The sequence below is a fragment of the Enterobacter cloacae complex sp. I2 genome, assembly GCF_014896205.1.
Taxonomy (GTDB): domain Bacteria; phylum Pseudomonadota; class Gammaproteobacteria; order Enterobacterales; family Enterobacteriaceae; genus Enterobacter; species Enterobacter quasihormaechei.
Window position 1 is genome coordinate 56,561 of the sequence record NZ_JADBRA010000006.1, and the last position, 56,685, is coordinate 113,245.

Here is a 56,685-nt window from a genome sequence, read left to right on the forward strand (position 1 = left end):
GAATGACCAGCAGTGATGAAATTCGGCAGGTGAACGGCTTTTTATCGCTGTACATGATTATTTTATTACCGGGGAAGTATTAATGAACGGATTTCGAGAACGTATGGCTGATGCTGCCGTAATCAGTAATAATGGAATACGTCACGTTCGCGCCCCCGACATTACCCGGTAAGGCAAAATGCGTTTCCGTTTTCGGAACGGCCCAGGTCGCTTTCGTGACTTTCTGACCATTCAGCGTGACGGTCTGGAAATTCATATAGAAGGGCGTAGGGTTATTCACCACCAGGTCGTTGCCTTCGCGATGCCATTCAAGTTTATCCGCCACATCTTCCGGTCGGCCTTTTACCGCAGACGGGCGATACAGCAGTTTAATGCGGGTGTTGATTGCAATTTGCAGCGTATTCACGCCCTCAACGTGCTTTGAAGAAGGGATCGCTTTAATGTTCAACCAGTACAGGGATTCCCTGTCTTCCGGTAAATTTCCGCCCGTACGCACCACGCGCAGAACGTTATCTTCCTGCGCATCCAGACGGAAAAGCGGCGGGGTGATCAGGAACGGGGCTTTGGCCTGGTTTTTACCGCCGGAATCGACCCAGGACTGCACCAGATAATCCGTCGCATCTGGATTTGAAAGACCAAGAGAAGATTCCTTCTTATCTCCCTGATAGACCAGCCGGGTGCCATTAATAATGACGCCTGCATGTGAAGTGGCGGCTACCAGTAAAAGCGTGCTCAGTAAATAACCGTGGCGCATAAAGATTTCTCAATTAATAGAGGAGAGAGTAATGCTCGCAAAAGCATTACTCTCTCCGGATTGATAAGATCAGTTATAAATAACGGTGAAGGTCGATACAGAGTTAGCGGGGCCTGCGGTAATTGCCGCGCCGGTTTGAATATAACGCGCGCCGAACTCCAGATCGTTAACCGCCGTACCGGAGGTTAATTGATACTGCTGCGACGGCGTATACAGGCTGACCGGCTGCTCTGACGCATCCACCAGCTGAATCGCCACGCCCGTCGCCGCATCGGTATCTGGCGTTAAGGCAAGCGTTGAATTGTTATTCGCATCCGGCTTACCGCCGAAATTAATCGCAGCGGAGGTGACCGTGTCAGGGCAATTCGTTAACTTAATATCAAACCGCGTTAAGGTGCTGGTAGAGCCTGCACCGGTAAATACCGTTTTAGACACTTTACCCAACTGCACATTTAATGGATTACTTAATCCATTCACGACCTGACAAGCAGAATCGATAATTTCCCCGGTGAAGTTTATTTGTCCTTCACCGTTTGTTGCCGCAAACGTGGACGCAGAACATCCCACCGCTGCGGCGATGATTAAACCTAAAGCAACCTTGTTCATAGCAAATCCTGATATGTTTCTGGCGAGAACGTTGCCTGGACGTTTCACCGTTGACCCTTAATGACTTTCCGTGGGTTATTTAATCAAAAAATGTATGGTTATGAATTAGCCATAGAAATCACAAATAATTGAAAAAAAGGTTGTGTTTATTTTTTATCATCAAAACAGAAGGTTGCCTTGCCTGATAAAAAACTAACGGCCAGCCAGTCATCAGGGCTATATTGTTAACAAGATGATGCAGTCAGGAGAAATGTCGTGGATTACCGCAAAATTATCAAAGAGGTAGGGCGTGGAAAAAACCACGCTCGCGATCTGGACCAGGAAACAGCCCGTGCGTTGTACACGCACATGCTGAATGGCGACGTGCCGGAACTGGAAATGGGCGGCATACTGATTGCGCTGCGTATTAAAGGGGAAGGTGAGGCGGAGATGCGCGGCTTTTATGAGGCCATGCAGTCGCAGACAATGCGCTTAACCCCGCCCGTCACGAAGCCGATGCCGATTGTGATCCCGACCTATAACGGCGCGCGTAAACAGGCAAACCTCACGCCGCTGCTGGCTATTCTGTTGCAGAAGCTCGGTTTCCCGGTGGTGGTCCATGGCGTGAGCGAAGATCCGACGCGCGTGCTGACAGAAACCATTCTTGAGCTGTTAGGCATCGAACCGACCCTCCATGCCGGCCAGGCGCAGGCAAAGCTTGAAGGGAACCAGCCGGTTTATATCCCCGTGAGTGCGCTCTGCCCGCCGCTGGAAAAGCAACTGGACATGCGCTGGCGCATGGGCGTACGTAACAGCGCTCACACGCTGGCAAAGCTGGTGACGCCGTTTGCCGAAGACGCCGCGCTGCGTCTTTCCAGCGTCTCCCATCCGGAGTACGTGACGCGCGTCGGGCAATTTTTTGCCGAAATCGGTGGGCGGGCGCTGCTGATGCATGGAACCGAAGGGGAGGTTTACGCCAATCCCCAGCGTTGTCCGCAGATGATGCTCATTGAGCCTGCCGGGACCCGCGTTGTGCTTGAACGTGGAGAAGAAAGCAGCGATGTCATTCTGCCTGAATCGAAAGATCCGCAGGTTACCGCGCACTGGATCGTGCAGTGTCTGGCCGGAAAGGTGCCGGTTCCGCAGTCGATCCGGCTGCAAATGGCCTGCTGCCTGCTGGCTACGGGAGAAGTGGAGACGGTGGAAGCCGGAATGCAGCGCGTGGCGCAGTCCTTTTAAATAAAAAAAAGCCCGTCCAGTGGCGGACGGGCAAACAAAGGGTAACAACAACAGGGTCAATGAGGGTTGGAGCATCTCACCAGAGGGAGGGTGAGGGTGGAGCAAAATTCGTTCGATTATTTGTAGATAACCGCAGTACCGCTCAGTTTGTTATTACCGTTAGCGGAGGTAATGGTGTATCCACTTGCGCCGGCAGCCGCTGCTTTCTCAGCCAGTTTTGCTTCCAGACCGTCCAGCGTGGTTGCGCCTTCTGCACTCACCACACCGATTTTATTCAGATTCTGTGCCTGAGTAGAAGAAACAGGCTCTACAGCGAAAGCGCCGAAAGAGAGGGCGGACAGGGCAACAGCAGCAACAGCATATTTGATCGTTTTCATGGCTAAGTTCTCGCAGGTTATTCTGTTAAGGGGACGATGTTCCGTCGATGTGATAAGTATCACGCTTTTTTGCGAGAGATAAAATCGAAGAGAATTGACGTGGTTACTCAAAAAATTTGAATGACAAATAACTTATTGATTATTAATAAATTCAGACGCACGATTTACACTTCTTGCTGAAGCGCTTTACAGAACGGATGACAAGGGCACGTTTTGCTACGCGCTTCGCTAAAAGTCGTGAGCGTAAAGGAAGCGGCAAGTGGGGTTAGCTTCGGTAAAGGAAAGTCAACGTAACTGGCTGTCTTTCGATCCTCTGCGATTATATCCTGAATGTGAAGCGTTTTTTGAATCTTTCTCCTGCTGGCAGGCGATGCAAAGCCGTACACCCGGAATGGCTTTACGCCGTGCCTCGGGAATGGGTTCCCCGCACTCTTCGCATTCCGTCAAACTTTCGCCGCGCGGAATTTCGCCGCGAGCACGCGCGACCGCATCTTCAATGGTACTGTTGATCTGTTCGTTAACGGCGTCGTCATTCGTCCAACCGGAAGCCATACTGTTCCCCTGAGTGGTTAAAGCCATATTATCAATATGGGGTTAAAAAACGCACAGTCAAGGCGCAGAGAAAGAGAACTGCATCCGCAGGACGGATGCAGTCCGGAAGGAGGTGGGTTATTTATAGATAGTCGCGGTGCCGTACATATGGTTATCGCCACCGGCGGCATTTACCACGAAGCCTTTAGCCCCTTCCTGACGGGCTTTTTCGGCCAGCTTGTCCTGAAGGTCATCAAGGTTGCTTGCCCGGCTGACGGAGACAGTCCCGGCAGCGCGTAGCTGGCCGGTGTCGGTGCTGTCGGTCAGAGGCTGAACGGACCAGGCAGAGAACGATGCGCCTGCCAGCGCACCCGCAATAATAAAGGTCAAATACGTTTTCATCTTCACATCCTCAGGGAAACAACAGGTGATTCCTTTTTAGTTTAGAAGCCTGACGAGTGTGATTTAACGCAAAAATTTGATGATGATCTGCGTGTTTTTTGAACGATAAATACTGACAATTTGCTGACAGATCATAGACATACAGGTGGCTGATTTTTGTCGTTTTTTTGTGCGGCTCAGAGAGATATTTACCCCCGCGCCGTCACAGGGTATCTTACGCGGCTGTTTAAAGGAGAATGCCATGACTTCCCAAAAGCCGGGATTGCACCCGCGTAACCGCCACCGTAGCCGCTACGACATGAAAGCCCTGTGCCAGAGCTGCCCTGAGTTGCAGGATTTTATCGTTCAGACCCCAGCCGGTGAGCCGTCGGTCAACTTCGCCGATCCGCTGGCGGTTAAAACGCTGAACAAAGCGCTGCTGGCCCATTTTTATGGCGTTACGCACTGGGACATCCCTGAAGGCTTTCTCTGCCCGCCGGTACCGGGGCGTGCGGATTACGTCCACCACCTTGCCGATCTGCTGGCGGAAGACCACGATGGCGTAGTGCCGAAACAGGCTACCGTTCTTGATATCGGTACCGGCGCGAACCTGATCTATCCCCTGATAGGCGCGCATGAGTACCAGTGGCGATTTACCGGCAGCGAGACCGGTAACGAAGCGTTCGCCAGCGCGCAGGCCATTATTAACGCTAACCCGGGGTTAAGCCGAGCCGTACGCCTGCGTCGTCAGAAGGATGCGGCTGCTATTTTCAACGGCATTATTCACAAGAACGAAAATTATGATGCCACCCTGTGCAACCCGCCGTTCCACGACTCCGCCGCCTCTGCACGTGCGGGAAGCGAACGCAAGCGGCGTAACCTGGGTCAGGCTGAAGATGGCGCGCTAAACTTTGGCGGCCAGCAGCAGGAGCTGTGGTGCGAGGGCGGGGAAGTGGCCTTTATTCTGCGCATGATTGCCGAGAGTAAAGGCTTCGGTCGCCAGGTGAAATGGTTTACCACGCTGGTCTCCCGTGGCGATAACCTGCCGCCGCTGTACCGTGCGCTCACCGACGTCGGTGCGGTGAAGGTCGTCAAAAAAGAGATGGCGCAGGGCCAGAAGCAGAGCCGCTTTATCGCCTGGACCTTTATGGACGATAACAAACGCCGCAAATAGCACCCCATCGTAGGCCGGGTAAGGCGAAGCCGCCACCCGGCTCGGTTACAGCGTCGGCTCCTGCGGAGGGAGCGGCGAAGCGGGCGGCGGCAATACCTGATACGTCTGCACCGGCGCTCTCACGTTCGCCAGATCGAAGTGTTTTTTCACCATGCTGTCGAGGGCAAAGCGCACCGTCCACTGTTTTAGCGGCTGGGTGGTAAACGACACGCGCAGGGTAAAGGCGGTGTTCGTCAGCCCGACGATGCCCGCGAACGACGGCTCGCCAATCACCAGCCCGCGAATATCTTCCATCTCCATCAGCTCGCTCACCGCATCGCGTAGCGCCTGCTTCGCCTTATCGGCATCCTCGTGACGATCGACGTCATAATTCGCCACCACCGAACCAATGCCGCGCACAAAGTTGGCAAAGGTGGTGATCGATGACCACGGAATAATGTGGTACGCCCCGGTATCCTGACGCACGCCTACCGAACGAATGGACATCCGCTCCACCGTGCCGGTGAGCGCTCCGATGGTCACCAGATCACCGGTGTTCATCCCGTTCTCAAACTGGATGAAAACGCCGGTGATAATATCTTTAACCAGCGTCTGTGAGCCGAAGGAGATCGCCAGCCCCAGCGCACCGGCACCTGCCAGCAGCGGGGCGATATTGACCCCGATTTCCGACAGCACAATCATGATGGTGATGGTACTGATGATCACCGCCAGCGCGTTGCGGCACAGGGTCAGCAGCGTGCGGGCGCGGGCGCTCGGCAGCGGCCTGCCGTGAACATCCGACACCAGCCGGTTCTCAATAAGGCTTGCCAGCAGCGTCCAGCCGACGGCGGAGAAGAACAGGATCAGCGCGATACGAATAAGAATATCGACGGTTTTTTCCCCCGCGCCGTTATGCAGCCAGTTCCAGAAGTCAAACAGGCCCCATGCGTTCAGCAGCAGCATGATGGCCACGCAGACGGTCAGAATGCGCGCCACCTTCAGCGACACCGACGTCCAGCCATTTACCCGTTTTTGCAGCTCCGGGTAATTCCGCTGAACCTGCGGCGACAGGGTGATGGTTTTCGACAGCCAGCGGGAAAGCAGGCCAGAAACAAACGCCGCTATGCCGATAATCGCCAGGCTTTTGAACGTCGCCCCCATCATAAATTTCAGGCTGTTGCCCGGATCGAACAGGGAGAAGAAGCACAGCACGATAAAATAGGCGCTGGCCAGCCAGTGCCACACCAGCGCAAAGGCCCGAATAAACAGGCTGAAAAAGGAGAGGGAGCGATCGGCCAGGTTCAGCAGGCTGTCGGTGATGGCCTTTTTATTGTGGAAGATGAGGTACAGCGCCCAGACGGTAATGCAGAGCATGATCAGCACGTTCGCCAGCGCGCCGAACTGCACGTTCACCTGGTTGGAGATAATCGGCACGGCGACCAGCAGGCCGTAGCCAATCAATCCGCTCAGCACGCTCAGCCGCACCGCCCAGTATTTGGCGCTCCGATCCTGAATGGCGAAGGGGCGAAGATCCGGCACGTTCGGGCAGAATATTAGCCGCAGCAGCGCCTTAAAGAACTCGATCAGGGCAAAGGCGTTCAGGAACAGCCCCTGCTGGAAGGCGATGGTTTTATTCCCGGTATTAAGACGGTCGGCCAGCAGCTGACCGACAAACAGCGTCAGCGCCAGCAGCAGCAAATCGATGATAAAGGCCCCGGTAATCATGGCCGGGAGGTGCAGCCAGCTGCTTTTATGCTGATTCTTTTTACGCCCCCACTGGCCCATCTTCCGGTAGAGCGGCCAGACGCACAGGCGCAGCAGCCAGTAGAAGATGAATACCGCACCCGCCAGAATAGAAAACTGCGTGGCGGCTGCGGAGAAGGTGTGGGGGTTAAAAGGCTTATGCGAGGTGCCAATCAGGTTGCGATAGAGCTGGGCAAAACGCGACGACAGGGCTTCCCCGTAGCGGCGGCTGATGTCGGTGACGTTTTCCAGCACCGTCTTTTCTTCTTCGACTTCCGGCGGCGCAATGGTCGGAACCGGATCCTGAGGCGGCGTGGCGGCCACTTTCCTCAGCTGATCGATCAGCTCCTGCCGGGACGTGTCGTTCTCAAGCACGTCGGCAAGTGCGCTGTAGGCGGCTTTTTTCTTTTCAGCGTCCGGTTCTGGGGCCGCATTTTGCTGGGTGGCGGTGGCTCCGGTGGTGACGCCGGGAATGGTTACAGCGAGCGATGGCGCGCTAAACAGGCTAAACAGGAGTAACAGGATCCACGGCACGGCGTCCTCCGACAAAAATATCGTGCAAAATGATAAGTATAGAGGGCGAGACGCGGAGGGGAGTTTTTGGGAACAATCCGGCGTAAAAAAGCCGGGCATGCCCGGCTCAGTGTGTGGCTATCAGGAGACGTGTTGCAGGAATTCCTGGAGACGCTGGCTCGGTGGGTTCGCAATCAGCGCCTGCGGATTGCCGTCTTCCGCGATACGGCCCTTATCAATGAAGATCAGACGAGACGCCACTTTTTCGGCAAAGCCGATTTCGTGGGTCACGATCACCATCGTCATGCCTTCTTCCGCCAGATCCTGCATCACTTTCAGCACCTCGTGACGCAGCTCCGGGTCGAGCGCGGACGTGGGCTCATCAAACAGCATCATCTTTGGCTTCACCGCCAGCGCACGGGCAATGGCCACGCGCTGCTGCTGGCCGCCGGACAGCTCTGACGGGTAGTGGTGGGCACGCTCTGCCAGACCCACTTTCGCCAGCAGATCTTTGGCCAGCGTTTCCGCCGCCGCTTTGCTGGCCCCGCGCACGCGCAGGGGGCCAAACATGACGTTTTCCAGCGCCGTCAGGTGCGGGAACAGGTAAAACTGCTGGAACACCATGCCCGCTTCCTGGCGGATCAGGCGCTCGTCCACTTTCGGATCGTTAACCTTCAGGCCATCGACGATCAGATCGCCGCTGGTGATCTCCTCGAGCTTGTTAATGCAGCGCAGCAGGGTGGATTTACCGGAACCGGACGGCCCGATGATCACCACCACTTCGCCCTGCCTGATGTTCAAATCGATATTGTGCAGCACCTGGGTTGGGCCGAAGTGCTTGGAAACGTTTTTAAATTCAATCACAGGATTTTCATCCTTCTTTCAAGACGACGCAGAACAAAGCTCAGAACAAGCGTGATAATCAGGTAGACAACGGCGACCGCACTCCAGATTTCCAGGGCGCGGAAGTTACCCGCGATGATCTCCTGGCCCTGACGGGTCAGCTCGGCCACGCCGATAACAATAAACAGCGAGGTGTCTTTAATGCTGATGATCCACTGGTTACCCAGCGGCGGCAGCATGCGGCGCAGCGCCAGCGGCAGTATCACGTGACGGATGGTTTCGCGACGGGAAAGGCCTAACGCCAGACCGGCTTCGCTGAAGCCTTTGTGAATCGACAGCACCGCGCCGCGGGTGATTTCCGCAATGTAGGCGCCGGAGTTGATCATGATGGTGACAACGGCTGCGCTGAACGGGTCAATGCGCAGGTCGGTGAAGGCCATCGGCAGGGCGAAGTAGATAAACATGACCTGCACCACAATGGGGGTGCCGCGGATCACTTCGATGAAAACCAGTGCGATGTGGTTTGCAATCCAGCCGCCGTAGGTACGAGCGAAACCGGCCACCAGACCGATAATCAACCCGCCAACCAGACCGAGGACCGAAATCCACAGGGTCATTTTAGCGCCTTCAAGCAAGAGAGGAATGGCAGGCCAGATGGCGCTCCAGTCAAACTGCATGATGTATTCCTGTATACCGTGGTGAAAAACGAAAAACGTAGGCCCGGCGCGCGTGAGCGCCACCGGGCGTTACAAACCTGAGTTCAGGTGAAGTTATTTAGGCTCGGTACCGAACCATTTTTTGTAGATTTCGTTATAGGTGCCGTTCTCTTTCAGGGTTTTCAGCGCGCCGTTCACTTTATTACGCAGGTCGTCGCTGCCTTTCGGGAACGCAATACCGTACTGCTGTGCTTCCAGAGAATCGCCTACCGCTTTGAACTTGCCGTTCCCTGCGGTTTTGATGAAGTACAGGATGTTAGGCGTGTCGTGCAGCACCGCGTCAGCGCGGTTGGTGCCCAGTTCCATATACGCGTTGTCGATGTTCGGGAACTGACGCAGGTCTTTGGTTTTGATGTTGGCTTTCGCGTAATCCACGGAACCGGTGCCGCTCTTCACGGCGACCACTTTACCGTCGAGATCTTTCACGCTTTTGACGTCGTTGTTATCCGCTTTTACCATCACCAGCAGGCCGCTTTTGTAGTAGCCGTCAGAGAAGTCGATCGCTTTTTTACGTTCTTCGGTGATGGTGATGCCCGCCAGCGCCAGGTCAACGTTTTTGGTTTGCAGCGCCGGGATGATGCCGCTGAAGTCCATTGGCTTCAGGGTGTAATCCAGCTTGAGTTCTTTTGCGACAGCGGCCCACAGATCGACGTCAAAACCCACGTATTTGTCACCCTGTTTGAATTCAAACGGTACGAACGCCGTGTCAGTCGCCACAACAAGTTTGTCGGCGGCCTGCGAGGACACCGCAAACGCCAGGGTAAGTGCAGCCAGTGAAACTTTTAATACAGACTTCATAGCATTTCCTTTTATATCCACGGGGCGATCCCCTGCGAGAACCTCTGGCACAATGAAAAAATCATGCCAGTTTTACAAGCTGTTGTTTTGCAAAGGGGATGATGTCACGCATTGCACAAAAAGCGTGGCAATCCTGTCATGTTGCACCAGAATGGAGCACCGTTTTGGTGCGCTTCGTTAAGGTCTTCTGACAGGGGGATATTTAGCGCAGAATCTGACGAAAAAACAATCTTCCGTTAACGGTTGTGTGAGGTGATTATTACATTTTATTCACTTTTGCGGCCATTGCGGACAAAAGTGCGCACCATAAATGTGCAAAACCCCCGCCGGGGGCGAGGGTTATTCAGATAATCCGCAGGGATTATTCGATGTTGGACTCGATAAACCACAGGAACTGATCCAGGTCGCGGGAGGCAGCGGTAAAGATATCCGCAGTGTCTTCGTCTTTCGCTTCGCCAATCGCTTTACGCACGTCGTTCGCGACGATCGCGTAACGGTCCGCCAGCTCTTTCAGGTGATCCTGAACGGTATGGATATCCAGCGGATAGCTTTTCAGTGGCGTTTTGCTGTTGATCACCTGCGTGGTACCCAGTGCCACACCGCCCAGCTGTACGGCGCGTTCGGCCATGGTATCCAGGTGAGTCACCAGTGCTGTGCGGAAGCCATCCAGCATTTCATGAACGGCAATAAAGTTTGCACCGCGCATATTCCAGTGGGCCTGCTTGGTGATCAGCGAAAGATCGATGAACTGGACCACCTGGCGATTCAGCAACTCAATGGTCGCTTTTTTATCGCTATCCGATACATCGTTACGGGTATAAAGCAGATTAGACGCTTTCGTTTTCACCAGTTTAGCGGTACTCATAATCTCATATCCTCTTGATGTTTGTGTCCCAGGTAATTACGGGATTAAGTATAGCACCGGATTTTTTCCCTGCGGTTTGGCTCTGCCTATTGGTTTAATAGCGAAAGGTGGGTTGAAGTTTTAACTTATTGAGTTTTATATATTTTATATAAATTGATGCAGATCAATCTTAATTCCTTCCCAGACAAGGCGGGCAGCTGAAATATTTTGGCAATATAGAAGAGTTTGTAAGAAATTATTTGAAGCGTCGACGAGACCTCTATTCTGCATGGCCGGTAAGCCATGCAGAATTTAAGGGCTAGTTGAGGTCAATTTTTTCAACTTTTGGTTCCGGACGCATGGTCAGGGTGGAGCCCATTGACGCCGCGATAATGGAACAGAGCGCCAGCGTCTGCACCAGCGTCAGGGTTTCGCCGAGGAAAATCATGCCGGAGATTGCGGCCAGCGCGGGCTCCATGCTCATGAGCGTGCCAAAAATACGCGTAGGCAGCCGCGTCAGGGCGATCATCTCCAGAGAGTAGGGAAGCGCCGTGGAGAGAATAGCGACCGCCAGCCCGACCGGCAGAATGGACCATTGCCAGATCGAATCCGTGGCCTGCGCCATGCCGATCGGGACAAAGATGATGGCGGCAATCAGCGAGCCCAGGGCGACCGTCGCAGGGCCGTGCTCTTCCCCCGCACGCTGGCCAGTGAGAATATACACCGCCCAGCAAGCCCCCGCGCCCAGCGCCAGAGCAGCCCCCGTCAGATCGATCTGTGAAACGCTTTGACCGAGCGGCAGCAGGAACCAGAGCCCCAGCACGGCCAGTATGACCCAGATAAAGTCCACCGGACGACGAGAAGAGAAGAGGGCAACCGCCAGCGGGCCTGTAAATTCAAGCGCAACCGCGATCCCCAGCGGGATAGTCTGAATAGAGAGGTAGAACATGTAGTTCATCCCTCCCAGCGCCAGCCCATAGAAGAGCAGGGGAAGGCGCTGCTCCTTTTTAAAACGTAGCCGCCAGGGCTTAAAGATAACCACGAGGATCAGGGTGCCTAACGCGATACGCAGCGCCGTAACGCCCGGCGCACCAACCAGCGGAAAGAGCGATTTTGCCAGCGACGCGCCGCTTTGAATGGACATCATCGCGATAAGTATGACGACCACCGGCATCCAGACCGACGATTTACGGGGTAAACCAGGCATCCTTTCTCCTGTCAATTTTTGTCAAAAGAGGTAAAAGTCGCAGTGTAATGGAAATAAGCTGCGACGGTTGAGCTACTGTTGAAAAAAATCCAGGGAAAATCCGTAAAATGAGGAAAGGTTGATGCTTTTATCGCCTGAAAGATTAGGAATAATCTGGATGAACTTTCTGGCGATGACGCGCACTATTAGCGTTTGAAGGTGAAAATCTGGAGTTATTTGAACAAGATAGCTGGTGCTGGAAATGTTCTGTTACAGGAAAGGTCGCATTAGACATCGTGAATGACAAAGAGTTTCACAGATTTTTTTGATATATTTAAAACTTACGGACTTACTTGAAGCACATTTGAGGTGGTTATGAAAAAAATTGCATGTCTTTCAGCACTGGCAGCTGTTCTGGCTGTTTCCGCAGGTACCGCTGTAGCGGCAACTTCTACTGTAACTGGTGGTTACGCTCAGAGCGATATGCAGGGCGTGATGAACAAAACCAACGGTTTCAACCTGAAGTACCGTTACGAGCAAGACAACAACCCGCTGGGTGTGATCGGTTCTTTCACTTACACCGAGAAAGATCGTACTGAAAATGGCTCTTACAATAAAGGTCAGTACTACGGCATCACCGCGGGTCCTGCTTACCGCCTGAATGACTGGGCAAGCATCTACGGTGTTGTAGGTGTTGGCTACGGTAAATTCCAGCAGACCGAAAACCAGGGTCTGAACCGTACTGCTAGCAACAGCGACTACGGTTTCTCCTATGGCGCAGGTATGCAGTTCAACCCAATCGAAAACGTTGCTCTGGACTTCTCCTATGAGCAGAGCCGTATCCGCAACGTTGACGTTGGCACCTGGATTGCGGGCGTAGGTTACCGCTTCTAATCACTTCGGTGAGCCAGTAAAAAATCCGCCCTTTGAGGCGGATTTTTTTTGGTAAGGAAAAAGCAAAACGGCAACCAGAGGTTGCCGTTTTTAGTGTTTGTGCCTCTTCCGGTAGGAGAGGCCAGTGTGAAGACATCAGTCCGCACGAGAGGCAGAGATCACTTACTCTTAATATCGAAAATATCCGTTCCCAGATGGTTATAGTCGACTTTCTGTAACTTAAAGTTGGTAATGTACACTGGCGGGCCCTTCTTGCCGGAGATAAACGGGTAATCATTTTTTATCTCTTTCGCCTTAATCCCCGTCCACTGGGAGAAGAATTTCAGGAAATCGTTCGCGGAACGACGCGCTTTAATGATGCGATGCGTTTTGTCATCACTCGACAGCACCATAAACGGTACCTGGAAGTTCTGCTGGAATTTGTCATCGTGGGCCAGATACTGCACCTCTTTTCCGCGCTCCTTAAACGCCAGACCGTGGTCAGAGAAATAGACCATTGAGAAGCTGTCGCCGCTGTTGCGCAGCTGTGCGTACAGCTTGCTGAGCAGATCGTCGGTTTGCGTCATGGTGTAGAGGTAGCAGGAGGTCTCTTTCGACTGCACGAAATCTGCGTATTTTCCCTTCGTGCGGTCGCAGGCTTGCGGATGGGAACCCATCAGATGCAGAACAATCAGCTGCGGCTGGGTGCGCTGGGTGGCAAAAACCTGCGCGGTCATTTTCAACAGCGCTTCATCTTGCGTATTTTTGTCCGCTTCAAAGTCACCGCTTTTCAGGAACTGTACCTCGTCGGCACGCTTCGCGATGCTGGCAATGGCGGTATCATATTCGCCAATCTGCCCCTGGTTGGAGAACCACCACGTCTGAAAACCGGCCCGGTTGGCCAGGGTGACAAAATTATCCTGAAACTGCGGCTTACCATCCACGACGCGGTTGAGTGTCAGACCGAGAGATTTTTGCGTTGAGCCGCTGGCCGCCACGTAGTCGGTAAACAGCGTACCGTTGACGGCGCTCGCAAACGGCGTGTTATCCCAGTGACCGCCAAACGCGCCGAGCGCATCGCGACGCGCGCTTTCACCGATCACCACCACGTAGGTGTGATACTTCGGTTTTACCGCCAGCACGTTCCAGGTATCTTTCATTGTGGAAAGCTCGGCCATACGCGCCTGCTCGTCGAGCACTTCCTCGTTATTCACCACCACGTCTTTAACGAAGCGAAACACCGGATAACCGGTATCTTTCAGCTTAAACACGCCGCCCCAGGCCAGGTTTTGTACCGGCGCGACAAAAAACGTCACCACGCTAAAGGCCAGGCACAGGCTTTCAATTTTACCCCACCGCTTTTTCTCGACGGGCTTACGACGAACCGCCATCACGCCCAGGGCAAAAATGAAAAGGCCAACCACGTAGTTGTACCACGGGAAGATCGTCAGGATCTCCGTGGACTCTTCCATATTGGTGGAGTGTAGCGCCAGCAGGGTATTAAAGTTCGGCGCGCCATAGGCCTGGCCAAACGGGAAATAGGCGGCAGCAACCAGAGAACAGATCCCGATAAGCACTTTTTGCACGCGCGGTGCGCTTTGCCACAGCAGGTGAAGGATGCAGGTGAATCCGACGGCATAAAGCAGGCTGAAGGGGTAGCCAAGGGCAAAGTTAATCAGCAGCGATTGCAAAAAATAGAATCCCGTCCACGGGCTTAAGGCCCGGCTGCGGGTAACAAGTGTATCAATCAGGGTTACGTTCATAGATCGCTATCACGAAAACGCCATGTGCTCACCCTGGCGCCAAGGGTCAAAGCCTGCCTGACTGTGCGTGAAAAGGGAATGAGGGGTCCGCTTCAGCGAGCCGCAAAGGATGCAGGGCTGCAAGAAGATAGTGCGAGCGTGAAGTAAGGTCAACAGTTGCTAAACAGATGTTTTGCGAAGGGGGCTACAAATCCGCAAAAATAATCGGGAAAAGGACATTGTGCCGGAGAAAAATGACGGGAAAATGAAGCGGCGTACCGCGACGCCGCTTAGTGGGAAGATTTGTCGTCCTGCTGCGGTTTGGTGGTAAACATATCGCACAGCATGTTCACCAGCATCAGGCGCACTTTAAAAGGAGAGTGGGTAAACACGTTCATACACCTCTTGAATTCATTCATAAGACCTCCTGATTCATGATCCCTTCGATCCGTGAAGGGTGACTGCATTACATACAGATATAGCACAGGCTATATTGTATAGCTATGGCTAATTCGTTAATTTTTTGTGCTTGTAGAGCTATGGTTTACAATGTGCGCTCCGTTACAGGGCGCTGGAAGCGTCAACCCCATTGAGGAAGCACAATGAACCGTCGCGCAGGTAAGCCAACAACAAAAAAAACGACGCAACTGGTGAACGTTGAAGAGCATGTGGAAGGCTTCCGTCAGGTGCGTGAGGCGCACCGCCGGGAACTGATTGATGATTATGTAGAGCTGATCTCCGACCTGATCCGTGAGGTGGGCGAAGCGCGCCAGGTCGATATGGCCGCACGGCTGGGGGTGTCTCAGCCAACGGTGGCCAAAATGTTAAAACGTCTGGCGTCGGTAGGGCTGATCGAAATGATCCCCTGGCGCGGGGTGTTTCTTACCGCTGAAGGCGAAAAGCTGGCGCAGGAGAGCCGCGAGCGCCATCAGATCGTCGAGAACTTTTTACTGGTGCTGGGCGTCAGCCCGGACATTGCCCGTCGGGACGCCGAAGGGATGGAACACCACGTCAGCGAAGAGACGCTGGTGAAGTTCCGCGAATTTACGCTCAAATACGGTCCCTCCGCTGAATGAACATTCCCGGTTTGCAGGCCCTGAAACGCGATCGCTTTTTCCATCTTTTACTCATCATTGGCGTTGGGCTCAGCGTCTTTGTGCCTTTCAGGCCGCAGGCCTGGCCCGCGGCAATAGACTGGCGCACCATTATTACCCTGAGCGGTTTGATGATGCTCACCAAAGGCGTTGAGCTGAGCGGCTATTTTGACGTGCTGGGGCGCAAAATGGTGCGCCGCTTTGCCACCGAGCGCAAGCTGGCCCTGTTCATGGTCTTTTCGGCGGCGCTGCTGTCGACGTTTCTCACTAACGACGTGGCGCTGTTCATTGTGGTGCCGCTGACGCTCACGCTGCGTAAGCTGTGCGAAATACCGGTTACCCGCCTGATTATTTTTGAAGCGCTGGCCGTCAATGCGGGCTCGCTGCTTACGCCGATCGGTAACCCGCAGAACATTCTGCTGTGGGGACGCTCGGGCCTGTCGTTTACCGCGTTTACCGGGCAGATGGCGCCGCTGGCGCTGGCGATCGTGGCGACGCTGCTGGTGGTCTGCTGGTTTGCCTTCCCGAATAAAACGTTGCAGTACCACAGCGGTACAGCCGGCCCCCAGTGGCAGCCGCGTCTCGTCTGGAGCTGCCTGGGGCTGTATATCGTTTTCCTCACCGCGCTGGAGCTAAACCAGGCGCTGGCGGGCGCGCTGCTGGTAGCGTGCGGTTTCCTGTTCCTCGCCCGGCGGGTGCTGGTGAGCGTCGACTGGACGCTGCTGCTGGTGTTTATGGCGATGTTTATTGACGTGCACCTGCTGATCCAGCTCCCGGCATTGCAGAACGTTCTCCAGAGCGTCAGCGGTTTGTCGCAGCCGGGATTATGGCTGACGGCGATTGGTCTTTCGCAGGTAATCAGTAACGTGCCGTCCACCATTTTACTGCTTAACTATGTCCCCCCTACGGTGCTGCTGGCGTGGGCGGTCAACGTCGGTGGCTTTGGGCTGCTGCCCGGCTCGCTGGCAAACCTTATCGCCCTGCGCATGGCCAACGATCGCCGCATCTGGTGGCGCTTCCATCTATGGTCAATCCCGATGCTGCTCTGGTCAGCGGCGATCGGTTTCGGACTATTCCTTCTCATATAGTGCGCAATTTGTCAGTTTTTCCTGGCAAATGTATAGCAACGTCCTAGCTTTAGTGAACGGCATAGTGTGATGCCGCTCACTGACAGGACCGTTGCTGAACTATGGCAGAAGAACAAAATCCACCTGCTGACGAGCAGGATAAAAACAATAACGAGCGCAAGCGTCCGGGCAAAAAACCGTTAATTATCCTCGGCATTGTGGTCATCGTGATGGTGATTGTGGCGCTGGTCTGGTGGTTTTTAACCCGCAACGAAGAGACCACCGACGACGCCTTTACCGACGGCGACGTGGTGACCATTGCCCCTAAAACGGCGGGCTACGTAACTGAACTTCGCGTGCGGGATAACCAGCGCGTGAAAAAAGGGGACGTGCTGGTGGTGATCGATCCTCGCGATACCACCGCCCAGCGCGATCAGGCTCAGGCCCAGCTTGGGCTGGCGCTGGCACAGCTGCATCAGGCCCAGGCGCAGCTGGCGCTCTCAAAAGTGCAATACCCCGCCCAGCGCGATGAGGCCAAAGCGCAGGTGTTGAAAGCGCAGGCGGATATGGCCAACGCGCAGGCGGAGTACCGCCGTCAGCGCGGCGTTGACCCGCGCGCGACCACGCAACAAAGTATCGATTCCGCCAACGCTCAGCTGCGCAGCGCACAGGCGGGTCTGGCCAGCGCGCAGGCGCAGCTGGAAGTGGCGGAGCAGGTTCAGCTGCAAATCCGCCAGCAGGAAACGAATGTTGAAGCCCGCGAACGGCAGGTCGATCAGGCCAGGGCGCAGCTGGAAACCGCCAACCTGAATCTCTCCTATACCGAAGTCCGCGCCCCGTTCGACGGTTTTGTCACTAAGCGCAACGTCCAGCCCGGTACGCTGGTGCAGGCGGGCACGGCGCTGTTCTCGCTGGTCTCCCCGAACGTGTGGGTGGTGGCGAACTTCAAGGAGTCGCAGCTTGAGCGCATGAAGCCGGGCGATAAAGTGACGGTATCCGTCGATGCCTGGCCGGATATGGCGCTGGAAGGCCATATTGACAGCATCCAGCAGGGCAGCGGCTCGCGCTTCTCCGCCTTCCCGTCGGAAAACGCCACCGGTAACTTTGTGAAGATCGTGCAGCGCGTGCCGGTGAAAATCGTCATTGATAAAGGGCTGGATCCGAACAAGCCGTTGCCGCTTGGGCTGTCGGTTGAACCGAAGGTCACCGTGGAATGACGGACAGCAGCCACGAAAACTGGAAGCCCGCCAGTAACCCGTGGGCGGTGGCGATTGTGGTCACCCTGGCGGTGTTTATGGAGATTCTGGACACCACCATCGTCAACGTGGCGCTGCCGCACGTGGCAGGGTCGCTCTCGGCAAGCTACGACGAATCTACCTGGGTGCTGACCAGCTACCTGGTGGCGAACGGCATCGTGCTGCCGATCTCGGCCTTCCTGAGCCGGCTGTTTGGCCGCAAGCAGTTCTTCCTGATCTGCATTGTGATGTTCACCATCTGCTCGTTCCTGTGCGGCATCGCCACCGAGCTTTGGCAAATCATCCTCTTCCGCGTGATGCAGGGCTTCTTTGGCGGCGGGTTGCAGCCCACGCAGCAGTCGGTGCTGCTCGACTACTTCAAGCCGGAGGACAGGGGCAAAGCCTTTGGCCTCTCCTCCATTGCGATTATCGTCGCGCCGGTGCTCGGCCCGACGCTGGGGGGCTGGATCACCGATAACTACTCCTGGCGCTGGGTGTTCTTCATCAATATTCCGGTGGGGATCGTGACGGTGCTGGCCATCTACCAGCTGCTGGAAGATCCGCCGTGGGAGAAAAAGTCGGAAGAGAAGCTCACCGTCGACTGGACGGGGATCGGCCTGATCGCCCTCGGCCTTGGCTGTTTGCAGGTGATGCTCGACCGGGGCGAAGATGATGACTGGTTCTATTCGAACTTTATCCGCACCTTCGCGGTACTGACGCTGATTGGCATTATTGGCGCGATCTACTGGCTGATGTATGCCAAAAAGCCGGTGGTGGATCTGCACTGCATGAAGGATCGCAACTTTGCGATCTCCAGCCTGCTGATGGCGGGGATGGCGATGATCCTGTACGGTAGCTCGGTGGTGATCCCGCAGCTGGCACAGCAGGATTTGGGCTATACCGCCACCTGGTCCGGTCTGGTGCTGTCGCCCGGGGCGGTGCTGATTGTGCTGACTATTCCGCTGGTGCTGAAGCTGATGCCGGTGGTGCAGACGCGCTGGATCATCGCCTTTGGCTTTACCTGCCTGGCGGTGTCGTTCTTCTGGTCCCGCACTCTGACCCCGGACATCGATTTCGAAACGCTGGTTCTGTTCCGCAGCGCCCAGTCGATTGGGCTGGGGTTCCTGTTTGTGCCGCTCACCACCATCGCCTTTATTTCGATCCCAAGGCGGCTCAACGCCGACGCGGCGGCGCTGTTTACCATGTTCCGCAACGTGGCCGGCTCGATTGGCATTTCGCTGTCGACGGCGGCAATCACCGAGCGCTCACAGGCGCACAGCGCGCATCTGGCCTACCACGCTTCGCCGTTTAACGAGCAGTTCCAGCTGGCAATACGCGAAAGTGCGCAGGCGATCCAGAACTTCACCTCTCAGGTGGGTGACCCGACCGGGATTGCCACCGGGCGGATGTACCAGACGATGATCGAGCAGTCGCGCTTCCTGGCCTACATCGACGTCTTCACCATTCTGAGCGCGGTGGCCTTCTTACTGATTCCGTTTTGTTTGTTGCTCTCGCCGGTTAAGAGCGAGGGGAGTGCAGGAGCACACTGATGATACACAGACGTTTACACCCCCTGATGATAATGATGCTGCTGGTGGGCTGCGCCGTCGGGCCGGACTACCAGCCGCCCGCGCCGCCCGCCGTTACGCACTGGAACGATAAGGGCGACAGCGCGGTGAAATCGCAAACGTCTTCCGCCGCCACTAACCCGCGCTGGTGGAAAACCTTCGGCTCGCCACAGCTCGACAGCCTGGTTGAGCGCGCCATCGCCGGGAATCTGACGTTACAGCAAACGGTATTGCGCATTGCCGGTGCGCGCGAACAGATTAACCAGGCGGGCGGGGCGTTTTTCCCGTCGGTGAATGGCAATGTGCAGGCAACGCGCCAGCAGCTTGGGCTGGAAGGGGAGCTAAAATCCCACGGCGTCTATGACCAGCTGGATAATGTCGATCCGCAGCTGCGAAGCGCGCTAGGCCCGCTGACGCAGCCGATCAATCTTTACCAGGGCAGCTTTGACGCCCAGTGGGAAATCGACCTCTGGGGCAAGGTTCGCCGTCAGGTGGAAGCCGCTGAAGCACAGCAGAAAGCCGCCATCGAACAGCGTAACGATGCGCTGGTATCGCTGGAGGCCGAAGTGGCGCGGGCGTGGCTACAGCTGCGCGGGGCGCAAAGCATCATCGCCACGCTCAATACGCAAATTGAGAGCGCGCAGCAAACGCTGGATCTGACCGAAAGCCGCCAGCGCGGCGGGCTGTCGCCGCAGATGGACGTGGAAAACGCCCGGGCGCAGCTGGGTAATCTTGAAGCCCAGCTACCGCAGTATCAGGCCCAGGAACGCCAGGCGATGAACGGGCTGGCGATCCTGCTCGGTAAACCGCCGGGAGCGCTGGACGCCGAGCTGCAATCAGCGCAGCCGATGCCCGCGCTGCCGGATATCGTACAGACCGGCATTCCGTCGACGCTGGCCCGCCGCCGTCCCGACGTGCGTGAAGCGGAGGCGAACCTCCACGCCGCCACGGCGCAGATTGGTGTCTCGGTGGCTGAACTGTTCCCGAGCTTCACCCTCTCCGGACAGTTTGGCCTGCGCAACAGCGAATCTGGCTGGCTGACCGACTGGAGCAGCCATTTCTACAGCTTCGGCCCGCAGGTTTCCATTCCGATTTTCCAGGGCGGTCGGCTGGTCTCCAGCGTCAAGGTGGCGCGCGCGCAGCAGGGCGCGGCGGTGCTGGACTATCGCCAGACGGTGCTGACGGCGCTCGGCGATGTCGAAAACGCGCTGGTGAGCTATCGCACCGATCAGCAGCGTGAGGCGGGTCTCGCGAAAACCATCGACGCATTGCAAAACGCCTTTGATCTCGCCAGCGACAGCTACCGGCAGGGGATCGCCAGCTTTATCGACGTGCTGGACGCCCAGCGTCAGCTGGCCCAGGCCGAACAGCAGCGCGCGCAGGCGCAGGTGCAAAGCGCGCTTGACCTGGTGGCGCTTTATAAAGCCCTCGGCGGCGGCTGGGAGCCGTATCAGCAGGTGCGACTGCCGGATTATGCTGTCTTTGGCGACGCTCCGCGCGGATAAATTGCTAAAGGTGGCAACTCTGGCCGGATCCGCGCAGCGAATCCGGCCTTTTTACTGGCGCGTGAAATCATGTTTTGACCGGACAACGTTAAGCATTTTTCAGCCAACAAAAAGTTAATGACTGGCACAATAATTCCGCTCTTACTTACTTAAGGGAACTAAGAATGAGCTGGAACAAAGACGTTGCTGTTTCTTATCTCCGGTCACACGCGCTCGGACACTCTCACAGCGAATGCGCGAAGTTTACCCGTCTGGCCATTCTGGCTGGAGGCGTTAAGGTACCTAACACAGATTATGCAAAAGATTATGGGGCGGAATTATTACGTGCTGGATTCCGTGAACTGCCGCCCGGTTCGACTTTAATTGCTGGCGATGTGGCTGTAATACAGCCGTATCCCGGAGGAAACGGTATAGGTCACATGACTATGTATGACGGCATGCAGTGGATTTCTGACTTTGTTCAAAAAAGTATGTATCCGGGGCTTGGGTACCGCAAGAACCATCCACCCTTCAAAATTTACAGGATGCATTAATGAAAAAGATATTTTTATCTGTCGTTATGCTGCTGGTGGGATGTCGTTCAGTTGCTAATCAAAATGCGCAAGACGCTACAGAATCATTTTATCAATCCTATCTTTGCGCATTCGGCAGCGATGAAGCCAGGCCTTATCCTGCCGACGAACTGCGTAAATATATTTCTGCTGATACTATTGCTCGCATTAATGCCATTCAGGAAATCCCGGAACAAGAATTAATAGAATCTGATTATTTTACATATACCCAGGATTACTCTCGCGAATGGGTACCTGCGTTACGGGTGGAAAACGCAAGGCCATTTTTAAACGGTGAAGTAGTCCAGGTCATTGAGGGGGCGAGTGGCGGGAGGAGCATACACCTTGAAGTATTTCTCCGTCGTGAAGATGATGCATGGAAAATCTACCGCGTTCGGGACATAACGAACACTCACGAACATCCTATATTTAATGCCGGAGCATTTGCCCAGGCAAAAGTTGCGGCCGAAAGCGGGCTTTAATATTAACCATTAAACTTTCAACAAGCCTCGATGCCTGCCGGGGCTTTTTACTGGGCGCAAAACTGTACAACGTTAAGCATTTTTCAGCCAACAAAAAGTTAATGACTGGCACAATAATTCCGCTCTTACTTACTTAAGGGAACTAAGAATGAGCTGGAACAAAGACGTTGCTGTTTCACACCTCCGATCACATGCTCTTGGTCGTTCACATAACGAATGTGCGACTTTTACCCGAGAGGCTATAGCCGCTGGAGGCATACGGCTGGAGAGAACGCTAAACGCAAAAGATTACGGGCAATCTTTACTGCGTGCGGGATTTCGTGAAGTCCCGCCCGGTTCAACATTATTGAGCGGTGATGTCGCTGTTATTCAACCCTATCCGGGAGGAAACTCCAGCGGGCATATGACAATGTATGATGGGACGCAGTGGATCTCAGATTTCCGACAGCGCAGCATGTACCCCGGGCCGGGTTATCGCAGGGCCCAGCCAGCCTTTAAAGTTTACAGGATGAATTGATGCGAGCCGCAATAGTGTTATGCATTTGCTTGCTCTCTGCTTGCTCGGTTAAGCCGGATCAGAGCGCGCCGACGCGGGTGCACTCTTTTTACTCCACTTATCTAATGTCACTAACAAGTAGCGACAATGAATATTCGCCGTCTGATCTGCGCGAATATGTCTCTGCTGACACGATTAAGAGACTGGACGATATAGAGTCGATACCCGAACAAGACCTGCTTGGATCTGATTACTTCGCTTATGCGCAGGACTATGATCCCTCATGGGTGTCGGCGTTAAATGTCGGGCCAGCCAATTCGTTTATGGGCGGAGAGGTTATGCCGGTCTGGATTGGAAGAGAAAACGGCGGAAAAATAGAGTTGCGGGTATTCGTTCGGCGAGAATCTGGCACATGGAAGATATACAGGGTTCAGGACGTAACCGATCGCTATGAGCACCCCATATTCAATGCCGGAGCAATTGCCCAGGCAAAAGTTGCGGCAGAAAGCGGGCTTTAAACATTAAACAGGAAATCAGCCTCGGCAACGACCGGGGCTTTTTATTCCCATCAACCTCACAAAAAACGATCCTCCCCTTTGATCGAAATCTCATCTTCGCCTATATGACTAGTCATGAAATTTTAAATGACTAGTCATATAGGGAGAGAGCATGAACAATTCACTGCCAGCAAACTTTTTATGGGGCAACTCGGTGTCCAGTATGCAGACGGAAGGGGCCTGGAACGAGGGCGGGAAGGGGATGTCGGTGTACGACATTCGCGAAGCCGGGGAAAACGTTTCCGACTGGAAGGTGGCGACCGACTCCTACCACCGCTACCGGGAAGATTTCGACCTGATGCAGGATCTGGGCATGAACTGCTACCGCTTCCAGATCTCCTGGAGCCGCGTCTGCCCGCTGGGTGACGGCGAGTTCAACAACGAGGGCATCGCGTTTTACGACCGCTTTATTGACGATCTGCTCGCCCGCGGTATCGAGCCGATGGTCTGCCTCTACCACTTCGATATGCCGCTGGCGCTGGCGCAGGAGTACAACGGCTTCAACGATCGCCGCGTGATGGAGGCCTTTATCCGCTATGGCAAAAAGATGATCGACTGCTACGGGGACCGGGTGAAGTACTGGCTGACCTTCAACGAGCAGAATATTTTCCATATGCCGGAAGCGTTCCGCATTTCCGGCTATATGAAGGGCGAGAAAACCCTGCGCGAGCTGTATGAGCTTCAGCACCATGCGATGGTGGCGCACATGTCGCTGACCGAATACCTGCACCAGACGAAACCGGGCCAGCTAATGGGCGGCATGCTGGCACACCAGCTGATTTATCCGGCCACCTGCAAGCCGCGCGATATCTTCTGCGCCCAGCAGTACGACGAATTCCTCAACCAGAACCTGCTGCGCGTCTTCGCAGGCCAGGGCTACAGCCCGGCGGTGATGGCGGTGGTGGAGCAGGAGGGCTTTGGTGATATCTATCGCGCCGACGATCTCGCCCTGTTCGCGCGCACGAAGAACGACTTTATGGCCTTCAGCTACTACGCCAGCAAAACGCTGGACAGCGATGCGATCCCGGAAGGCACGCCGGTGAACAATTACCTCCTGCACGGAGAGAAAAATAACCCGTACCTGAAGGCCACCGAGTGGAACTGGCAGATCGATCCGCTGGGCTTTCGCACCATCATCACCCGCTATGCCAACGACTGGCGGATGCCGATCTTCCCGATTGAAAACGGCATAGGGGTGATTGAGTCCTGGGACGGGGTCAACCCGATTGAGGATACCTACCGCATCGACTACCACCGGGCGCATATCGAGGCCATGAAAGACGCGATGTTCGAGGATGGCGCAGAGGTCATGGGCTATCTCGGCTGGGGACTGATTGACATTCTCAGCTCGCAGGGCGACATGCGCAAGCGCTACGGCGTGGTCTACGTCAACCGCGAGAATCACGACCTGAAAGACCTGAAGCGCGTGCCGAAGAAGAGCTACGCGTGGTTAAAACAGGTTATCCATACCAACGGACGCGAGATGTAAGCCGTACGCTGCCGGGCCGTTTTTGTGACTGATTGATGGGAACACTCCGCTATGTCTGAAGCAAAAATAACACCGCACATGCAGTCTTTTGTCGATAAATTTGTTGAGTTCTCGGCGCGCCTGGCAAACCAGGTGCACCTGCGCTCACTGCGCGATGCCTTCGCCACGGTGATGCCGATTTTCATCCTCGCCGGTCTGGCGGTGCTGGTGAACAACGTGGTGTTCCCGTGGATTTTTGAGGGTGACACGCTCACACAGTTTAAGGTGTGGGGCGAGGCGATCGTCAACGGCACGCTGAACATCGCCGCGCTGCTGCTGGCGCCGATGATCGCCTGGTCGCTGGCGCGCAACAAAGATTTCGACAATCCGGTCTCGGCAGTGGTTATCGCCGTCAGCAGCTTTATCATCATGATGCCGATGCGCTTACAGATTACGCCCGTCGGCAGCGAGGCCACGGTGAACGTCACCCAGGTGCTGACGTTCGCCAATATCGGCTCTACGGGGATTTTCGCCGGGGTGCTGATTGGGCTGCTCTCAACGGAGGTCTTCATCGCTATTTCGCGGCTGAAGGCGCTGCACATTTCGCTGGGGGAAAACGTGCCTCCGGCGGTGAGCAAATCCTTTACCGCGCTGATCCCGACCATTCTCACGCTGTCGCTGTTTGCGGTGCTGGCGGCGCTGCTGGCGAACGTGCTGCACACGGATCTGATCCACCTCATTACGACCTTTATTCAGCAGCCGCTGCGGCTGATCAACACCAGCCTGCCGGGGACGATTTTCATCTACAGCTTCGGTAACTTCCTGTTCACGCTCGGCATTCACCAGTCGGTGGTCAACAGCGTGGTGCTGGAGCCGTTCCTGCTGATTAACACCAACGAGAACATGCTGGCCTTCGCCAACGGACAGCCGATCCCGCACATCATCAACAACATCTTTGTGCCGACGTTTGGCATGGTGGGCGGTACGGGCAGCACGATCTCACTGTTGATTGCTATCTTCATCTTCTCCCGACAAAAGTCGGCGAAGCAGGTGACGCGGCTGTCGCTGGCGCCGGGCCTGTTCAACATCAACGAGCCGGTGATTTTCGGCCTGCCGATTGTCTTTAACCTGCCGCTGATGATCCCGTTTGTGCTGCTGCCCGCCATCGGCATTTATTTTGCGTGGCTCTGTACCACGCTGGGGCTCATGTCGCGCTGCGTGGTGATGATCCCGTGGACCACGCCGCCGATCCTCAGCGCCTGGCTGGCGACGGCGGGAGACTGGCGCGCCGTGGTGGTGCAGTTGGCAATCATTGTATTTGGTGTATTCTTCTACCTGCCTTTCCTCAAGGTGGCCGAGAGAGTGGCGCTGAAGAACAGCGGGACAGAAAACTAATCAGAAGGAAGGACGATGGCGGCGAAGTACATCACCATAGCGCGGGAAATCAAAAAACGCATTATCAGCCAGCAGTACGCCGCCAATGAACCGCTGCCGGACCAGTTTGCGCTGGCGGCGGAGTTCAGCACCAGCCGGATGACCATTCAGCAGGCGATGCGCCAGCTGATCGTTGAAGGGCTGGTCTATACGCGTCAGGGGCAGGGCACCTTCATTCGCAAAAACTTTCTCCAGCTTTCGCAGTGGGATCTCTCCGGCAGCGACTACTTCGGGGCGACCAAAACCTGGGAGCATTTAGGCACGGTGACGAGCAAGGTGGTGCATTTCGAGTTGCGCTTCCCGAACGAGAAAGAACAGGCGTCGCTGATGATAAACCCGGATGCGCCGATCTACGACTTCATCCGCCTGCGCTTGCTGAACGGTGAGCCCATGTCGCTGGACGCCACGGTGATGCCGCTCAATCTGGTGCCCGGCCTGAACAAAGCCCATCTTGAAAGTTCGGTGTTCCAGTACGTTCAGGAGACGCTGGGGCTGAAGATCATGGGGTCATATCGGGTGGTGAGGGCGCTGAAGCCCAGTGCGCTGGATATGCAGCATCTGATCTGCGAGCAAACCGATCCGGTGCTGGAGGTGGAGCAGGTGATCTATCTGGAGGACGGCACGCCGCTGGAGTACGCCCACTGCCATTATCGCTACGATCATGGCGGCATCGTTATCGTAAATAACGGATAAAAAAAAGCGGGCACCGTGGCCCGCTTTTTTGACGTTTCGCAATCAGTTCAGACGTACCGGCATACCGGAACGGTTCTGAATCGCCTGGTCAACGACGGTCGTTTCAACATCCGCCTGAGAGGTCACGGCCTGCACCGCGCTGGTCAGCTTAATCGGCACGATTTCATTGTTGTTGATCTGATCTTCGCTGGTGGACAGCGGGTTGTGCACTTCAATATAACGGCTACCGTCCGGCTCGGAGGTCGCTTTCACCGGTTCGTTGATGAACTGCACACGCGTGCCGACCGGCACGTTTTCAAACAGGAACTTGATGTCGTCGTTACGCAGACGCACGCAGCCGTGGCTCACGCGCAGGCCGATACCGAAGTTGGCGTTGGTGCCGTGGATGGCATACAGACGGCCAATGTACAGCGCGTACAGACCCATCGGGTTATCCGGGCCGGCAGGTACAACGGCGGGCAGCGGCTCGCCCGCAGCGATGTATTCCGCGTGCATTTTGGCGGTCGGCGTCCAGGTTGGGCCCGCTTTCTTACGCTCAACTTTGGTGGTCCAGTTCAGGGGGGTATCTTTGCCCAGCTGGCCGATGCCGATAGGCAGCACGATCACCGTGTTGGTGCCTTTCGGGTAGTAATACAGACGCATTTCGGCGCTGTTGATCACGATACCTTCGTGAACGGTATCCGGCAGGATCAGCTGCTGCGGAATGTTAAGCACCGTGCCCGCTTTTGGCAGGTACGGGTCAACGCCCGGGTTAGCTTCCAGCATGTTAGACAGGCCGAGCTGGTACTGCGCCGCGAAGTATTCCAGCGGCTGGGTGTTACCTTCCGGAACCGTCACCACCTGGTTTTCACCCACCAGACGGCTTCCGTCTGTCGGCAGGGGATACGTCACCGCAGACGCGGTCTTACAAAAACCTACTACGGCTAACGCCGCCGCAAAAAGCGTTGTTAATTTCATGTTCATGTTATGCGAGGTATCTAAGCCATTCTGGCGATGAGTTGATAAGACTGAATCTGTAATGGGAGCGCATTATATGTGCATTCCCGTTAACTGGGAATTCAGATGTGTACGAAATCACATTTTTTTCGATTTTGTTAAAGTTTAGTGGAATACCGCAACACGGGATCTCAATTCGGAATTGTGGCATAATGCCGTGTTTATCACACTTTTCGCAGGAATCTCTCCGTGTTAGTTACCAGCAACGTCACTATGCAGTTTGGCAGTAAGCCGCTGTTCGAAAATATTTCCGTCAAATTTGGCGGCGGCAACCGTTACGGCCTGATTGGTGCCAACGGTAGCGGAAAATCCACCTTTATGAAGATCCTCGGCGGCGATTTAGAGCCGACGCTGGGCAACGTGTCGCTCGATCCGAACGAGCGTATCGGTAAGCTGCGTCAGGATCAGTTCGCCTTCGAAGAGTTCACCGTGCTCGACACCGTGATCATGGGGCACGCGGAGCTGTGGGAAGTGAAGCAGGAGCGCGATCGTATCTACGGTCTCGCCGAAATGAGCGAAGAAGACGGTTACAAAGTGGCCGACCTGGAAACGCAGTACGGCGAAATGGACGGCTACTCTGCGGAAGCGCGTGCGGGCGAACTGCTGCTGGGCGTCGGTATTCCGGTAGAACAGCATTACGGCCCGATGAGCGAAGTCGCGCCAGGCTGGAAGCTGCGCGTGCTGCTGGCACAGGCGCTGTTCTCTAACCCGGACATCCTGCTGCTCGACGAACCGACGAACAACCTGGACATCGACACCATCCGCTGGCTGGAGCAGACGCTGAACGATCGCGACAGCACCATGATCATCATCTCGCACGACCGTCACTTCCTGAACATGGTTTGTACGCACATGGCGGATCTGGACTACGGCGAGCTGCGCGTTTATCCGGGCAACTACGATGAGTACATGACGGCGGCAACGCAGGCGCGTGAACGTCTGCTTGCCGACAACGCCAAGAAGAAAGCGCAGATTGCGGACCTGCAATCCTTCGTGAGCCGCTTCAGCGCCAACGCCTCTAAATCCCGTCAGGCAACATCACGTGCCCGCCAGATTGACAAGATCAAGCTGGAAGAGGTGAAAGCCTCCAGCCGTCAGAACCCGTTCATTCGCTTCGAGCAGGACAAGAAACTGTTCCGTAACGCGCTGGAAGTTGAGGCGTTAACCAAAGGCTTTGATGAAGGCCCGCTGTTTAAAAACTTCAACCTGCTGCTGGAAGTGGGCGAAAAGATTGCCATTCTGGGCGCCAACGGCGTGGGTAAATCCACCCTGCTGAAAACCCTGGTAGGCGAACTGCAACCGGACAACGGTACCGTGAAATGGTCAGAAAACGCGCAGATCGGTTACTACGCGCAGGACCATGAATATGAATTCGAAAACGACCTGACCGTCTTCGACTGGATGAGCCAGTGGAAGCAGGAAGGGGACGACGAACAGGCGGTACGCAGCATTCTGGGGCGTCTGCTGTTCAGCCAGGACGACATCAAAAAGCCCGCCAAAGTGCTCTCCGGTGGTGAAAAGGGCCGTATGCTATTCGGCAAGCTGATGATGGAAAAACCGAATATCCTGGTGATGGACGAACCAACCAACCACCTGGATATGGAATCTATCGAATCGCTGAACATGGCGCTGGAGATGTATCAGGGCACCCTGATTTTCGTCTCTCACGACCGTGAGTTCGTCAGCTCCCTGGCGACCCGCGTAATCGAAATTACGCCAGAGCGCGTGGTGGACTTCACCGGTAACTACGAAGATTACCTGCGCAGCAAAGGTATCGAGAGTTAAAAAAAGCCGGGCGGCGCATGCGCTTGCCCGGCCTACGGGTGACTTTGTAGGCCGGGCAAGCGCATGCGCCGCCCGGCAATGTTCAGAGCACCCACTCGCTCCCTTCAACGCCGTTCACCCGCAGCGTACGTTTTTCTCCCGCCGGTAACGACACCTTCAGCGCTTTCCACGCCGGACGATAGTCACCGCGCGCGTTCACCTTCAGGTCGATGGTTGATCCATCACACACCATCTCCCATTCCACCCACAGCGCGTTGCCGTTCCGGTAGCCCCAGCTTTCGCCGTCGTCTTCAAACAGCAGTCCGGAGGTGGTGCCGACGCCTTTCACCGGGAACAGCTTCAGCTCACGGGTATCGTCTTTATCGGCACTCACGTGACGGATGCGATCGCTGAGCGGCAAACCGGCCCCAGCGCGCACCAGCAGCGGCAGTTTTTCCAGCGGCGCGTCGAGAACGATCGACTGGCCGCCGGCGAACCACGCGTGGGTGTAAAAATCGTACCAGCCGGTGTCGTTGTCCGGCAGCCAGACGCGGCGCTCGCGCTGCCCGGCTTCGACGACGCTTGCCACCAGCAGGTCGCGGCCCAGCAGGAAGTCATCGCACTCTTCGAACGTCTGCTCGTCGTGCTCGTGATCGAGGAAGGTCGGGCGCAGCATCGGCTCGTCGTCGGCGTGCGCCTGCCAGAGCAGGGTGTAGAGATACGGCAGCAGGCGATAGCGCAGTTCAATGGCGCCCCGGATCGCAGGGGTCACGCCCGGGTACATCCACGGTTCGTTCACGGTGCGATCGTCATTCCAGGAATGGATGGTAAAGCGCGGATGCATCACGCCGTTCTGCACCCAGCGCACGAACAGCTCGGCGTCCGGCTTATCACCAGAGAAACCGCCCACGTCGTGACCGACGTTGAACAGCCCGGACAGGCTCATGCCCAGCCCCATGCGGATGTTATAGCGCAGGGTGTCCCAGTTGGTGCGGTTGTCGCCGCTCCAGGTCTGAACGTAGCGCTGCATCCCGGCGCAGCCGGAGCGGGAGATCAGATACGGACGCTTCTCCGGCGCAAAACGCTGCTGCGCTTCCAGCGAGGCGCGCATCATCAGCAGCGGCATCACCGGACGAATGTGCTTGATGGCAATCTCCTTGCCGAAACCATAGCAGCGCGCTTCCCCGTCCCACACTTCGTACTCGTTGTTGTCGTTCCAGGTGGAGTCGATGCCCATCTCCAGCAGCTGCGTGGTCACGCCGTTCTGCCACCACTGCACCGTCTGCGGGTTGGTGAAGTCGAGGTGCGAGCCTTCGTCATCCCAGAAGCTTGAACGTTCAGGCGCATCGGTTTCTGAATCACGAATGAACAGGCCGCGTTCCGCCACTTCGCCGTAGCGGGGATGATCCTGCAACAGGCACGGTTTGATGTTGGCCGCAAGCTTCAGCCCCGCATCGTGAAATGCCTGGCTCATCACCTTCGGCTGCGGCACCTTATCGTAATTCCAGTTGAAAACGTAGCGCTTGCCGTTAATCGAGGTATAGCCGGAGGAGAGCTGGAACGAGTCGCACGGAATGGCGTGCTCATCGCACAAGCGGATGAAGTTCATCAGCTGGTTCTGGGCGTCCGGCGCGTCGGTGTAGTGCATGGTCGAGCCGCTGTAGCCCAGGCTCCATTTCGGCCCGAACAGCGTTTTCCCCGTCAGGCGAACGAAGGCTTTGGTAACGTCCAGCGCGCGCTCGCCGGTGAAGAGGTAGTAGTCGATGTCGCCCGCTTCCGCCTGCCAGCGGCGATAGGCGGTGTGATAGTTGTCGATCTCGTTACCCAGATCCAGCCAGCAGCTGCTCAGGTTATCGTAGAACAGGCCGTAGCTCACGTCATCGCGGCGGGTGAGGGTGAACGGGATGTGCTTGTACAGCGGATCGGTGCTGGCGGCGTTGTAACCCATCGCGTCCAGGTTACGCATCTCATAGCGTTTGCCGTTACGCTGTAAATCACCCGCTTTCTCGCCCAGCCCGTAGAAACGCTCGTCCTTGCGGCGGCTGAGATAGTGCGCCACGCCGTCGCCGTGAGCGTTCAGCAGGTAGGCGCTGGTCGGGCGATCCTGGACCAGCGGCTGCCATTCGCCCGCATCATTACGGTACTGCCACTCCAGCCACAGGGGCTGGTGGACGGTGACGCGCAGCTGCTCGGTTTCCACCGTTAACGTGTCATCCTGCTGCGTCAGGGTCCAGGCCGGGCAGGAGAAACCGCTTATGTCGTCACGACGGCGGCCTTCCCACGGCACGTCTTGTTCCGGGGCGATACTCCAGGTGCGGTCCAGCGCCAGCTCGCCTTTGCGTTTGATCAGCACGCGGAACAGGTTCTCTTCCAGCACGTACAGGCACAGGCGGTGCTGATTATCTACCAGCAGTTCCAGATGATTCGCAGACTGCGTATCAACGGTCCAGTTTTTCAGGGTTTTCATATGCAATACATCCACTATCAGGCGCGCTTGGCGCGACGTTCAGCAATAAATGCCACCAGGAAGAGAGCGCCAATCAGGTCAAAGAACCCCATGGCGATAAAGAGCGGGTTGAAGCCGATTTTGTCGGCGGTCACCCCGATTAACAGGGAGAACAGGAAGCTGGCGATCCACGCCGCCGAGCCGCGCATGCCGTTGACGGTCGCCATCTGGCCCTTATCAAAGGACTCCACCACCAGCGCGCTCAGCATGCAGGAGATAATCTGGTGCCCGAAGCCGCCGATGGAGATCAGCACAATGGTGATATACGGGTCGCGAGTCACGGCGACGATGGCCAGCGAAATCATCAGGAACGCGCCGGTGACGGAGCTGGCCACCACCGAGTTGACGCGGGAGCAGCCGAACCAGCGGGTGTAGAGCCGGGTGAGGTAGCCGCTCGCTACGCTGCCGAGGTCGGCGGCCAGGAACGGCAGCCAGGCGAACATCGCGATCTGCTTCAGGTCCATGCCGTGCTCTTTGGCGAGGTACAGGGGCACCCAGAAGCTCAGCACCGCCCAGGCCGGTTCCGCCATAAAGGCCGGGATGGCGATACCGTAGAAGCGTTTGTTTTTCGAGACAGTTTTCAGCGCGGTCAGGAAGGGCAGTCTGACCGGCGCAGGTTCGTTATCCTGCTTGATAAACGCCAGCTCGTCGCGGCTCAGGTTCGGGTGCTGCTCCGGGTTGTGGTAGAACGCCCACCAGAGGATCACCCACAGCAGCGCCAGCACGCCGGTAAACATAAACGCACCCTGCCAGCCAAACGAGGCGTGGGCAAAGTAGATGATAGGCGGGGCCAGCATGGCGCCAATGGAGAAGCCCACGCCCGCCCAACCGGCGGCAACGGGACGCTCTGATTTCGGGAACCATTCACCGATGGTTTTGGCGTTCGCTGGCGTGGCGGCAGCCTCAGAAGCACCCATAAAGAAGCGCAGGATTGCGAGATGCAGCCAGCTTCCGGCGCCCGCGTGGAAGATGCACATCAGCGCCCAGATCCCGGCGCAGACCATAAAGCCGATTTTCAGACCGATAACGTCAATCAGCCAGCCGCACAGGGGCTGGAAAATGGTGTAGGCAATCTGAAACGCGCCGACGATCCAGGAGTATTGCTCGGTGGTGATACCAAGGCTCTCCTTCAGCTCAGGGGCGAGAATACCTAACGAGTTACGGGTGATGTAGTTAACGGTCACGCCAAGAAGAAACAGCACCAGTACGTACCAGCGCAGGTTCTTAATGACGCGACGGGTTTTGCTTGTCGCAACGGTGTTATTGATGTCCTGACTCATTTTCTTCTCCACAAGACGGACGGTAGGGGACGTGGGTTCAGGTGTCACACAGCGTTATGCGTTTGAAAGTTATCTGTTTTAGAATGTTAAGCTGCTATACAACTAGTATGGAAGTTGTGTGACAGGTTCACCTTAAGAGAGAAAATGAGCAGGGAATAGTGGATTTTGTGCAAAATTTCTCATAACTGAGGTTCGTTTTTCGGCATTATGGCGTTCAGCTAAGTTATTACCTGACAAAGATGCTGTGAAAATTTTTTCATTTCACATCTGGAGCCAGATCACAAAATGGATAAAAGGCTTAAAATCACCGAAATCGCCGCCCGTACCCAGCTCTCCATCAGCACCGTTTCTCGCGTGCTGGCGGGGAAGGCAAACACCAGCGAAAAGGCGCGGGCGAAGGTGCTGGCGTGCGCGCGGGAACTGGGGGTAATGGACGGCATGGCGGCGGGGCGTCTGCTGTTGAATAGCCTGGTGGTTTTTGCCCCGCAGCGTGCTTTTGACGAGCGGTCCGACATCTTTTACTACCGCGTCATCCAGAGCGTCGGTAAAGGCCTGGCTTCGCACGAGGTTCGCCTGCGTTACTGCGCGCTGGAGGAGAACGACAGCGACGCGCAGCTGTTTCTGGCCCGGATGAACGAGCCGGATACCCAGGCGGCCATTCTGCTTGGTATCGACGATCCGCATATCCATGATCTGGCGGTGGACGTGGGTAAGCCCTGCATGCTGATTAACTGCCGGGACCGCCACATGCGCCTGCCTGCCGTTGCGCCGGATCATCGCGCCATTGGCGAGCGGGCGGCGGAGTACCTGTTCGAGATGGGGCACCGCGAGGTGATGAACGTGCTCTGCCTGCGCCGGTACACCATGGAGCTGCGCCTGTCGGGGATCCGCGACGCGTGGCACGTCCATAACCTCAGGTTTAACGACAGGCGCGACCTGTTGGTGGTGCCGAGCTTCAGCGCCAGAGAGACCGAACAGCTGGTGAGCGAGTGGCTTCACCAGCAGCAGGGAAAAGACCTGCCCACCGCGTTTCTGGTCGGCGGCGATTTTATGGCGGCAGGCACCATCAGCGCGCTGCAAAATCACGGTCTGCGCGTGCCGCAGGACGTCTCGGTGATGAGCATCGACGGCTTTAATCTGGCGGCGATTCAGGATGTTCCCTTAACGGCGGTGCATGTCCCGCGCGATGAGCTGGGAACCGAAGCGGTGCATATGCTCCAGCAGCGGCTGATGCGCCCGGACGCGCCGGTCGGAACATTATTGCTGAACGGCACGCTGGCCGTGCGGGAATCGGTACGGCGGATACGTCAGGGAAAACGACGCACCGCCGTTGAGCGGGAAGGGCTGTACGACAGTTAAGCCATGCCCAGCGCGCGCTTGCCGTGAATGTTCAGATCGTTCACGGTGAAGCGGTCTTGCCAGCTTTTCTCATAATCCTCGCGCGGGAAATCGCCCGGTGACGCCCCGGTTTCCAGCGCTTCCTTGACCTTTTTCGCGTAGGCGAGGTTTTTTTCGCACATCGGCGCGGCAGGAATATACATCACGTTGCCCCAGCCCTGCTGATTGTCCACCGGCGCGACGGAGTGGATCACGTCGCAGTGCCACCAGACGGAATCACCGGCTTCCAGCGCCGGAATGCTGGTTAATGCTTCGATCAGCAGCGGGTGCCACTTCTCAGAAATCGGCAGCACGCGCCCCGGCGCCACGCCGCACAGCTCGTCTTCCGGCACATCGTCCAGCAGCGGACGCAGCAGAATGTACGCCATCGCTTCCGGGATCGGCACCACGTGCAGCAGCCCCTGTCCCGGGATCATATCCGACAGCGCCGTCCAGCCCTGGAAGGTGCGGAACACCGAGCATTTGGTGGTGTTATCCACGGTGTACTCTTCCACTTCGGTACGGTGTGCGGCGTTCCACGGATCGTATTTCTCGACGTTGCCGTCAAACACGCGGGCAAAGACCTGCTGATAAGCGGGCAGCAGCCAGCGCTCCAGCGCGCCGGAGTCGGTATGCGCCCCCAGCCCTTTGGAGGTGGTTCCCGGCGGACGACGGCGGATGCGGTCCGGGTAAATCACGCTCACGTCAGGGTCGAACCACTGCTTGCCGTTGCTCTCGAATGTCCATAAACGGTTCAGGAACGACTGTACCTGTGCCATCTCTTCACTCTGGCGCGCCTGCATTTGCGCCTGTGACCAGTAGATCGGGTAAATCTCCGGACGGGAGGCGGTTAAGGTGCCGAAAAAGTTGTCGCCCGGCCCTTTGTACACCTCGTCAAACTTGTTCAGATCGAGGTAGTCGAGCATCGACTGATCCCATGCCAGCGCCCGCTCACGCGGGAAGTGGCCTTTAATCACCGCGCAACCGCGACGTTTAACGGCTTCGCGCTGGGCGTCGTTAATTGTGCCGTTTTTTACATCTGCAAAGGGAATTACCGGCCAGACGGTTTCGCCTTTATTCTTCAGCGCGTTGATTTCCGCCACGCGGGTGGCAATGCTGTCGCTGAGCCTGTCGAACAACGCCTGAACGTCGCCAATCTGGGCCCGTAGCTCGCGTTTTATCTGACGAATTGCCGCTTTGTGGTCCGCCGGCAAGGTTTCACTGGTAAAGGTCATAACTGCCTCGCATCTTTCATTCGAAAGTAAAAGTGTCTACAAGTGATACTTTAAGTTAAAAATAAGTTAATGCAAGTTTAAAAACTTGACACAAGCCACAGGACGGGAAAAGAGTAAGGAGCCGGAGCGAGGCCCCGGCGAGGAAAGGATCAGACGTCGAAAGGAGAGTGGTTGTCGAGCACGGCCTGAATCACGTTCAGCGCGCCCTGATGGTTGTTATCGTCGGTACTGTAGCGGCTAATGTCTTTAATGCTTTGCGCCGCGTTGCCCATCGCAAAAGCGTATTTCACCAGCTTCAGCATTTCCGCATCGTTGCCGCTGTCGCCAATAGCCACGCACTCCTGTGGGGAGATTTTCCAGCGTTTCAGCAGGCGGCTGATGCCGTTAGCTTTGTGCAGGCCGGGGATAATCAAATCGACAAAACCGAAGCCGCTGGTGACGGGCTTCATGATGCCGTCCAGGGAGACATGCAGTTTATCGACCAGGTTCGGGATATCGCTGTCCGGCAGGTTCAGGGAGAACTTAAACAGCACGTCGTCGATTTCGCGGTAATCGCTGATGCGCTTTAAGCGGTGATAGTGCTTTGACATCAGCGCCACGAACGCGTCAGGGGCCTGGTCGCTGACGTAGGCGCTCTCCAGCCCGCAGGCCACAAAGTTCAGCCCTTTATCCTTCAGCAGTTCGCCAATAACGATCTGCGACTCATGGCGCGTCAGTTCGCCGTGGAAAATTTGCTCACCGTGATCGAAGACCAGCGCGCCGTTTTCCGCCACGAAGGAGATCTGCTCTTTCAGCTCGGGGAAGAAGGAGATGAGCTGGTAATACTGGTTGCCGCTGGCGACAACGAATTCAATATTGCGGGCGTTAAGCTGTTCAAACTGTGCCTGGAAGCGGTCACGATCGTACTGCTTGGCATCATCAAGGAAAGTTCCGTCCATATCGGTGACGATAACTTTAACGGTCATACTGTGCTCCTGGGTCACTGCGTTTTGAAACATTCTAATAACAAGGTGACGGGGAGCACAAATTTAATTTCATTCGAAAGTAAAACGGCAACCGAGGTTGCCGTTTTTAGACTTGTAGGCCGGGTAAGGCGTAGCCGCCACCCGGAAAATATTTACAGCGTATGCTCAGTACGGGCAATAATATCGTCCTGCGCATCCGGCGACAGGGCGGTGAAGAACGCCGAATATCCCGCTACGCGCACCACCAGGTCACGGTACTGGTCAGGGTGTTTCTTCGCTTCCAGCAGCGTTTCGCGCGAGACGATGTTGTACTGAATATGCCAGCCTTTGTGTACCTCGAAGAAGGTGCGCAGCAGTACCATCAGCTTCTGACAGTCGCTGTCGTTTTCCAGCGTTGAGGGGTTCAGCTTCTGGTTAAGCAGCACGCCGCCGAGGATCGCTTCCGTAGGCAGTTTACCCACGGAGCCGATAACCGCCGTCGGGCCGAGGTGGTCCGTACCGGAGGCCGGGCTTGCTCCTTCCGCCAGAGGGGTGTGGGCTTTCCGGCCATCCGGCGTGGCCATTGTTGCCGCGCCAAACGGCACGTTCGCGGAGATAGACGACGTGCCCGCATAGTAGTTACCGCCAATCGGGCCGCGGCCGTAGCGCGGGTTGTGGTACTGCTTCAGCTCTTCAATGTAGGTTTCGTAAGCACGGGTCAGCAGCATGTCTACGCTGTCGTCGTCGTTGCCGTACTTCGGCGCGCCGTTGATCAGGCGCTGGCGCAGCTGCTCATGGGTCAGCCCGTCGAAATCATCCGCCAGCGCCGCCGCCAGCTGCTGCTGACCGATTACGCCCTGGTCAAACACCAGCTTCTTCACCGCCGCCAGGCTGTTGCCAAGGTTGGCGATCCCCACCTGTAGGCCGGAAACCCAGTCATACTTCGCGCCGCCCTGCTTGATGCTTTTCGCGCGTTCGATGCAGTCATCCACCAGCGCCGAGCAGAGAATATCGTGGACGTTATCTTCCAGCATGGTGTCCACCACGTACTCAATCTCAATGGATTTGCGGGTGTAGTAGCGGATCTGGTTATCCCACGCCGCCATCACCTCATCGAAATTGTCAAAGTTCCCGGCAGAGAGGGCTTTCTCCTGCGGCAGGAATACCTTACCGCTGGTGGCATCGCGACCGCCTTCCAGCGCCGCCAGCATCACGCGGGCAAAGTTGATAAAGCTCATGCCGGTGCAGCGGTAGCCCCATTTTCCGCCCACTGCGGTTTCGATGCAGCCAATTGCGGCGTAGTCATACGCGTCGTCGCGCTCCACGCCAAGCTTGATAAATTCCGGGATCACGATTTCATCGTTGTTAAATGCCGGCATCCCGAAGCCGCAGCGGATCACCTGCACGCAGGCGTCGAGGAAGTCGTTGCTCATGCCGGCGTGGTAGCGCACGCTCAGGTTTGGCTGGGTGGAGCGCAGACGGCCGCAGGATTCCAGAATGGCGTAAGAGAGCGGGTTCACCGCGTCCATCGGCTCGCCGTTAACCAGCTTCTGGCCGCCAATAGTAACGTTCTGATACAGCGGGCTGCCCGCCGAGGCTTTGGAGTGCGAGCCGGAGCGGATCTTGTTCACTTCCAGCAGCTTCAGCCAGCAGCTGTGCAGCAGCTCGATGGCGTGCTCGCGATCAAGACTCTGGTCCAGCTCCACGTCGCGGCGATAGTACGGGTAAAGGTACTGGTCCATACGGGCGAAGGAAACGGAGTGACCGTTGGACTCAATTTGCAGGATCAGCTGAATGAAGTAGCACAGCTGAAGCGCCTGCCAGAAGGTTTTTGGCGGTTCGTGGGCGATGACGTCGCAGTTTTCCGCTATCGCCAGCAGCTCGTCGCGGCGGCTGTCGCGGGTTTCCGTGGCGGCCATTTCACGCGCCAGATCGGCGAAGCGCGAGATGTGCAGGCTTACGGCTTCCAGTACGATATCAATCGCCTTCAGGAACTGGTCGCCGTGCAGATCGTCCAGCACCGTCAGGTTGATGCGCGAGCGGCGCTCGGCCACTTTCGCACGCAGGCCGTCGAGGCCTTTCTCCAGCACCAGCGGGAAATTCACCGCCAGGTGCGCGTCACCGGAGGTCATGTTGCCTTCAGCCTTGATGATGCCAGTTTCCAGCAGGCCTTTCTGCTCGTCGGTGAACATGCCGTAGCAGCGATCCTGCACCGTCTGGCCGCGCCACCACGGGCAGATCTCATGCAGCACACGCTTGTTCTCTTCGCTCACCGCAAAGCCAGCACCCGGACGGTCCGCCAGATCGTCAATCTCTTTCTCGATCCAGGAGACGGTGTATTCCGGGAAGATAGGCGCGGCGCGGACTTCGCTGGCCTGGTTACCGATAATCAGCTCGTCGTGCTTGATCCAGATGGTGCGTTTTGCCAGATGGTGAGCCAGGGCCAGCGCACGACGTACCGGGATCGGCTTGTCCATGTGCTGCTGATACATTTCGGTGTAATGCTGTGCGCGCTCGGTACAGACCGGCGGCTTAACGATATGCACCAGCGCCGTTTTGTGCGCCTTGATGCGCTCGCTGAGGGTGTTGAGATTCAGGGTGGTCATAAGTTTATCCTCGTAAGGTCGCAGTTAACCCTTTCTGGCAGGCATACTGCTGTGCGAAGTCCAGTAGCGCAGGGTTATCCAGCGGTTTGTCAGGGGCAGAGTAGGGTTGGCCGAGCAGGGTGTATTTGTTCATGCCCAGCGTGTGATACGGCAGAAAATGAATATCCTCGACGCCGAGTTCGTCGGCGGCGAAATTGGTGATGGCGGTAACAGACGCTTCATCGGCGTTGAAGCCCTGAATCAGCGGCACGCGAATGGTGATGTTTTTCCCGGCGGCGGCCAGGCGCTTCAGGTTGTCCAGGATCCGTTTGGCCGAACCGTCGGTCCACTGTTTAAACACCTCGCTATCAACATGCTTGAGGTCGGCGAGGAAAAGATCGACGAAGGGCAATGACGGTTCGAGGTAATGCCACGGTACGTGAAGGCAGGTTTCAACGGCGGTGTGGATCCCCTGCTCATGGCTGGCCTTAAGCAGGGCGTGCGCCAGGTCAGGATTCATAAACGGCTCGCCGCCGGAAAGGGTGATCCCGCCGCCGCTGCGGTCGTAGAAGGGCTTGTCGCGCAGCACGGTGGCCATGATCTCTTCCACCTGCTTATCTTCCCCGCAGACGGTCAGCGCCTGGGTCGGACAGCAGTCGGTGAGGGCAGTGAGCGTCTCTTCGCTTAATATTTCACGATGGATGACCAGCCCGTTCAGCGCACGTTCAATACACTCCGGCGCGGCCTGCTGACACAGGTCACAGCCGTCCAGGCACAGGCGTGCATCAAACAGTATGTCCCGCGTGCGGGAGCGGCTTTCCGGGTTCTGGCACCAGCGACAGCCCAGCGAGCAGCCTTTCAGGAATACCACGGTTCGAATACCGGGGCCGTCGTGGGTGGAGTAACGCTGTACATTGAAGATCATTTTTTTGCCCTCGAATTACATATGAAGATTAAATTACTTTCGAATGAAAGTTATCTTGATATGGGTCAATTCATGAGCAGGTTTTCTCGTGATAGGGTAAGTGCAGGCTAATTTTGAGGGTGACATCATGGAACTTTATCTCGACACATCTGACGTTGCGGCAGTCAAAAAGCTGGCGCGCATCTTTCCGCTGGCAGGCGTGACCACCAATCCAAGCATTGTGGCGGCAGGGAAAACGCCCCTGGAAGAGCTGTTGCCCGCGCTGCACGACGCGCTGGGCGGCAAGGGCCGTCTGTTCGCTCAGGTAATGGCGACGACCGCCGAAGGGATGGTGGAAGACGCACGTAAGCTGCGCGCGATCGTTAACGACCTGGTGGTAAAAGTGCCCGTGACCGCTGAAGGGCTGGCGGCAATCAAAATGCTGAAAGCAGAAGGGATCCCGACGCTGGGTACCGCGGTATACGGCGCAGCTCAGGGGATGCTCTCCGCGCTGGCGGGTGCTGAGTATGTGGCTCCTTACGTGAACCGCGTGGACGCGCAGGGCGGGGATGGGATCCAGACGGTGGTCGAACTGCAACAGCTGCTGACCCTGCACGCGCCGCAGTCAAAAGTGCTCGCCGCGAGCTTCAAAACGCCGCGTCAGGCGCTGGACTGCCTGCTGGCGGGGTGTGAGTCCATCACGCTGCCGCTGGACGTGGCGCAGCAGTTTATTACCTCTCCGGCGGTGGACGCGGCGGTTGTGAAGTTTGAGCAGGACTGGCAGGGGGCGTTTGGACGGACGTCTATTTGATGCTGTTGCCGGGTGGCGCTGACGCTTACCCGGCCTACGTTCGCATCGCTGTTGCCGGGTGGCGCTGACGCTTACCCGGCCTACGTTTGCATCGCTGTTGCCGGGTGGCGCTGACGCTTACCCGGCCTACGTTCGTATTGCTGTTGCCGGGTGGCGTCGTTCGAGCCGTTGTAGGTCGGGTAAGGCGAAGCCGCCACCCGACTTTTTACCGACTACACACCTCACACCCCGGATTGCGCATCAGCTTCATCTCACGGAACTGGCAGGTCATCGCGTCGTACATCACGATTTTACCCGCTGCCGGGGTGCCGTAGTGCGTCAGCACCTTAATCGCCTCCATCGCCTGTAACGAACCAATCACGCCGACGAGCGGCGCCATCACGCCCGCCTCGACGCAGGTCAGCGCATTCTCGCCAAACAGACGGCTCAGGCAGCGGTAGCAGGGCGCTCTCTCAGCGTAAGTGAAAACGCTAATCTGCCCCTCCATGCGGATGGCCGCGCCGGAAATCAGCGGCGTTTTATGGGCAAAGCAGCCTGCATTGAGCTGGTTGCGAATGGCGACGTTATCGGTGCAGTCCAGTACCAGGTCATGCTGTGCAATCTGCGCAAACAGCGCGTCTTCATCCAGCAGGGCGTCAATCAGGGTGAACTGAACGTTGGGATTGATGCGCGCCAGCGCCGTGCGTGCAGATTCCACTTTTAGCTGACCAACCGTCGCGTCGCTGTGCAGCGTCTGGCGTTGCAGGTTGGACACCGACACGGTATCAAAATCCAGCAGCGTCATGCGGCCGACACCCGCCGCAGCCAGGTATTGCGCCGCCGCGCAGCCAAGTCCACCAAGGCCCACAACCAGCACGCTGGCCGCCTTGAGCGCCTCCTGCCCCTCGAAATCAAACCCGCGCAGCACAATCTGGCGGTTGTAGCGCATCATCTCCGGGTCGCTCAGTTCCACCGTCATGTCAGCCTCCGAACAGGTGGTTAAAGCGTTCCACTTCAACCCATTCGCCCGCCTCGACGTGGCCGCGCTCGCGCTCCAGCACGATAAAGCAGTTGCCCTGGCTGAAGGAGCTAAAGATATGCGAACCCTGATGCCCGGTGGTGCTCACTTCCAGATCACCGTCGGCGTTGCGCGCCAGAATGCCGCGCTGGAAATCGAGACGACCCGGTGATTTTTTCAGGCGCGTTGCCGCCCGCACGCGCAGACGTTCCGGCAGCGGGCTGGCATTGTTGCCCGAGAGCTTCGCCAGCAAAGGGATCACCAGCTGGTAGAAGGTCAGCGCGGCGGAGACTGGGTTACCCGGCAGGCCGCAGAACCAGCTGTGCGGAAGCTTGCCAAACGCGAACGGTTTGCCCGGCTTAATCGCCAGCTTCCAGAAGGCGATTTCGCCCAGCTCTTCAAGCAGGGTTTTGGTGTAATCCGCTTCGCCAACCGATACGCCGCCGGAGCTGATGACCACGTCGGCGGATTTGTCCGCCTCGATAAACGCCGCGCGCAGTTTTTCCGGGTCGTCTGGAATGATGCCGAGGTTAATCACCTCGCAGCCCAGCTGCTCCAGCATCAGGTGTACCGCCAGACGGTTAGTGTCGTAAATCTGCCCCTCGTGCAGCGGCTGGCCCAGAAGCCGAAGCTCGTCTCCCGTGGAGAACACCGCCACGCGCACTTTGCGGACAACGTCAATTTCCGCGATGCCAAGCGATGCCAGCACCGGCAGCTCAGCGACGGTCAGTTTTTGCCCGGCGGCAAAGACCGTCGCGCCGAGGGTAATGTCTTCTCCGGTGAGGCGAATGTTCTGTCCGGCTTTGACGCTGGCGGTAAAACGCACGCCGTCGTCCGTTTGTTCGGTCTCTTCCTGCATCACCACGGCTTCACAGCCCTTTGGCACCGGCGCGCCGGTCATGATGCGTACGCAGGTGCCCGCTGGCCATTCGCCGTTGAATGGCTGCCCGGCAAACGCTTTACCCGCCACCGGCAGCGGCTGACCCGTTTGCAGATCCGCCAGACGTACGGCATAGCCGTCCATCGCCGCGTTATCAAACCCCGGCACGTTCATCGGCGAGACGATATCGCGCGCGGCAATACGGCCAAAACAGCGCACAAGCGGCAGCGTCTCAACGTCGTGCAGTGGGGTAATGCGGTCAAGCATCTGCGAGAGTGCCGTCTCAAGCGGCATCAGTCCGGCGGTAAAATCCATGGTGGGCTCCTGCGGAGTAACAACGAAAGCGCTCATTATGGCAGAAAAGTGCGGCTAACTGTATGACCCGATGGGTGTACGCTTTACATCACAGTTGCGTCTTTCTATATTCAAAAATCATCTGAAGATTCGTCGACGATAATGATATTTATAGAAAAAGCAGCCAGCCAGGCTGATGGGTGATGCGAAATGAGTAAAGCGGTTATCGCAATTCATGGCGGTGCCGGGGCAATCACCCGTGCACAGCTCAGTCCCGAGCAGGAGAAGCGTTACATTGATGCGCTGAACGCCATCGTGGAAACAGGCCAGCGCATGCTGGAAGCGGGCGATAGCGCGCTGGATGTGGTGACCGAAGCGGTGCGCCTGCTGGAGGAATGTCCGCTGTTTAATGCCGGCATTGGCGCGGTCTTCACGCGAGATGAAACGCACGAGCTGGATGCCTGCGTGATGGACGGCGTCACCCTGAAAGCGGGGGCGGTGGCGGGCGTGAGTCGCCTGCGCAATCCCGTACTTGCCGCGCGTCTGGTGATGGATCACAGCCCGCATGTGCTGCTGGCGGGCGCGGGGGCGGAGAAATTTGCCGTTGAGCACGGGATGGACACGGTCTCGCCCGATCTTTTTTCCACCGAGGAGCGTTACCGGCAGTTGCTGGAGGCCCGCACTGCGGGGATGACGCAGCTGGACCATGCCGCGCCGCTCGATGAGCGCAGCAAGATGGGCACGGTTGGCGCGGTGGCCCTGGATAAAGCCGGTAACCTCGCTGCCGCGACGTCAACGGGCGGCATGACCAACAAACTTCCCGGGCGCGTGGGCGACAGCCCGCTGCCGGGGGCAGGGTGCTACGCCAATAATGCCACCGCGGCGGTGTCGTGCACCGGCACCGGCGAAGTGTTTATCCGCGCGCTGGCGGCCTACGACATTACCGCGCTGATGGATTACGGCGGTTTAAGCCTGAGCGAGGCCTGCGAGCGGGTGGTGATGGAAAAGCTGCCGGCGTTGGGCGGGGAAGGTGGCTTAATTGCCGTGGATCGGGAGGGTAACGTGGCGCTGCCGTTCAACAGTGAAGGGATGTACCGTGCGTGGGGATATGCCGGCGATGCGCCCAGCACAGGCATCTATCGTGAATAAGGGGGCATTGCGTGCCGCACAGTGAAGAGCTGGACAGCCGGGAAGTGTTGGCTGTTCATCAGCTGAATATTGCCTTTCAGGAAGAGCGGCAGTTTATCCCGGCAGTCCAGAATTTATCGTTTTCGCTCAATCGCGGCGAAACGCTGGCGATTGTCGGCGAGTCCGGTTCCGGTAAATCCGTCACCGCACTGGCGCTGATGCGTCTGCTTGAGCAGACGGGCGGGCAAATCACCAGCAAGCAGATGCTGTTGCGCCGTCGCAACCGTCAGGTTATCGATCTTAACGAGCTGAGCGCGTCCCAGATGCAGGGCGTGCGCGGGGCGGATATCGCGATGATCTTCCAGGAGCCGATGACCTCGCTGAACCCGGTCTTCCCGGTGGGCGAGCAGATTGCCGAGTCGATTCGCCTGCATCAGGAGCTGAGCGGCGATGAGGCGCTCAGCGAAGCAAAACGGATGCTGGAGCGGGTACGGATCCCCGAGGCGCACACCATGTTGTCCCGCTATCCGCATCAGCTCTCGGGCGGCATGCGCCAGCGGGTAATGATTGCGATGGCGCTGTCGTGTCGTCCGGCGGTGCTTATTGCGGACGAACCGACCACGGCGCTGGATGTCACCATTCAGGCCCAGATCCTGCAACTGATCAAGGTGTTGCAGCAGGAGATGGAGATGGGGGTGATATTTATCACCCACGATATGGGGGTGGTGGCGGATATTGCCGATCGGGTGCTGGTGATGCATCAGGGCAATGCCGTGGAAACCGGCACGGTGGAGCAGGTCTTTCATGCGCCGGTGCATCCCTATACCAACGCGCTGCTGGCGGCGGTCCCGCGTCTGGGCGCCATGAATGGCAGTGATTATCCGCGCCGTTTTCCGCTGATGTCCCAGACCGAACCGGGCCAGCAGGAAGACGAAACCGAGCAGAATACGGTGGTTCCCGGCAGGCCGATCCTTGAAGTGCGTGACCTGGTGACCCGTTTCCCGCTGCGCAGCGGCATTCTCAATCGCGTGAAGCGCGAAGTGCATGCGGTTGAAAACGTCAGTTTTGACCTCTGGCCAGGCGAAACGCTGGCGCTGGTGGGGGAGTCCGGCTGCGGTAAATCCACCACCGGGCGGGCGCTGCTCAGGCTGGTTGAGTCGCAGGAGGGGAGCATCACCTTCAACGGTGAGCGCATCGACACCCTCCCCAACGGTAAATTGCAGGCGGTGCGGCGGGATATTCAGTTTATTTTCCAGGATCCGTATGCGTCGCTCGATCCGCGGCATACGGTGGGGTACTCGATTATGGAGCCGCTGCGGGTGCACAACCTGCTCGACGGTGAAGCCGCGCAGCGCCGCGTCGCGTGGCTGCTGGAGCGCGTGGGCCTGAAGCCGGAGCATGCCTGGCGTTATCCCCACGAATTTTCCGGCGGTCAGCGACAGCGTATCTGCATCGCGCGGGCGCTGGCGCTGAATCCAAAAGTGGTGATTGCGGATGAGTCCGTTTCGGCGCTGGATGTTTCTATTCGCGCGCAAATCATCAATCTCCTGCTCGATTTACAGCGGGATTTAGGCATTGCGTTTCTGTTTATCTCCCACGATATGGCGGTGGTTGAGCGGATCAGCCATCGCGTGGCGGTGATGTACATGGGACAAATTGTTGAAATCGGCCCCCGTCGGGCGGTGTTTGAAAACCCGCAGCACCCGTACACCCGCAAGCTGATGGCCGCCGTACCGGTTGCCGATCCTGAGCATCGTCACGCCCAGCGCGTACTGTTGCAGGACGACATGCCGAGCAATATTCGTAAACGGGGCGAAACCCTGGAGCGCGTGGCGCTGCGTGAGGTGGGTCCCGGTCATTTTGTCGCACCACCGCGTCAGGGCAATGCATTCTCGCGGTTATAACTTACAACAGGCAGGAGAACACAATGGTTCCTTTTGTTGCTCGTAAATGGCTGCTGGCCGCGAGCGTGACGGCTGCGCTGGCCGCCGCTCCCGCGTTCGCGGCGAAAGACGTGGTGGTGGCGGTGGGGTCTAACTTCACGACGCTGGATCCGTATGACGCTAACGACACCCTTTCCCAGGCGGTGGCAAAATCCTTCTACCAGGGGCTGTTCGGCCTGGACCGGGAGATGAAGCTGAAAAACGTGCTGGCGGAAGGGTATACCGTGTCGGACGATGGGCAGGTCTATACGGTTAAGCTCCGTACCGGCGTGAAGTTCCAGGACGGCACCGACTTCAACGCCGAGGCGGTTAAGATCAACCTGGACCGTGCCAGCAATCCGGAGAACGGCCTTAAGCGCTACAACCTGTATAAAAATATCGCCAGCACCGAGGCGGTTGACCCGGCGACGGTGAAGATCACCCTGAAAGAGCCGTTCTCGGCGTTTATCAATATCCTGGCGCATCCCGCGACGGCGATGATTTCGCCCGCCGCCCTGAAAAAATACGGCAAAGAGATTGGCTTCCACCCGGTGGGAACCGGGCCGTACGAACTGCTCACCTGGAACCAGACCGATTTTGTGAAGGTGAAAAAATTCGCCGGATACTGGCAGCAGGGGCTGCCGAAGCTGGATACCATCACCTGGCGTCCGGTCGTGGACAACAATACCCGTGCCGCGATGCTGCAAACCGGCGAAGCGCAGTTTGCCTTCCCGATCCCTTACGAACAGGCGGCGCTGCTGGCGAAAAACAGCAAGCTGGAGCTGGTGGCCAGCCCGTCGATTATGCAGCGCTACATCAGCATGAACGTCACGCAGAAACCGTTCGATAACCCGAAGGTGCGCGAAGCCATCAACTACGCCATTAACCGTCAGGCGCTGGTGAAGGTGGCCTTTGCCGGTTACGCCACTCCCGCAACGGGCGTGATGCCGCCAGCCATCGAGTATGCGCAGAGCTACCAGCCGTGGCCGTACGATCCGGCGAAAGCGCGGGAGCTGCTAAAAGAGGCGGGCTATCCGAACGGCTTTAGCACCACGCTGTGGTCATCGCATAACCACAGCACCGCGCAGAAGGTGCTGCAATTTACCCAGCAGCAGCTGGCACAGGTGGGCATTAAAGCCAGGGTCACGGCGATGGATGCCGGACAGCGAGCGGCGGAAGTAGAAGGCAAAGGGCAGAAAGAGAGCGGCGTGCGGATGTTCTACACCGGCTGGACGGCTTCAACCGGCGAAGCGGACTGGTCCCTGTCGCCGCTGTTCGCTTCCCAGAACTGGCCGCCAACACTGTTCAACACCGCGTTCTACAGCAATCCGCAGGTGGATAAGGATCTGGCCGATGCCCTGAAAACCACCAAACCGGAAGAGAAAGCGCGCCTGTACAAAGAGGCGCAGGACATTATCTGGAAAGAGTCGCCGTGGGTGCCGCTGGTGGTGGAAAAACTGGTCTCAGCCCACAATAAAGCGCTGACCGGTTTTTACATCATGCCGGATACGGGCTTTAGCTTTGACGACGCGGATCTAAAATAAAACTCATGCTGAATTATGTTTGTAAACGCCTGCTGGGGCTTATCCCGACGCTGCTGATTGTGGCCGTGCTGGTGTTTTTGTTTGTCCACATGCTGCCCGGCGATCCGGCGCGCTTGATTGCCGGGCCGGAAGCGGATGCCACGGTTATCGAACTGGTGCGTAAACAGCTGGGTCTTGACCAGCCGCTGTACAGGCAATTTCTGCGCTACATGGGCAATGTCCTGCAAGGCGACTTTGGCATCTCAATGGTGTCGCGTCGTCCGGTGTCGGAAGAGATAGCCAGCCGCTTTATGCCGACGTTCTGGCTCACCCTCGCCAGCATGGGTTGGGCGGTGATATTTGGTCTGGGCGCCGGGATTATCGCCGCCGTCTGGCGCAACCGCTGGCCGGATAAGCTCGGTATGGCGCTGGCGGTCACCGGCATCTCTTTCCCGGCGTTTGCGTTGGGCATGCTGCTGATGCAGATTTTCTCCGTTGAGCTGGGCTGGCTGCCGACCGTTGGGGCTGACACCTGGAAGCACTACATTTTACCCTCCATGACGCTTGGCGCAGCCGTTGCGGCGGTCATGGCCCGGTTTACCCGCGCCTCGTTTGTGGACGTGCTGAGCGAAGATTACATTCGCACCGCGCGGGCAAAAGGGGTCAGCGAGAAATGGGTCATTCTGAAGCACGGTTTTCGTAACGCGATGATCCCGGTGGTGACGATGATGGGGCTACAGTTCGGCTTTCTGCTGGGCGGCTCTATCGTGGTTGAGAAGGTCTTCAACTGGCCGGGGCTGGGGCGCCTGCTGGTCGACTCGGTCGATATGCGCGACTATCCGGTGATTCAGGCTGAAGTCCTGCTTTTCTCGCTGGAGTTTATTCTTATCAACTTAGTGGTGGATGTGCTCTACGCCGCCATTAACCCGGCCATCAGGTATAAGTAAGATGCGATTACTGAACTGGCGTCGCCAGGCCATTTTTAACGCTATGCCGGGGATCAGACCGGATCATATTCGTACGCCGTGGGGGGAGTTCTGGCGGCGATTCCGTCGTCAGCCCGTTGCGATGGTTGCCGGGTTGTTTGTGTTACTGCTGATCCTGGTGGCGATCGTCGCCCCCTGGATAGCCCCGTTTGATGCGGAAAACTACTTCGACTACGACCGTCTGAACGATGGTCCGTCGATGATGCACTGGTTTGGCGTGGACTCGCTCGGGCGCGATATTTTCAGCCGCGTGCTGGTCGGGGCGCAGATCTCGCTGGCGGCCGGGGTCTTCGCGGTGCTGATAGGCGCCGCGATTGGCACCGTGCTGGGTCTGGTGGCCGGGCACTACGAAGGCTGGTGGGACCGCATCATCATGCGTATCTGCGACGTGCTGTTTGCCTTTCCCGGTATTTTGCTGGCGATTGCCGTGGTGGCGGTCATGGGTAGCGGCATGGCGAACGTTATCATTGCCGTGGCGGTATTCTCGATTCCCGCTTTCGCTCGCCTGGTGCGTGGCAATACGCTGGTGCTTAAGCAGCAGACTTTTATCGAGTCGGCGCGCAGCATGGGGGCCAGCGATGCTACCATCCTCTTCAGCCATATACTGCCGGGCACGGTATCGTCCATCGTGGTCTATTTCACCATGCGCATCGGCGTGTCGATTATCTCGGCGGCCAGCCTGTCGTTTCTGGGGTTAGGGGCGCAGCCGCCGACGCCGGAGTGGGGCGCGATGCTGAACGAGGCGCGGGCCGATATGGTGATTGCGCCGCACGTGGCGATCTTCCCAAGCCTGGCCATTTTCCTGACCGTGCTGGCGTTTAACCTGCTGGGCGATGGGTTGCGCGACGCGCTGGATCCGAGGATTAAGGGGTAGTGCTGAGGAATGTGCCGGGTGGCGGCTACGCCTTACCCGGCCTGCAAAAGAGGTGTGGGGAAATTAAACCCGGCTACCCCACAAATCATACTCGTCCGCGTTCTCAACCTTCACGCGAATAATATCGCCCGGCTTGACCTTGGTTTCACCGTTCAGATACACCGCGCCGTCGATTTCAGGCGCATCCGCCATGCTGCGGCCAATCGCGCCTTCTTCGTCCACTTCGTCGATAATGACCAGAATTTCGCGGCCCACTTTCTCCTGCAAGCGTTCAGCAGAGATCTGCTGTTGCAGCTGCATAAAGCGGTTCCAGCGCTCCTCTTTGACCTCTTCCGGTACCTGGTCCGCCAGCTCGTTGGCCGTTGCGCCTTCAACCGGGCTGTACTTGAAGCAGCCCACGCGGTCCAGGCGCGCTTCTTTCAGGAAGTCGAGCAGCATCTGGAAATCGTCTTCGGTTTCACCCGGGAAGCCGACAATAAAGGTAGAACGCAGGGTCAGATCCGGGCAGATCTCACGCCACTGCTTGATGCGCGCCAGCTGGCGGTCAACGGAGCCAGGACGCTTCATCAGCTTCAGAATGCGCGGGCTGGCGTGCTGTAGCGGGATATCCAGATACGGCAGGATTTTGCCTTCCGCCATCAGCGGGATCACGTCGTCAACGTGTGGGTAAGGGTAGACGTAGTGCAGACGCGTCCAGATGCCGAGTTTAGCCAGCTGCTCGCACAGGCCAACCATGCTGGTTTTCACCGGCTCGCCGTTGTGGAAACCGGAGCGGTGTTTGACGTCCACGCCGTAGGCAGAGGTATCCTGGGAGATGACCAGCAGCTCCTTCACGCCCGCGTCGGCCAGGCGTTTGGCTTCGGCCAGCACCTCGCCAATCGGGCGGCTCACCAGATCGCCACGCATCGACGGAATGATGCAGAAGGTGCAGCGGTGGTTGCAGCCTTCGGAAATTTTCAGGTAGGCGTAGTGGCGCGGCGTCAGCTTCACGCCCTGTTCCGGCACCAGGCTCAGGAACGGGTTATGCTTTGGCTTTGGTACGTAGTGATGAACATGTTCCAGCACCTGCTCGTAGCTGTGCGGGCCGGTGATCTCCAGCACTTTCGGGTGCACTTCGCGGATCTGATCCACTTTCGCGCCCAGGCAGCCGGTCACGATGACTTTGCCGTTTTCCGTCAGGGCTTCACCAATGGCTTCCAGTGACTCCTGGACCGCGCTGTCGATAAACCCGCAGGTGTTCACAATCACCATGTCGGCGTTGTCGTAGCTTGGCACCACGTCATAGCCTTCGGTGCGCAGTTCAGTCAGGATGCGTTCGGAATCCACCAGGTTCTTCGGGCAGCCCAGGGAGACAAAGCCGATTTTCGGCGGGTGCGTAACATTGCTCATAGGTTAAAAATTCATCAATTATGGAGTTATCAGGGCGGGATTTTACAGCGTATCGCGGGGGATTTATACACTCTTGATGGCGCAGTTGAGTCGGGCAATCGTTGTAACATTGTAAAGAATGTTAACTAGTTATCGTTTATTGATCTCAGGCATTACACTGTACAAAAAATAACCTTATTCTTAACAGGGTAACAAGGCTGACAGAGGAGGAAATAGCATGTCCGTTGACAGACTGAAACGCGATCTGCTTAACAAGCTGATCAACGCCCGAATCGACCTGGCCGCCTACCTGCAACTCCGCAAGGCGAAAGGGTATATGTCAGTCAGCGAAAGCGAAAATCTGCGTGATAACGTCTTTGAACTTTGCAATTTCATGCGTGAAAAAGCACCCGTCCTGAAAGCGCATTACGTTGAAAGCGAGCTGGCGGCACTACGCCGCGCCGCCGAGGTGCTCTCCATCGCCGGGGTCTGTTTGATGAACGGACGTCACGACTGCCCGAATTTTATTGCCGTTAACGCGGAAAAGCTTGAAAACTGCCTGACCACGCTCTCTCTTTGCATCATGTGTCTGAACAAGCCTGAAACGCTTGCCCGCCACTGAACCCGGGGGAGGCAACTCCCCCTTTTGATTAAGCTTTTGTAAAAGTGCTAACGCGCCCGGACGAAGTGGCTAATCTTTAAGCCATAAGCCGACAAAGGAGCGTGTTATGCCTCGATCTTCGTTGATTTTCCTGCCTGCATTGTTCTTTCCCGTTTCGCTGCTTGCCGCCACCGAGCCGGTAAAAGTGGAGGTTTTACAGACAAAACTGGATCACCCCTGGTCGCTGGCGTTTCTGCCCGACAATAAGGGGCTGCTGGTCACGCTAAAAGACGGGCAGCTTAAGCACTGGCAGGCAGGGAAAGGGCTCTCCGATCCGATTGTTGGCGTGCCGAAGGTCTGGGCGAGCGGCCAGGGCGGATTGCTGGACGTGGTGCTGGCCCCGGATTTTGAACAGTCACGGCGGATCTGGCTAAGCTTCGCCGAGGCAGGTAATGATGGAAAAGCGGGCACCGCGGTGGGCTACGGGCGGCTGAGCGATGACCTGTCGCGCATCGAAGGCTTCCAGGTGGTGTTCCGCCAGATGCCGAAGCTCTCTACCGGCAACCACTTTGGTGGACGGCTGGTGTTTGACGGCAAAGGCCATCTGTTTATTGGCCTGGGTGAAAACAACCAGCGCCCGACGGCGCAGGATCTGGATAAGCTTCAGGGCAAGGTGGTGCGCCTGACGGAAGACGGGAAAGTGCCGTCGGATAATCCGTTTGTGAATACCGCCGGTGCGCGCCCTGAAATCTGGTCCTATGGCATTCGTAACCCGCAGGGGATGGCGATGAACCCGTGGAGCGACACGCTGTGGCTTAACGAACACGGTCCTCGCGGCGGGGATGAAATCAACATCCCTGAGAAAGGCAAAAACTACGGCTGGCCTTTGGCGACGCACGGGATCAACTATAGCGGCCTGAAAATCCCGGAAGCGAAAGGCGAGCATGTTGAAGGCACCGAAAAGCCGCTGTTTGTCTGGAAAGTGTCGCCCGCCGTCAGCGGTATGGCGTTCTACAATAGCGACGTCTTCCCGCAATGGAAAAACAAGCTGTTTATTGGTGCGCTGAAGGAGAAAGACGTCATCGTCCTGAACGTGGAGGGCAACACCGTGACGGAGGACGGGCGCATTCTTGGCGATAAAAATCAGCGCATCCGCGACGTGCGCGTCGGGCCGGATGGTTATCTGTATGTGCTGACCGACGAGTCGGACGGGCAGCTGTTGAAGGTCAGCCCGTCCGGTACGTAATCAGGTCACCGGGATCATCACCACGTTGCGATACGCCGGGCGCTCGCTCAGCTGCTGGATCCAGCGCTCAAGGTGCGGGCGCGGGGTCCAGCTAAGCCCCATATTGGTCAGGTTCCAGACGAAGGGGGCGACGGCGATATCGCCCACGCCAAACGCGTCGCCGGAGAACCAGGTCTGCTTCGCCAGCTCGTCGTCCATCATGGCAAACAGCGATTCGCAGGCGTCCTGGGCGGCATGAATGGCGGGATAATCACGATCGGCTTCCGGCGTGCGGATAAGCCCCATCAGGATCACGCGGTGCGTTGGGGAAAGCGTCTGGTTTGCCCAGTCCATCCATTTTTCGCCCTGCGCGCGCTGGGCCGGATTTTCTACCCACAGCCGACCCTGGCCGTACTGCGCGGCGAGGTAACGCACGATGGTGTTGGACTCCCACAGCGTGGCGTCTGTCTCATCATCGCGCAGCAGCGGCACCAGCCCGTTTGGGTTCATCGCCAGGTAGTCCGCGTCTTTATTCACGCCAAACTCCAGGCCCGCCATAACCTGCTTAAACGGTAAATCCAGCTCTTCCAGCGTCCACAGCACTTTTTTCACGTTAGTCGAATTGTTCCTGCCCCACAGCGTAATCATATTTACTCCCGATGAGATGTGAATCCGAGTCAGCTTTTCGCCATGGTGAGATAAACCTAACAATTACGCAACAGATGCTAAAAAAATCGCCGCAATCAAAGCGTATCTGAATGTTATTGCATAAACTTTAAAAACTTTACCTGGAACAGGTTTCTTTGAACGCTGTAGTGCGCTATTACTCATCGCTTCTTGCGACACGGTGATTGTGACGTGATTTTTAGAATGGACACTCGGGTGGCATTTATGACGCAAAAAACTTCCTCTCTGCGCAGCCTGGCGGCAGGCTCGGCGCTGCTTTTCCTTTTTGCCCCAACGCTCCACGCGGCGGAACAGACAGCGCCCGAAGCGCCGCCTGTCGATGCGCGCGCCTGGATCCTGATGGATTACGCCAGCGGGAAAGTGCTGGCGGAAGGTAACGCCGATGAAAAACTTGACCCGGCGAGCCTGACGAAAATTATGACCAGCTATGTGGTAGGTCAGGCGATTAAAGCGGGCAAAATCAAGCTGGACGACATGGTCACCGTCGGGAAAGATGCCTGGGCGACCGGTAACCCGGCGCTGCGCGGCTCGTCCGTTATGTTCCTGAAGCCTGGCGATCAGGTTTCCGTTTCCGATCTGAATAAAGGGATAATCATTCAGTCAGGAAATGACGCCTGCATCGCGCTGGCCGATTACGTGGCGGGCAGTCAGGACTCTTTCATTGGTTTGATGAATGGCTACGCGCAAAAGCTGGGCCTGACCAACACCACCTTTAAAACCGTTCACGGCCTGGATGCGCCGGGTCAGTTCAGCACCGCGCGTGATATGGCGCTGCTGGGCAAGGCGTTGATCCACGACGTGCCGGATGAGTACGCCATCCATAAAGAGAAAGAGTTCACCTTCAACAATATCCGCCAGCCTAACCGTAACCGTCTGCTGTGGAGCAGCAACGTTAACGTGGACGGCATGAAAACCGGGACAACCGCAGGCGCGGGCTATAACCTGGTGGCTTCCGCAACCCAGGGCGACATGCGCCTGATTTCGGTGGTGCTGGGGACGAAAACCGACCGCATTCGGTTTAACGAATCAGAAAAACTGCTGACCTGGGGTTTCCGCTTCTTTGAAACCGTCACGCCGATTAAGCCGGATGCCACCTTCGTGAGCCAGCGCGTCTGGTTCGGGGATAAAAGTGAAGTGAACCTGGGCGCGGGTGAAGCCGGTTCCGTGACCATTCCACGCGGTCAGCTGAAAAACCTGAAAGCCAGCTATACCCTGACTGAGCCACAGCTCACCGCGCCGCTGAAAAAAGGCCAGGTGGTCGGGACGATTGATTTCCAGCTTAATGGTAAATCCATTGAGCAGCGTCCGCTGGTGGTAATGGAAGCGGTAGAAGAGGGCGGCTTCTTTAGCCGGATTTGGGACTTTGTGCTGATGAAATTCCACGGCTGGTTTGGCAGCTGGTTTAGCTAAGTTTTTGCCGGGTGGCGGCTTCGCCTTACCCGGCCTACAACGGCTCGAACGTAGGCCGGGTAAGCGCAGCGCCACCCGGCACAACCTCAATACATCAACTTCACCTGCTGCGCCTTTGCATACGACACCAGCTCTTCATCCGGGCGGCAATCGCTGACGATGGCGTCAAAGCGCGACAGTTCTCCCATCCTTGCCGGACGGACCTTGCCAAACTTACTGTGATCAACCACCAGCACATGCTGCTGCGCGGCGTTGAGCGCCCAGTGTTTCACCGGCAACTCTTCCAGATTAAAGCAGGTTGCGCCCTGCTGCACGTTCACGCCCGCCGCAGAATAGAAGGCGATGTCGGGGCATACATTGCTCAGCGTGTCCTGAATATTCAGCGGCTTAAAGATGGCATTGCTGGCATGAAACTCACCGCCACACAAAATCACCCGGCACGCCGGTTTTTCCTGCAAGGCCAGAAAGGTATTCAGGGAATAACAGACGGCGGTAAAAGGAACGCTGCTGTCGATGGCCTCGATGATCCACGGCGTTGTCGTCCCGCAGTCAAAAAACAGCGTTTGATGCGGCTGCACCAGCGAGGCGGCGAGCCGCGCGGCTTTGCGCTTCTCTTCCACCAGACGCGTTTTTTGATCGCTTAACAGGTAATGGCTGGCGCTGCGCGGCTCCAGGACAATGTACCCGCCAAGCAGCACAACGGGGGCGCTGTCGCTGTTCAGATCGCGACGAATGGTCATTTCAGACACGCCAAGCAGGGTAGCGGCTTCCTTGAGATGCAGCTTGTCGCTGCGCTTCAGCGCCTGAAGCAACTGAGCAATGCGGTCATCGCGACGTGTTTCCATAGATCCTCGGGCTAAAAAAGTGAGCCCCCGCAGGGCGGGGGCTCAAGTGTAACCTGACGGACCGGGGTTAGTCACGTATCCATCCTTTGCGGATCGGGAGGGCAAACAGAACGCGATAGGCCTGCGATAATCCCCGGTAAAGGGCCGGACCAAAGAGGCTCCACATAATGGCTGCGCTGACGCAGCCCATCAGCCCCACCAGGAATCCGCCTACCATGTCCAGCGGCCAGTGCACGCCCAGATAGACGCGGGACCAGGCGATGGCGACGGCGACCCCCATCAGCACCACGCCGGACCACAGGCGATGCCAGAACAGGAAGGCCAGCGCGAAGGTGAAGATCACCGTGCCGTGATCGCTCGGGAACGAGTCATCCGGCGCGTGGTGCAGGAAGTTATAGCCGACGTGCTCGACAAACGGGCGATCGTGCGGGAAGGCGAGCCCCAGCACATAGCTTGCCAGCACGCTGACGCCGATGGCCATCGCCATTTTAATCACCAGATGGCGCTGGGCGGTGACCTGTTTGCGCGGGCCCCAAAGCCAGAGGATCGCGGCCAGCGCCGGTACGATGCTGATCAAATCCTTAGCAATGAAGGTGGCGAGATCAATCATCCATTCCGGCGACGCTGGCGTGGCGTTGAGCAGGTAAAACAGTCCGTAGTTCAGATTCTCTAGCATCGTATCGTTACTCTTTAGCAAACCAGGTAGAAACCAGCCCGTAAACCAGCACCTGGGAAAACCAGACCCACCACCCGGCCCACAGGTTGTGAGAGAAAAAATGCGCGCCGCGCATGACCTGCCCGAAGCCCATCAGCAGCCCCAGAGCGGCCCCCAACGCGACAAAGGTCCAGGCCAGGCGCGGACGTTCACGCCAGAAGGCAAAAAACAGCCCCATGACCATAAACCCGCTCGAGGCGTGGCCGCCGGGAAAGCAGCGTCCCGGTCCGCTGTCGGCCGGAATGGCGCTGAACAGGGGATACGAGACGGCTTTGCCGCCATATTCCACCAGATCCCACGGACAGCTGTGGTGACTCATGCTTTTCAGGGCTCCTACAACGAGCGCGCCCAGACCCATCAGAAGCGCGGCCGTCACCAGCCGGGCATTGCGTCTGTAAGC

Annotated in this window: 54 protein-coding genes (2 of these 54 only partly in view); 26 read left to right on the plus strand and 28 right to left on the minus strand. The window is 57.1% G+C overall.

Annotated features, from left to right (window positions below; genetic code table 11):
- From IM300_RS06760 to IM300_RS06770, 3 genes are all read right to left on the minus strand, one after another.
- Positions 1-55: the 5' portion of a fimbria/pilus outer membrane usher protein gene (locus IM300_RS06760; RefSeq protein WP_139158012.1), read on the minus strand. Its footprint begins 2,489 nt before the window's first position; only the first 55 of its 2,544 coding nucleotides appear in the window; its start codon is at positions 53-55; the stop codon falls past the left edge of the window.
- A gap of 24 nt (positions 56-79) precedes the next feature.
- The gene (locus IM300_RS06765; RefSeq protein ID WP_107534974.1) at positions 80-754 is read right to left on the minus strand and encodes a molecular chaperone; all 675 of its coding nucleotides are present in this window, start codon (positions 752-754) and stop codon (positions 80-82) included.
- Positions 755-823: 69 nt separating this feature from the next.
- A complete protein-coding gene (locus IM300_RS06770) occupies positions 824-1,360 on the minus strand; it encodes a fimbrial protein (RefSeq protein ID WP_063449285.1) in 537 nt (178 codons plus the stop codon).
- Positions 1,361-1,615: 255 nt separating this feature from the next.
- Between IM300_RS06770 and ybiB the strand changes: the two genes are divergently transcribed.
- Positions 1,616-2,578, plus strand: coding sequence for a DNA-binding protein YbiB (gene ybiB / locus IM300_RS06775; protein WP_107534975.1), 963 nt, complete (start codon positions 1,616-1,618; stop codon positions 2,576-2,578).
- 116 nt (positions 2,579-2,694) lie between these two features.
- Here the strand turns inward: ybiB and ybiJ are convergent, their stop codons facing one another.
- From ybiJ to mcbA, 3 genes are all read right to left on the minus strand, one after another.
- Positions 2,695-2,955: a DUF1471 family protein YbiJ gene (ybiJ, locus tag IM300_RS06780; protein WP_107534976.1), complete on the minus strand. Its 261-nt coding sequence runs from the start codon at positions 2,953-2,955 to the stop codon at positions 2,695-2,697.
- A 285-nt stretch (positions 2,956-3,240) separates the two neighbouring features.
- A complete protein-coding gene (locus tag IM300_RS06785) occupies positions 3,241-3,507 on the minus strand; it encodes a DksA/TraR family C4-type zinc finger protein (protein ID WP_193035841.1) in 267 nt (88 codons plus the stop codon).
- 117 nt (positions 3,508-3,624) lie between these two features.
- A complete protein-coding gene (gene mcbA, locus IM300_RS06790) occupies positions 3,625-3,888 on the minus strand; it encodes a DUF1471 family periplasmic protein McbA (RefSeq protein ID WP_063866507.1) in 264 nt (87 codons plus the stop codon).
- 241 nt (positions 3,889-4,129) lie between these two features.
- On the opposite strand from mcbA, the gene rlmF reads away from it, so the two are divergent.
- Positions 4,130-5,041, plus strand: coding sequence for a 23S rRNA (adenine(1618)-N(6))-methyltransferase RlmF (gene rlmF / locus IM300_RS06795; protein ID WP_193035843.1), 912 nt, complete (start codon positions 4,130-4,132; stop codon positions 5,039-5,041).
- Between the two features lie 45 nt (positions 5,042-5,086).
- Here rlmF and ybiO read toward each other — a convergent pair whose 3' ends face one another.
- The 6 genes from ybiO to rhtA all read right to left on the minus strand — a co-directional run bounded on the left by ybiO (position 5,087) and on the right by rhtA (position 11,684).
- The gene (gene ybiO / locus IM300_RS06800) at positions 5,087-7,297 is read right to left on the minus strand and encodes a mechanosensitive channel protein (RefSeq protein ID WP_193035957.1); all 2,211 of its coding nucleotides are present in this window, start codon (positions 7,295-7,297) and stop codon (positions 5,087-5,089) included.
- Between the two features lie 120 nt (positions 7,298-7,417).
- Positions 7,418-8,140, minus strand: a complete 723-nt coding sequence (gene glnQ / locus IM300_RS06805) for a glutamine ABC transporter ATP-binding protein GlnQ (RefSeq protein ID WP_022647522.1) — start codon at positions 8,138-8,140, stop codon at positions 7,418-7,420.
- Positions 8,137-8,796 carry a glutamine ABC transporter permease GlnP gene (gene glnP / locus IM300_RS06810; RefSeq protein WP_003858462.1) on the minus strand — a complete coding sequence of 220 codons (660 nt, stop codon included), beginning with the start codon at positions 8,794-8,796 and terminating at the stop codon, positions 8,137-8,139. Before glnP ends, glnQ begins: the two co-directional genes overlap by 4 nt.
- 93 nt (positions 8,797-8,889) lie before the next feature.
- Positions 8,890-9,633: a glutamine ABC transporter substrate-binding protein GlnH gene (glnH, locus tag IM300_RS06815; RefSeq protein ID WP_003858455.1), complete on the minus strand. Its 744-nt coding sequence runs from the start codon at positions 9,631-9,633 to the stop codon at positions 8,890-8,892.
- 361 nt (positions 9,634-9,994) lie between these two features.
- Entirely contained in the window at positions 9,995-10,498 is a 504-nt protein-coding gene (dps, locus tag IM300_RS06820; RefSeq protein ID WP_000100801.1) for a DNA starvation/stationary phase protection protein Dps, read from the minus strand.
- 298 nt (positions 10,499-10,796) lie between these two features.
- Positions 10,797-11,684, minus strand: a complete 888-nt coding sequence (gene rhtA, locus IM300_RS06825; protein ID WP_063449278.1) for a threonine/homoserine exporter RhtA — start codon at positions 11,682-11,684, stop codon at positions 10,797-10,799.
- Positions 11,685-12,038: 354 nt separating this feature from the next.
- Between rhtA and ompX the strand changes: the two genes are divergently transcribed.
- The gene (ompX, locus tag IM300_RS06830; protein WP_003858450.1) at positions 12,039-12,557 is read left to right on the plus strand and encodes an outer membrane protein OmpX; all 519 of its coding nucleotides are present in this window, start codon (positions 12,039-12,041) and stop codon (positions 12,555-12,557) included.
- 158 nt (positions 12,558-12,715) lie between these two features.
- Here the strand turns inward: ompX and IM300_RS06835 are convergent, their stop codons facing one another.
- Both IM300_RS06835 and mntS read right to left on the minus strand, forming a co-directional pair.
- Complete coding sequence (locus IM300_RS06835) at positions 12,716-14,299, minus strand: phosphoethanolamine transferase (RefSeq protein WP_193033906.1); 1,584 nt, start codon at positions 14,297-14,299, stop codon at positions 12,716-12,718.
- Positions 14,300-14,568: 269 nt separating this feature from the next.
- Entirely contained in the window at positions 14,569-14,697 is a 129-nt protein-coding gene (gene mntS / locus IM300_RS06840; protein WP_063449276.1) for a manganase accumulation protein MntS, read from the minus strand.
- Between the two features lie 183 nt (positions 14,698-14,880).
- On the opposite strand from mntS, the gene mntR reads away from it, so the two are divergent.
- The 12 genes from mntR to IM300_RS06895 all read left to right on the plus strand — a co-directional run bounded on the left by mntR (position 14,881) and on the right by IM300_RS06895 (position 26,428).
- Positions 14,881-15,354, plus strand: coding sequence for a manganese-binding transcriptional regulator MntR (gene mntR / locus IM300_RS06845; RefSeq protein WP_063449275.1), 474 nt, complete (start codon positions 14,881-14,883; stop codon positions 15,352-15,354).
- Positions 15,351-16,460 carry an anion transporter gene (locus IM300_RS06850; protein WP_193033907.1) on the plus strand — a complete coding sequence of 370 codons (1,110 nt, stop codon included), beginning with the start codon at positions 15,351-15,353 and terminating at the stop codon, positions 16,458-16,460. The genes mntR and IM300_RS06850 overlap by 4 nt, the downstream gene beginning before the upstream one ends.
- 101 nt (positions 16,461-16,561) lie before the next feature.
- A complete protein-coding gene (locus IM300_RS06855; RefSeq protein WP_063866179.1) occupies positions 16,562-17,656 on the plus strand; it encodes an HlyD family secretion protein in 1,095 nt (364 codons plus the stop codon).
- Complete coding sequence (locus IM300_RS06860) at positions 17,653-19,224, plus strand: DHA2 family efflux MFS transporter permease subunit (RefSeq protein WP_193035845.1); 1,572 nt, start codon at positions 17,653-17,655, stop codon at positions 19,222-19,224. Before IM300_RS06855 ends, IM300_RS06860 begins: the two co-directional genes overlap by 4 nt.
- Complete coding sequence (locus tag IM300_RS06865) at positions 19,224-20,747, plus strand: efflux transporter outer membrane subunit (protein WP_193035847.1); 1,524 nt, start codon at positions 19,224-19,226, stop codon at positions 20,745-20,747. Before IM300_RS06860 ends, IM300_RS06865 begins: the two co-directional genes overlap by 1 nt.
- A gap of 164 nt (positions 20,748-20,911) precedes the next feature.
- Positions 20,912-21,280: a hypothetical protein gene (locus IM300_RS06870; protein WP_193035849.1), complete on the plus strand. Its 369-nt coding sequence runs from the start codon at positions 20,912-20,914 to the stop codon at positions 21,278-21,280.
- Positions 21,280-21,780: a YbjP/YqhG family protein gene (locus tag IM300_RS06875; RefSeq protein ID WP_063866183.1), complete on the plus strand. Its 501-nt coding sequence runs from the start codon at positions 21,280-21,282 to the stop codon at positions 21,778-21,780. The genes IM300_RS06870 and IM300_RS06875 overlap by 1 nt, the downstream gene beginning before the upstream one ends.
- Before the next feature lie 148 nt (positions 21,781-21,928).
- Positions 21,929-22,297 carry an NlpC/P60 family protein gene (locus IM300_RS22630; protein WP_131636228.1) on the plus strand — a complete coding sequence of 123 codons (369 nt, stop codon included), beginning with the start codon at positions 21,929-21,931 and terminating at the stop codon, positions 22,295-22,297.
- A complete protein-coding gene (locus IM300_RS06880) occupies positions 22,297-22,794 on the plus strand; it encodes a YbjP/YqhG family protein (protein WP_063866185.1) in 498 nt (165 codons plus the stop codon). The genes IM300_RS22630 and IM300_RS06880 overlap by 1 nt, the downstream gene beginning before the upstream one ends.
- A 151-nt stretch (positions 22,795-22,945) precedes the next feature.
- Positions 22,946-24,322, plus strand: a complete 1,377-nt coding sequence (locus tag IM300_RS06885) for a glycoside hydrolase family 1 protein (RefSeq protein WP_193035851.1) — start codon at positions 22,946-22,948, stop codon at positions 24,320-24,322.
- A 51-nt stretch (positions 24,323-24,373) separates the two neighbouring features.
- On the plus strand, positions 24,374-25,696 hold the full coding sequence (locus IM300_RS06890) for a PTS sugar transporter subunit IIC (protein ID WP_193035853.1): 1,323 nt from the start codon (positions 24,374-24,376) through the stop codon (positions 25,694-25,696).
- Positions 25,697-25,711: 15 nt separating this feature from the next.
- The gene (locus IM300_RS06895) at positions 25,712-26,428 is read left to right on the plus strand and encodes a GntR family transcriptional regulator (RefSeq protein WP_063866189.1); all 717 of its coding nucleotides are present in this window, start codon (positions 25,712-25,714) and stop codon (positions 26,426-26,428) included.
- A gap of 42 nt (positions 26,429-26,470) precedes the next feature.
- Here IM300_RS06895 and ldtB read toward each other — a convergent pair whose 3' ends face one another.
- Positions 26,471-27,391, minus strand: coding sequence for a L,D-transpeptidase (gene ldtB, locus IM300_RS06900; RefSeq protein WP_063449266.1), 921 nt, complete (start codon positions 27,389-27,391; stop codon positions 26,471-26,473).
- A gap of 222 nt (positions 27,392-27,613) precedes the next feature.
- On the opposite strand from ldtB, the gene IM300_RS06905 reads away from it, so the two are divergent.
- Complete coding sequence (locus IM300_RS06905; protein WP_063866190.1) at positions 27,614-29,209, plus strand: ABC-F family ATPase; 1,596 nt, start codon at positions 27,614-27,616, stop codon at positions 29,207-29,209.
- An 82-nt stretch (positions 29,210-29,291) separates the two neighbouring features.
- On the opposite strand, the gene IM300_RS06910 is transcribed toward IM300_RS06905, so the two are convergent.
- Together IM300_RS06910 and IM300_RS06915 are read right to left on the minus strand one after the other, a co-directional pair.
- Positions 29,292-31,655: a TIM-barrel domain-containing protein gene (locus IM300_RS06910; protein WP_193035855.1), complete on the minus strand. Its 2,364-nt coding sequence runs from the start codon at positions 31,653-31,655 to the stop codon at positions 29,292-29,294.
- A gap of 17 nt (positions 31,656-31,672) precedes the next feature.
- The gene (locus tag IM300_RS06915) at positions 31,673-32,974 is read right to left on the minus strand and encodes an MFS transporter (protein ID WP_107534987.1); all 1,302 of its coding nucleotides are present in this window, start codon (positions 32,972-32,974) and stop codon (positions 31,673-31,675) included.
- Positions 32,975-33,259: 285 nt separating this feature from the next.
- Between IM300_RS06915 and IM300_RS06920 the strand changes: the two genes are divergently transcribed.
- Complete coding sequence (locus IM300_RS06920; protein WP_193035857.1) at positions 33,260-34,333, plus strand: LacI family DNA-binding transcriptional regulator; 1,074 nt, start codon at positions 33,260-33,262, stop codon at positions 34,331-34,333.
- Here the strand turns inward: IM300_RS06920 and IM300_RS06925 are convergent.
- From IM300_RS06925 to IM300_RS06940, 4 genes are all read right to left on the minus strand, one after another.
- Positions 34,330-35,586, minus strand: a complete 1,257-nt coding sequence (locus tag IM300_RS06925) for a DUF1479 domain-containing protein (RefSeq protein WP_193035859.1) — start codon at positions 35,584-35,586, stop codon at positions 34,330-34,332. The two genes, IM300_RS06920 and IM300_RS06925, sit on opposite strands and share 4 nt — an antisense overlap.
- 149 nt (positions 35,587-35,735) lie before the next feature.
- On the minus strand, positions 35,736-36,551 hold the full coding sequence (locus tag IM300_RS06930; protein WP_112792553.1) for a Cof-type HAD-IIB family hydrolase: 816 nt from the start codon (positions 36,549-36,551) through the stop codon (positions 35,736-35,738).
- A 152-nt stretch (positions 36,552-36,703) separates the two neighbouring features.
- Positions 36,704-39,136: a formate C-acetyltransferase/glycerol dehydratase family glycyl radical enzyme gene (locus IM300_RS06935; RefSeq protein WP_193035861.1), complete on the minus strand. Its 2,433-nt coding sequence runs from the start codon at positions 39,134-39,136 to the stop codon at positions 36,704-36,706.
- 4 nt (positions 39,137-39,140) lie between these two features.
- Positions 39,141-40,040: a glycyl-radical enzyme activating protein gene (locus IM300_RS06940; RefSeq protein ID WP_193035863.1), complete on the minus strand. Its 900-nt coding sequence runs from the start codon at positions 40,038-40,040 to the stop codon at positions 39,141-39,143.
- Positions 40,041-40,167: 127 nt separating this feature from the next.
- On the opposite strand from IM300_RS06940, the gene fsa reads away from it, so the two are divergent.
- Positions 40,168-40,830: a fructose-6-phosphate aldolase gene (gene fsa, locus IM300_RS06945; protein ID WP_107534992.1), complete on the plus strand. Its 663-nt coding sequence runs from the start codon at positions 40,168-40,170 to the stop codon at positions 40,828-40,830.
- A 205-nt stretch (positions 40,831-41,035) separates the two neighbouring features.
- Here fsa and moeB read toward each other — a convergent pair whose 3' ends face one another.
- Together moeB and moeA are read right to left on the minus strand one after the other, a co-directional pair.
- Complete coding sequence (moeB, locus tag IM300_RS06950; protein ID WP_193035865.1) at positions 41,036-41,788, minus strand: molybdopterin-synthase adenylyltransferase MoeB; 753 nt, start codon at positions 41,786-41,788, stop codon at positions 41,036-41,038.
- 1 nt (position 41,789) lies between these two features.
- The gene (gene moeA / locus IM300_RS06955; RefSeq protein ID WP_193035867.1) at positions 41,790-43,022 is read right to left on the minus strand and encodes a molybdopterin molybdotransferase MoeA; all 1,233 of its coding nucleotides are present in this window, start codon (positions 43,020-43,022) and stop codon (positions 41,790-41,792) included.
- Between the two features lie 189 nt (positions 43,023-43,211).
- On the opposite strand from moeA, the gene iaaA reads away from it, so the two are divergent.
- From iaaA to gsiD, 5 genes are read left to right on the plus strand one after another with little or no spacing between them, the layout of a single operon-like run.
- Positions 43,212-44,150 (plus strand): beta-aspartyl-peptidase, encoded by a 939-nt coding sequence (iaaA, locus tag IM300_RS06960; protein ID WP_102750320.1) that lies wholly within the window; start codon positions 43,212-43,214, stop codon positions 44,148-44,150.
- Positions 44,151-44,161: 11 nt separating this feature from the next.
- Positions 44,162-46,033, plus strand: coding sequence for a glutathione ABC transporter ATP-binding protein GsiA (gene gsiA / locus IM300_RS06965; protein WP_193035869.1), 1,872 nt, complete (start codon positions 44,162-44,164; stop codon positions 46,031-46,033).
- Between the two features lie 23 nt (positions 46,034-46,056).
- On the plus strand, positions 46,057-47,595 hold the full coding sequence (gsiB, locus tag IM300_RS06970; RefSeq protein ID WP_193035871.1) for a glutathione ABC transporter substrate-binding protein GsiB: 1,539 nt from the start codon (positions 46,057-46,059) through the stop codon (positions 47,593-47,595).
- Between the two features lie 5 nt (positions 47,596-47,600).
- Positions 47,601-48,521, plus strand: coding sequence for a glutathione ABC transporter permease GsiC (gene gsiC, locus IM300_RS06975; RefSeq protein ID WP_063449252.1), 921 nt, complete (start codon positions 47,601-47,603; stop codon positions 48,519-48,521).
- Position 48,522: 1 nt separating this feature from the next.
- Positions 48,523-49,434, plus strand: coding sequence for a glutathione ABC transporter permease GsiD (gene gsiD, locus IM300_RS06980; RefSeq protein ID WP_193035873.1), 912 nt, complete (start codon positions 48,523-48,525; stop codon positions 49,432-49,434).
- Positions 49,435-49,497: 63 nt separating this feature from the next.
- Here the strand turns inward: gsiD and rimO are convergent, their stop codons facing one another.
- Positions 49,498-50,823 carry a 30S ribosomal protein S12 methylthiotransferase RimO gene (rimO, locus tag IM300_RS06985; RefSeq protein WP_193035875.1) on the minus strand — a complete coding sequence of 442 codons (1,326 nt, stop codon included), beginning with the start codon at positions 50,821-50,823 and terminating at the stop codon, positions 49,498-49,500.
- 217 nt (positions 50,824-51,040) lie between these two features.
- Between rimO and bssR the strand changes: the two genes are divergently transcribed.
- Complete coding sequence (gene bssR, locus IM300_RS06990) at positions 51,041-51,424, plus strand: biofilm formation regulator BssR (protein WP_063866207.1); 384 nt, start codon at positions 51,041-51,043, stop codon at positions 51,422-51,424.
- Positions 51,425-51,530: 106 nt separating this feature from the next.
- The gene (locus tag IM300_RS06995; protein WP_102750315.1) at positions 51,531-52,649 is read left to right on the plus strand and encodes a PQQ-dependent sugar dehydrogenase; all 1,119 of its coding nucleotides are present in this window, start codon (positions 51,531-51,533) and stop codon (positions 52,647-52,649) included.
- Here IM300_RS06995 and IM300_RS07000 read toward each other — a convergent pair whose 3' ends face one another.
- Positions 52,650-53,276 (minus strand): glutathione S-transferase family protein, encoded by a 627-nt coding sequence (locus IM300_RS07000; protein ID WP_063866209.1) that lies wholly within the window; start codon positions 53,274-53,276, stop codon positions 52,650-52,652.
- A gap of 243 nt (positions 53,277-53,519) precedes the next feature.
- Here IM300_RS07000 and dacC point away from each other — a divergent pair, with 243 nt between their 5' ends.
- Positions 53,520-54,725 carry a serine-type D-Ala-D-Ala carboxypeptidase gene (dacC, locus tag IM300_RS07005; protein WP_193035877.1) on the plus strand — a complete coding sequence of 402 codons (1,206 nt, stop codon included), beginning with the start codon at positions 53,520-53,522 and terminating at the stop codon, positions 54,723-54,725.
- A gap of 86 nt (positions 54,726-54,811) precedes the next feature.
- Here dacC and deoR read toward each other — a convergent pair whose 3' ends face one another.
- The 3 genes from deoR to IM300_RS07020 all read right to left on the minus strand — a co-directional run.
- Entirely contained in the window at positions 54,812-55,570 is a 759-nt protein-coding gene (deoR, locus tag IM300_RS07010; protein ID WP_063449246.1) for a DNA-binding transcriptional repressor DeoR, read from the minus strand.
- Positions 55,571-55,637: 67 nt separating this feature from the next.
- Entirely contained in the window at positions 55,638-56,246 is a 609-nt protein-coding gene (ybjG, locus tag IM300_RS07015) for an undecaprenyl-diphosphate phosphatase (protein ID WP_063866210.1), read from the minus strand.
- A 7-nt stretch (positions 56,247-56,253) separates the two neighbouring features.
- On the minus strand, positions 56,254-56,685 hold the 3' portion of the coding sequence (locus tag IM300_RS07020; protein WP_063449244.1) for a phosphatase PAP2 family protein. Its footprint extends 297 nt past the window's final position; only the last 432 of its 729 coding nucleotides appear in the window; its start codon lies off the right edge, out of view; it ends in the stop codon at positions 56,254-56,256.

Coding starts and splice junctions, on each gene's coding strand:
- IM300_RS06930 (WP_112792553.1), bottom strand. CDS start 36,551: ATGACCGTTAAAGTTATCGTCACCGATATGGACGGAACTTTCCTTGAT.
- ybiJ (WP_107534976.1), bottom strand. CDS start 2,955: ATGAAAACGATCAAATATGCTGTTGCTGCTGTTGCCCTGTCCGCCCTC.
- IM300_RS06875 (WP_063866183.1), top strand. CDS start 21,280: ATGAAAAAGATATTTTTATCTGTCGTTATGCTGCTGGTGGGATGTCGT.
- IM300_RS06920 (WP_193035857.1), top strand. CDS start 33,260: ATGGATAAAAGGCTTAAAATCACCGAAATCGCCGCCCGTACCCAGCTC.
- IM300_RS06940 (WP_193035863.1), bottom strand. CDS start 40,040: ATGATCTTCAATGTACAGCGTTACTCCACCCACGACGGCCCCGGTATT.
- fsa (WP_107534992.1), top strand. CDS start 40,168: ATGGAACTTTATCTCGACACATCTGACGTTGCGGCAGTCAAAAAGCTG.
- IM300_RS07000 (WP_063866209.1), bottom strand. CDS start 53,276: ATGATTACGCTGTGGGGCAGGAACAATTCGACTAACGTGAAAAAAGTG.
- mntS (WP_063449276.1), bottom strand. CDS start 14,697: ATGAATGAATTCAAGAGGTGTATGAACGTGTTTACCCACTCTCCTTTT.
- IM300_RS06855 (WP_063866179.1), top strand. CDS start 16,562: ATGGCAGAAGAACAAAATCCACCTGCTGACGAGCAGGATAAAAACAAT.
- ompX (WP_003858450.1), top strand. CDS start 12,039: ATGAAAAAAATTGCATGTCTTTCAGCACTGGCAGCTGTTCTGGCTGTT.
- IM300_RS06925 (WP_193035859.1), bottom strand. CDS start 35,586: ATGACCTTTACCAGTGAAACCTTGCCGGCGGACCACAAAGCGGCAATT.
- mntR (WP_063449275.1), top strand. CDS start 14,881: ATGAACCGTCGCGCAGGTAAGCCAACAACAAAAAAAACGACGCAACTG.
- IM300_RS06860 (WP_193035845.1), top strand. CDS start 17,653: ATGACGGACAGCAGCCACGAAAACTGGAAGCCCGCCAGTAACCCGTGG.
- ybjG (WP_063866210.1), bottom strand. CDS start 56,246: ATGCTAGAGAATCTGAACTACGGACTGTTTTACCTGCTCAACGCCACG.
- IM300_RS06995 (WP_102750315.1), top strand. CDS start 51,531: ATGCCTCGATCTTCGTTGATTTTCCTGCCTGCATTGTTCTTTCCCGTT.
- deoR (WP_063449246.1), bottom strand. CDS start 55,570: ATGGAAACACGTCGCGATGACCGCATTGCTCAGTTGCTTCAGGCGCTG.
- IM300_RS06915 (WP_107534987.1), bottom strand. CDS start 32,974: ATGAGTCAGGACATCAATAACACCGTTGCGACAAGCAAAACCCGTCGC.
- IM300_RS06835 (WP_193033906.1), bottom strand. CDS start 14,299: ATGAACGTAACCCTGATTGATACACTTGTTACCCGCAGCCGGGCCTTA.
- gsiC (WP_063449252.1), top strand. CDS start 47,601: ATGCTGAATTATGTTTGTAAACGCCTGCTGGGGCTTATCCCGACGCTG.
- gsiD (WP_193035873.1), top strand. CDS start 48,523: ATGCGATTACTGAACTGGCGTCGCCAGGCCATTTTTAACGCTATGCCG.
- mcbA (WP_063866507.1), bottom strand. CDS start 3,888: ATGAAAACGTATTTGACCTTTATTATTGCGGGTGCGCTGGCAGGCGCA.
- IM300_RS06890 (WP_193035853.1), top strand. CDS start 24,374: ATGTCTGAAGCAAAAATAACACCGCACATGCAGTCTTTTGTCGATAAA.
- IM300_RS22630 (WP_131636228.1), top strand. CDS start 21,929: ATGAGCTGGAACAAAGACGTTGCTGTTTCACACCTCCGATCACATGCT.
- IM300_RS06765 (WP_107534974.1), bottom strand. CDS start 754: ATGCGCCACGGTTATTTACTGAGCACGCTTTTACTGGTAGCCGCCACT.
- rhtA (WP_063449278.1), bottom strand. CDS start 11,684: ATGCCTGGTTTACCCCGTAAATCGTCGGTCTGGATGCCGGTGGTCGTC.
- gsiB (WP_193035871.1), top strand. CDS start 46,057: ATGGTTCCTTTTGTTGCTCGTAAATGGCTGCTGGCCGCGAGCGTGACG.
- dacC (WP_193035877.1), top strand. CDS start 53,520: ATGACGCAAAAAACTTCCTCTCTGCGCAGCCTGGCGGCAGGCTCGGCG.
- ldtB (WP_063449266.1), bottom strand. CDS start 27,391: ATGAACATGAAATTAACAACGCTTTTTGCGGCGGCGTTAGCCGTAGTA.
- moeA (WP_193035867.1), bottom strand. CDS start 43,022: ATGGATTTTACCGCCGGACTGATGCCGCTTGAGACGGCACTCTCGCAG.
- IM300_RS06770 (WP_063449285.1), bottom strand. CDS start 1,360: ATGAACAAGGTTGCTTTAGGTTTAATCATCGCCGCAGCGGTGGGATGT.
- IM300_RS06850 (WP_193033907.1), top strand. CDS start 15,351: ATGAACATTCCCGGTTTGCAGGCCCTGAAACGCGATCGCTTTTTCCAT.
- rlmF (WP_193035843.1), top strand. CDS start 4,130: ATGACTTCCCAAAAGCCGGGATTGCACCCGCGTAACCGCCACCGTAGC.
- IM300_RS06880 (WP_063866185.1), top strand. CDS start 22,297: ATGCGAGCCGCAATAGTGTTATGCATTTGCTTGCTCTCTGCTTGCTCG.
- moeB (WP_193035865.1), bottom strand. CDS start 41,788: ATGACGGTGGAACTGAGCGACCCGGAGATGATGCGCTACAACCGCCAG.
- IM300_RS06910 (WP_193035855.1), bottom strand. CDS start 31,655: ATGAAAACCCTGAAAAACTGGACCGTTGATACGCAGTCTGCGAATCAT.
- iaaA (WP_102750320.1), top strand. CDS start 43,212: ATGAGTAAAGCGGTTATCGCAATTCATGGCGGTGCCGGGGCAATCACC.
- IM300_RS06885 (WP_193035851.1), top strand. CDS start 22,946: ATGAACAATTCACTGCCAGCAAACTTTTTATGGGGCAACTCGGTGTCC.
- IM300_RS06785 (WP_193035841.1), bottom strand. CDS start 3,507: ATGGCTTCCGGTTGGACGAATGACGACGCCGTTAACGAACAGATCAAC.
- IM300_RS06935 (WP_193035861.1), bottom strand. CDS start 39,136: ATGACCACCCTGAATCTCAACACCCTCAGCGAGCGCATCAAGGCGCAC.
- rimO (WP_193035875.1), bottom strand. CDS start 50,823: ATGAGCAATGTTACGCACCCGCCGAAAATCGGCTTTGTCTCCCTGGGC.
- glnP (WP_003858462.1), bottom strand. CDS start 8,796: ATGCAGTTTGACTGGAGCGCCATCTGGCCTGCCATTCCTCTCTTGCTT.
- IM300_RS06870 (WP_193035849.1), top strand. CDS start 20,912: ATGAGCTGGAACAAAGACGTTGCTGTTTCTTATCTCCGGTCACACGCG.
- bssR (WP_063866207.1), top strand. CDS start 51,041: ATGTCCGTTGACAGACTGAAACGCGATCTGCTTAACAAGCTGATCAAC.
- dps (WP_000100801.1), bottom strand. CDS start 10,498: ATGAGTACCGCTAAACTGGTGAAAACGAAAGCGTCTAATCTGCTTTAT.
- IM300_RS06865 (WP_193035847.1), top strand. CDS start 19,224: ATGATACACAGACGTTTACACCCCCTGATGATAATGATGCTGCTGGTG.
- IM300_RS06895 (WP_063866189.1), top strand. CDS start 25,712: ATGGCGGCGAAGTACATCACCATAGCGCGGGAAATCAAAAAACGCATT.
- glnH (WP_003858455.1), bottom strand. CDS start 9,633: ATGAAGTCTGTATTAAAAGTTTCACTGGCTGCACTTACCCTGGCGTTT.